The sequence below is a fragment of the Acinetobacter sp. 797_lipA genome (assembly GCF_058243025.1).
The window spans coordinates 1,901,591-1,958,972 of the sequence record NZ_JBZAYQ010000001.1 but is presented as its reverse complement, the minus strand read 5'-3'; the positions used below and the strand labels follow the sequence as shown (position 1 = coordinate 1,958,972).

The 57,382-nt window shown below is 38.8% G+C and carries 58 protein-coding genes, 2 tRNA genes and 2 pseudogenes (2 of these 62 cut by a window edge); 34 read left to right on the top strand and 28 right to left on the bottom strand.

Going from position 1 to position 57,382, the window contains the following annotated elements:
• The 5 genes from AC4CU2_RS09550 to AC4CU2_RS09530 all read left to right on the top strand — a co-directional run.
• Positions 1-243, top strand: the 3' portion of a protein-coding gene (locus AC4CU2_RS09550) for a head-tail connector protein (protein WP_490768719.1). Its footprint begins 45 nt before the window's first position; only the last 243 of its 288 coding nucleotides appear in the window; its start codon lies beyond the left edge, outside the window; its stop codon occupies positions 241-243.
• A 255-nt stretch (positions 244-498) separates the two neighbouring features.
• Positions 499-768: a hypothetical protein gene (locus AC4CU2_RS09545; RefSeq protein ID WP_004693514.1), complete on the top strand. Its 270-nt coding sequence runs from the start codon at positions 499-501 to the stop codon at positions 766-768.
• A gap of 104 nt (positions 769-872) precedes the next feature.
• Positions 873-998 carry a hypothetical protein gene (locus AC4CU2_RS09540; RefSeq protein ID WP_017397253.1) on the top strand — a complete coding sequence of 42 codons (126 nt, stop codon included), beginning with the start codon at positions 873-875 and terminating at the stop codon, positions 996-998.
• Positions 999-1,075: 77 nt separating this feature from the next.
• Positions 1,076-1,363 carry a hypothetical protein gene (locus AC4CU2_RS09535; protein ID WP_490768718.1) on the top strand — a complete coding sequence of 96 codons (288 nt, stop codon included), beginning with the start codon at positions 1,076-1,078 and terminating at the stop codon, positions 1,361-1,363.
• Positions 1,364-1,460: 97 nt separating this feature from the next.
• Positions 1,461-1,537 (top strand) — tRNA-Met (locus AC4CU2_RS09530).
• A gap of 189 nt (positions 1,538-1,726) precedes the next feature.
• On the opposite strand, the gene AC4CU2_RS09525 is transcribed toward AC4CU2_RS09530, so the two are convergent.
• Positions 1,727-2,098 carry a winged helix-turn-helix transcriptional regulator gene (locus AC4CU2_RS09525; RefSeq protein WP_004693511.1) on the bottom strand — a complete coding sequence of 124 codons (372 nt, stop codon included), beginning with the start codon at positions 2,096-2,098 and terminating at the stop codon, positions 1,727-1,729.
• Positions 2,099-2,197: 99 nt separating this feature from the next.
• Here AC4CU2_RS09525 and AC4CU2_RS09520 point away from each other — a divergent pair, with 99 nt between their 5' ends.
• Together AC4CU2_RS09520 and AC4CU2_RS09515 are read left to right on the top strand one after the other, a co-directional pair.
• Positions 2,198-3,199, top strand: coding sequence for a zinc-binding alcohol dehydrogenase family protein (locus AC4CU2_RS09520; protein WP_490768717.1), 1,002 nt, complete (start codon positions 2,198-2,200; stop codon positions 3,197-3,199).
• A gap of 234 nt (positions 3,200-3,433) precedes the next feature.
• Entirely contained in the window at positions 3,434-5,794 is a 2,361-nt protein-coding gene (locus AC4CU2_RS09515; protein WP_490768716.1) for a TonB-dependent receptor, read from the top strand.
• A 145-nt stretch (positions 5,795-5,939) separates the two neighbouring features.
• On the opposite strand, the gene AC4CU2_RS09510 is transcribed toward AC4CU2_RS09515, so the two are convergent.
• Positions 5,940-6,521, bottom strand: coding sequence for a hypothetical protein (locus tag AC4CU2_RS09510; RefSeq protein WP_490768715.1), 582 nt, complete (start codon positions 6,519-6,521; stop codon positions 5,940-5,942).
• Positions 6,522-6,956: 435 nt separating this feature from the next.
• Between AC4CU2_RS09510 and AC4CU2_RS09505 the strand changes: the two genes are divergently transcribed.
• The 3 genes from AC4CU2_RS09505 (at position 6,957) to AC4CU2_RS09495 (ending at position 7,753) form a co-directional block, all read left to right on the top strand.
• Complete coding sequence (locus tag AC4CU2_RS09505) at positions 6,957-7,166, top strand: cold-shock protein (RefSeq protein WP_004693506.1); 210 nt, start codon at positions 6,957-6,959, stop codon at positions 7,164-7,166.
• A gap of 106 nt (positions 7,167-7,272) precedes the next feature.
• Positions 7,273-7,500 carry a hypothetical protein gene (locus AC4CU2_RS09500; protein WP_004980159.1) on the top strand — a complete coding sequence of 76 codons (228 nt, stop codon included), beginning with the start codon at positions 7,273-7,275 and terminating at the stop codon, positions 7,498-7,500.
• A gap of 55 nt (positions 7,501-7,555) precedes the next feature.
• The gene (locus AC4CU2_RS09495) at positions 7,556-7,753 is read left to right on the top strand and encodes a hypothetical protein (protein WP_490768714.1); all 198 of its coding nucleotides are present in this window, start codon (positions 7,556-7,558) and stop codon (positions 7,751-7,753) included.
• A 244-nt stretch (positions 7,754-7,997) separates the two neighbouring features.
• On the opposite strand, the gene AC4CU2_RS09490 is transcribed toward AC4CU2_RS09495, so the two are convergent.
• Genes AC4CU2_RS09490 through AC4CU2_RS09480 form a run of 3 tightly spaced genes read right to left on the bottom strand, consistent with a single transcriptional unit; the run spans position 7,998 to position 10,308 of the window.
• The gene (locus AC4CU2_RS09490) at positions 7,998-8,609 is read right to left on the bottom strand and encodes a GGDEF domain-containing protein (protein ID WP_411371316.1); all 612 of its coding nucleotides are present in this window, start codon (positions 8,607-8,609) and stop codon (positions 7,998-8,000) included.
• A 37-nt stretch (positions 8,610-8,646) separates the two neighbouring features.
• The gene (locus AC4CU2_RS09485; protein WP_490768713.1) at positions 8,647-9,579 is read right to left on the bottom strand and encodes an IS5-like element ISAha1 family transposase; all 933 of its coding nucleotides are present in this window, start codon (positions 9,577-9,579) and stop codon (positions 8,647-8,649) included.
• A 27-nt stretch (positions 9,580-9,606) separates the two neighbouring features.
• Positions 9,607-10,308 carry a PAS domain-containing protein gene (locus tag AC4CU2_RS09480; protein ID WP_490768712.1) on the bottom strand — a complete coding sequence of 234 codons (702 nt, stop codon included), beginning with the start codon at positions 10,306-10,308 and terminating at the stop codon, positions 9,607-9,609.
• 504 nt (positions 10,309-10,812) lie between these two features.
• Here AC4CU2_RS09480 and AC4CU2_RS09475 point away from each other — a divergent pair.
• Together AC4CU2_RS09475 and dusB are read left to right on the top strand one after the other, a co-directional pair.
• Positions 10,813-11,319 carry a cytochrome b gene (locus AC4CU2_RS09475; RefSeq protein WP_490768710.1) on the top strand — a complete coding sequence of 169 codons (507 nt, stop codon included), beginning with the start codon at positions 10,813-10,815 and terminating at the stop codon, positions 11,317-11,319.
• A 150-nt stretch (positions 11,320-11,469) separates the two neighbouring features.
• Positions 11,470-12,495 carry a tRNA dihydrouridine synthase DusB gene (gene dusB, locus AC4CU2_RS09470; RefSeq protein ID WP_490768709.1) on the top strand — a complete coding sequence of 342 codons (1,026 nt, stop codon included), beginning with the start codon at positions 11,470-11,472 and terminating at the stop codon, positions 12,493-12,495.
• Positions 12,496-12,535: 40 nt separating this feature from the next.
• Here the strand turns inward: dusB and AC4CU2_RS09465 are convergent, their stop codons facing one another.
• Complete coding sequence (locus AC4CU2_RS09465) at positions 12,536-13,588, bottom strand: NAD(P)H-dependent flavin oxidoreductase (RefSeq protein ID WP_279737646.1); 1,053 nt, start codon at positions 13,586-13,588, stop codon at positions 12,536-12,538.
• A 206-nt stretch (positions 13,589-13,794) separates the two neighbouring features.
• Here AC4CU2_RS09465 and AC4CU2_RS09460 point away from each other — a divergent pair, with 206 nt between their 5' ends.
• From AC4CU2_RS09460 to AC4CU2_RS09450, 3 genes and pseudogenes are all read left to right on the top strand, one after another.
• Positions 13,795-15,054 (top strand): putative DNA modification/repair radical SAM protein, encoded by a 1,260-nt coding sequence (locus AC4CU2_RS09460; protein WP_279737645.1) that lies wholly within the window; start codon positions 13,795-13,797, stop codon positions 15,052-15,054.
• Position 15,055: 1 nt separating this feature from the next.
• Entirely contained in the window at positions 15,056-15,832 is a 777-nt protein-coding gene (locus AC4CU2_RS09455) for a TIGR03915 family putative DNA repair protein (protein ID WP_279737644.1), read from the top strand.
• Between the two features lie 298 nt (positions 15,833-16,130).
• Positions 16,131-17,354, top strand: a pseudogene (locus tag AC4CU2_RS09450) (IS3 family transposase).
• Between the two features lie 80 nt (positions 17,355-17,434).
• Here the strand turns inward: AC4CU2_RS09450 and AC4CU2_RS09445 are convergent.
• The 3 genes from AC4CU2_RS09445 to ahpF form a co-directional block, all read right to left on the bottom strand.
• Positions 17,435-18,133, bottom strand: a complete 699-nt coding sequence (locus AC4CU2_RS09445; protein WP_125273371.1) for a VIT1/CCC1 transporter family protein — start codon at positions 18,131-18,133, stop codon at positions 17,435-17,437.
• A 119-nt stretch (positions 18,134-18,252) separates the two neighbouring features.
• The gene (locus tag AC4CU2_RS09440; protein WP_058869489.1) at positions 18,253-18,594 is read right to left on the bottom strand and encodes a hypothetical protein; all 342 of its coding nucleotides are present in this window, start codon (positions 18,592-18,594) and stop codon (positions 18,253-18,255) included.
• A 180-nt stretch (positions 18,595-18,774) separates the two neighbouring features.
• Positions 18,775-20,340 carry an alkyl hydroperoxide reductase subunit F gene (gene ahpF / locus AC4CU2_RS09435; RefSeq protein ID WP_242759236.1) on the bottom strand — a complete coding sequence of 522 codons (1,566 nt, stop codon included), beginning with the start codon at positions 20,338-20,340 and terminating at the stop codon, positions 18,775-18,777.
• 238 nt (positions 20,341-20,578) lie between these two features.
• Between ahpF and AC4CU2_RS09430 the strand changes: the two genes are divergently transcribed.
• A complete protein-coding gene (locus AC4CU2_RS09430; protein ID WP_004693482.1) occupies positions 20,579-20,797 on the top strand; it encodes a DUF1653 domain-containing protein in 219 nt (72 codons plus the stop codon).
• Positions 20,798-20,830: 33 nt separating this feature from the next.
• Entirely contained in the window at positions 20,831-21,433 is a 603-nt protein-coding gene (locus AC4CU2_RS09425; RefSeq protein ID WP_422842310.1) for an O-methyltransferase, read from the top strand.
• 25 nt (positions 21,434-21,458) lie between these two features.
• On the opposite strand, the gene AC4CU2_RS09420 is transcribed toward AC4CU2_RS09425, so the two are convergent.
• Positions 21,459-21,662 carry a KTSC domain-containing protein gene (locus AC4CU2_RS09420; protein WP_086209342.1) on the bottom strand — a complete coding sequence of 68 codons (204 nt, stop codon included), beginning with the start codon at positions 21,660-21,662 and terminating at the stop codon, positions 21,459-21,461.
• Positions 21,663-21,800: 138 nt separating this feature from the next.
• Positions 21,801-23,231 carry a pyridoxal phosphate-dependent aminotransferase gene (locus AC4CU2_RS09415; protein WP_005399616.1) on the bottom strand — a complete coding sequence of 477 codons (1,431 nt, stop codon included), beginning with the start codon at positions 23,229-23,231 and terminating at the stop codon, positions 21,801-21,803.
• A gap of 227 nt (positions 23,232-23,458) precedes the next feature.
• Here AC4CU2_RS09415 and msrB point away from each other — a divergent pair, with 227 nt between their 5' ends.
• The 3 genes from msrB to AC4CU2_RS09400 are packed head-to-tail and all read left to right on the top strand — an operon-like array spanning position 23,459 to position 24,666.
• Entirely contained in the window at positions 23,459-23,878 is a 420-nt protein-coding gene (gene msrB, locus AC4CU2_RS09410) for a peptide-methionine (R)-S-oxide reductase MsrB (RefSeq protein WP_005399615.1), read from the top strand.
• A complete protein-coding gene (locus tag AC4CU2_RS09405; protein WP_004980122.1) occupies positions 23,875-24,357 on the top strand; it encodes a glutathione peroxidase in 483 nt (160 codons plus the stop codon). Before msrB ends, AC4CU2_RS09405 begins: the two co-directional genes overlap by 4 nt.
• A gap of 21 nt (positions 24,358-24,378) precedes the next feature.
• Complete coding sequence (locus AC4CU2_RS09400; RefSeq protein ID WP_490769225.1) at positions 24,379-24,666, top strand: AraC family ligand binding domain-containing protein; 288 nt, start codon at positions 24,379-24,381, stop codon at positions 24,664-24,666.
• A gap of 598 nt (positions 24,667-25,264) precedes the next feature.
• Here AC4CU2_RS09400 and dapC read toward each other — a convergent pair.
• The 5 genes from dapC to AC4CU2_RS09375 form a co-directional block, all read right to left on the bottom strand.
• The gene (gene dapC, locus AC4CU2_RS09395) at positions 25,265-26,434 is read right to left on the bottom strand and encodes a succinyldiaminopimelate transaminase (protein ID WP_490768708.1); all 1,170 of its coding nucleotides are present in this window, start codon (positions 26,432-26,434) and stop codon (positions 25,265-25,267) included.
• A 24-nt stretch (positions 26,435-26,458) separates the two neighbouring features.
• Entirely contained in the window at positions 26,459-29,125 is a 2,667-nt protein-coding gene (glnD, locus tag AC4CU2_RS09390; RefSeq protein WP_125274609.1) for a [protein-PII] uridylyltransferase, read from the bottom strand.
• Between the two features lie 28 nt (positions 29,126-29,153).
• A complete protein-coding gene (purT, locus tag AC4CU2_RS09385) occupies positions 29,154-30,368 on the bottom strand; it encodes a formate-dependent phosphoribosylglycinamide formyltransferase (protein WP_171254086.1) in 1,215 nt (404 codons plus the stop codon).
• A 233-nt stretch (positions 30,369-30,601) separates the two neighbouring features.
• On the bottom strand, positions 30,602-30,949 hold the full coding sequence (ygaH, locus tag AC4CU2_RS09380; RefSeq protein WP_062034767.1) for an L-valine transporter subunit YgaH: 348 nt from the start codon (positions 30,947-30,949) through the stop codon (positions 30,602-30,604).
• Positions 30,946-31,698, bottom strand: coding sequence for an AzlC family ABC transporter permease (locus tag AC4CU2_RS09375; protein WP_062034766.1), 753 nt, complete (start codon positions 31,696-31,698; stop codon positions 30,946-30,948). Before AC4CU2_RS09375 ends, ygaH begins: the two co-directional genes overlap by 4 nt.
• 101 nt (positions 31,699-31,799) lie before the next feature.
• Here AC4CU2_RS09375 and AC4CU2_RS09370 point away from each other — a divergent pair, with 101 nt between their 5' ends.
• Positions 31,800-32,282 (top strand): hypothetical protein, encoded by a 483-nt coding sequence (locus AC4CU2_RS09370; RefSeq protein WP_184118489.1) that lies wholly within the window; start codon positions 31,800-31,802, stop codon positions 32,280-32,282.
• A gap of 294 nt (positions 32,283-32,576) precedes the next feature.
• On the opposite strand, the gene AC4CU2_RS09365 is transcribed toward AC4CU2_RS09370, so the two are convergent.
• Positions 32,577-33,272 carry a Crp/Fnr family transcriptional regulator gene (locus AC4CU2_RS09365; RefSeq protein WP_010326580.1) on the bottom strand — a complete coding sequence of 232 codons (696 nt, stop codon included), beginning with the start codon at positions 33,270-33,272 and terminating at the stop codon, positions 32,577-32,579.
• A gap of 117 nt (positions 33,273-33,389) precedes the next feature.
• On the opposite strand from AC4CU2_RS09365, the gene AC4CU2_RS09360 reads away from it, so the two are divergent.
• Complete coding sequence (locus AC4CU2_RS09360) at positions 33,390-33,929, top strand: Mpo1 family 2-hydroxy fatty acid dioxygenase (RefSeq protein ID WP_490768706.1); 540 nt, start codon at positions 33,390-33,392, stop codon at positions 33,927-33,929.
• Between the two features lie 57 nt (positions 33,930-33,986).
• Here AC4CU2_RS09360 and AC4CU2_RS09355 read toward each other — a convergent pair whose 3' ends face one another.
• The 9 genes and pseudogenes from AC4CU2_RS09355 to AC4CU2_RS09315 all read right to left on the bottom strand — a co-directional run bounded on the left by AC4CU2_RS09355 (position 33,987) and on the right by AC4CU2_RS09315 (position 42,739).
• Complete coding sequence (locus tag AC4CU2_RS09355; RefSeq protein WP_490768705.1) at positions 33,987-34,361, bottom strand: hypothetical protein; 375 nt, start codon at positions 34,359-34,361, stop codon at positions 33,987-33,989.
• A 190-nt stretch (positions 34,362-34,551) separates the two neighbouring features.
• Positions 34,552-35,643 carry a redox-regulated ATPase YchF gene (ychF, locus tag AC4CU2_RS09350; protein ID WP_004693442.1) on the bottom strand — a complete coding sequence of 364 codons (1,092 nt, stop codon included), beginning with the start codon at positions 35,641-35,643 and terminating at the stop codon, positions 34,552-34,554.
• Between the two features lie 313 nt (positions 35,644-35,956).
• Positions 35,957-36,616, bottom strand: a complete 660-nt coding sequence (locus AC4CU2_RS09345) for a methionine ABC transporter permease (protein ID WP_490768704.1) — start codon at positions 36,614-36,616, stop codon at positions 35,957-35,959.
• Positions 36,597-37,667 (bottom strand): methionine ABC transporter ATP-binding protein, encoded by a 1,071-nt coding sequence (locus AC4CU2_RS09340; protein WP_490768703.1) that lies wholly within the window; start codon positions 37,665-37,667, stop codon positions 36,597-36,599. The genes AC4CU2_RS09345 and AC4CU2_RS09340 overlap by 20 nt, the downstream gene beginning before the upstream one ends.
• Positions 37,668-37,678: 11 nt before the next feature.
• Positions 37,679-37,930, bottom strand: a pseudogene (locus AC4CU2_RS09335) (MetQ/NlpA family ABC transporter substrate-binding protein); the annotation flags it as partial.
• Positions 37,931-38,019: 89 nt separating this feature from the next.
• A complete protein-coding gene (locus AC4CU2_RS09330; RefSeq protein WP_490768702.1) occupies positions 38,020-38,862 on the bottom strand; it encodes a MetQ/NlpA family ABC transporter substrate-binding protein in 843 nt (280 codons plus the stop codon).
• Positions 38,863-38,884: 22 nt separating this feature from the next.
• Positions 38,885-40,303 (bottom strand): LLM class flavin-dependent oxidoreductase, encoded by a 1,419-nt coding sequence (locus AC4CU2_RS09325; protein WP_490768701.1) that lies wholly within the window; start codon positions 40,301-40,303, stop codon positions 38,885-38,887.
• Positions 40,303-41,526: an SfnB family sulfur acquisition oxidoreductase gene (locus tag AC4CU2_RS09320; RefSeq protein WP_490768700.1), complete on the bottom strand. Its 1,224-nt coding sequence runs from the start codon at positions 41,524-41,526 to the stop codon at positions 40,303-40,305. The genes AC4CU2_RS09325 and AC4CU2_RS09320 overlap by 1 nt, the downstream gene beginning before the upstream one ends.
• A 10-nt stretch (positions 41,527-41,536) precedes the next feature.
• A complete protein-coding gene (locus AC4CU2_RS09315) occupies positions 41,537-42,739 on the bottom strand; it encodes an SfnB family sulfur acquisition oxidoreductase (protein WP_490747846.1) in 1,203 nt (400 codons plus the stop codon).
• 380 nt (positions 42,740-43,119) lie between these two features.
• Between AC4CU2_RS09315 and AC4CU2_RS09310 the strand changes: the two genes are divergently transcribed.
• From AC4CU2_RS09310 to AC4CU2_RS09300, 3 genes are all read left to right on the top strand, one after another.
• Positions 43,120-43,884 carry a glutathione S-transferase family protein gene (locus tag AC4CU2_RS09310; protein WP_490768699.1) on the top strand — a complete coding sequence of 255 codons (765 nt, stop codon included), beginning with the start codon at positions 43,120-43,122 and terminating at the stop codon, positions 43,882-43,884.
• 277 nt (positions 43,885-44,161) lie between these two features.
• On the top strand, positions 44,162-44,632 hold the full coding sequence (locus AC4CU2_RS09305) for an Lrp/AsnC family transcriptional regulator (RefSeq protein ID WP_004693423.1): 471 nt from the start codon (positions 44,162-44,164) through the stop codon (positions 44,630-44,632).
• Between the two features lie 6 nt (positions 44,633-44,638).
• Positions 44,639-45,112, top strand: coding sequence for a GrpB family protein (locus tag AC4CU2_RS09300; protein WP_062034772.1), 474 nt, complete (start codon positions 44,639-44,641; stop codon positions 45,110-45,112).
• Positions 45,113-45,164: 52 nt separating this feature from the next.
• Here AC4CU2_RS09300 and AC4CU2_RS09295 read toward each other — a convergent pair whose 3' ends face one another.
• Entirely contained in the window at positions 45,165-45,914 is a 750-nt protein-coding gene (locus AC4CU2_RS09295; RefSeq protein WP_178927990.1) for a YebC/PmpR family DNA-binding transcriptional regulator, read from the bottom strand.
• 262 nt (positions 45,915-46,176) lie between these two features.
• Positions 46,177-46,749, bottom strand: coding sequence for a 1-acyl-sn-glycerol-3-phosphate acyltransferase (locus tag AC4CU2_RS09290; RefSeq protein ID WP_026056467.1), 573 nt, complete (start codon positions 46,747-46,749; stop codon positions 46,177-46,179).
• 646 nt (positions 46,750-47,395) lie between these two features.
• Between AC4CU2_RS09290 and AC4CU2_RS09285 the strand changes: the two genes are divergently transcribed.
• The 9 genes from AC4CU2_RS09285 to AC4CU2_RS09245 all read left to right on the top strand — a co-directional run.
• Positions 47,396-47,472 (top strand) — tRNA-Ile (locus AC4CU2_RS09285).
• 261 nt (positions 47,473-47,733) lie between these two features.
• Positions 47,734-48,485 (top strand): IS5 family transposase gene (locus tag AC4CU2_RS09280; protein WP_490768309.1). Its coding sequence is split into 2 segments (ribosomal slippage): positions 47,734-48,070 and positions 48,070-48,485, totalling 753 coding nucleotides; the frame shifts between segments, so codons are not numbered across the junction.
• Positions 48,486-48,519: 34 nt separating this feature from the next.
• Positions 48,520-49,650 (top strand): CRISPR-associated ring nuclease Csm6, encoded by a 1,131-nt coding sequence (csm6, locus tag AC4CU2_RS09275; RefSeq protein WP_159128013.1) that lies wholly within the window; start codon positions 48,520-48,522, stop codon positions 49,648-49,650.
• Positions 49,651-49,837: 187 nt separating this feature from the next.
• A complete protein-coding gene (locus AC4CU2_RS09270; RefSeq protein ID WP_139421616.1) occupies positions 49,838-50,611 on the top strand; it encodes a methyltransferase domain-containing protein in 774 nt (257 codons plus the stop codon).
• 1 nt (position 50,612) lies between these two features.
• Entirely contained in the window at positions 50,613-51,374 is a 762-nt protein-coding gene (locus AC4CU2_RS09265; RefSeq protein WP_161419869.1) for an alpha-ketoglutarate-dependent dioxygenase AlkB family protein, read from the top strand.
• Between the two features lie 155 nt (positions 51,375-51,529).
• Positions 51,530-52,210: a vWA domain-containing protein gene (locus AC4CU2_RS09260; RefSeq protein ID WP_004822999.1), complete on the top strand. Its 681-nt coding sequence runs from the start codon at positions 51,530-51,532 to the stop codon at positions 52,208-52,210.
• A 2-nt stretch (positions 52,211-52,212) separates the two neighbouring features.
• Entirely contained in the window at positions 52,213-52,914 is a 702-nt protein-coding gene (locus AC4CU2_RS09255; protein WP_490768698.1) for a PP2C family serine/threonine-protein phosphatase, read from the top strand.
• Positions 52,915-52,916: 2 nt separating this feature from the next.
• Positions 52,917-54,329, top strand: a complete 1,413-nt coding sequence (locus AC4CU2_RS09250) for a protein kinase domain-containing protein (RefSeq protein WP_159128010.1) — start codon at positions 52,917-52,919, stop codon at positions 54,327-54,329.
• On the top strand, positions 54,289-57,382 hold the 5' portion of the coding sequence (locus AC4CU2_RS09245; protein WP_490768697.1) for a DEAD/DEAH box helicase. 290 nt of this gene lie beyond the right edge of the window; only the first 3,094 of its 3,384 coding nucleotides appear in the window; its start codon is at positions 54,289-54,291; its stop codon lies beyond the right edge, outside the window. Before AC4CU2_RS09250 ends, AC4CU2_RS09245 begins: the two co-directional genes overlap by 41 nt.

The following is a 57,382-nucleotide window of genomic DNA, read 5'->3' as shown; positions in this document are numbered from 1 at the left end:
GCCGATGATAGCAATGATGCATCATTAAAAAGCTTTATTGTTGCTGCTGACGCTATAATTAAAAATTATATTACAGATAATTTTGGATCGGAATATCCATCTGCCATTAAACAAGCTGCTTTACTATTAATTGAATACTGGGAACAGCACAGCAAAGATGGGGGAGAGGTGTCTGTGAATGGTAACTACCTCCCGATACCCGTACTCTCTTTGCTTAATCTATATCGTAAGCCCACTGTTTGATAGGTGATGTAGATAATTGTATGTATCTTTAGGTATGGCATATTTGAAACCACCATATTGTAATTGAGAATTATTTGCATTTATTGGATTTGTGCGTTAGAATCAATTTCAAGAATAAAATAAAATTTGACAATGATGTTTCATTAACCCAGCTCTATTGATTCTCCAGAGGCTGGGTTTTTTATCTGCTTTAACAAAAAATAAAATTAGGTTAAATTATACCGATTGTTAAAATAATTATGAGAATAAAAGATCATGAACAAAAAATTTGAATTACATGTACTCAGCCAAATCTATGACTTTCTAATTGAAAGAGAAGGATTCACTGCTCTGAATCTTCATTTTAAAGTTATGGAATTCTTTAGGGAGTTACATGTAGGGGATAAGAGGGATTTTGTTGTTTTGGCACCGAATAAAATTTCAGGTAATTTCGGTGAGGTTACTCATATTCATTTATTAAATATTCCGCATTTCCATGAAAAGGACAAATTCATTCATTGGGCACATAAAGCTCTAAATCGCTAAGTACATCATCTGTAAAGAAAGAGAATGAGGTTGTTTCATAAATTAAACATTGAAATCTTTAGATTTTGATAAGTTATATTTTTAAATCGTGCTAGGCAAAAATGATGAAAATATTTGCAATAGTAAGTTTAGTTTTAATGCTGGGATTAACGGCATGCCAAAAAAGAGATACAGATACGAAAGAGCAGGATAAAACTACAACGCCACATTCCATGGATAAAGATCAGTAAGAAAAAGCTCGCCAAATGGTGGGCTTTTTCAAGAGTTAAAATGATATAGTAGCGCTGTCATTTAAGTACTTTTTTCTATGTCTGAAACCTATAAATACATTTACACCCAAATTAGTACATTTGGATCATTACCTACACATAAAGTTCTTATAAGTAGTGTAGGAAGGAAGACAAAATTAGTTTTCGCTGATAATACTTTTGTTTATAGTACTGTTTCTGATTGGGCTTTAAGTCATTCGGGTCTTGATTCTAGGAAATCAATATGGTCTGAAGAGCCTAAGTCATTTTTAGACAGTGAAAAAAGAAGATTAAGCGTCTATAGAGCCTCACATCCCGATTTTATCACTGAAGCAAGCATTGGTTAAGCACCAGTATTTTGTATGCTGCTTATGTAATAACTGCTTATATTGCAAATAAAGTTTGCTTTGCGGGTGCTTAGGGCGTATAAAGCTAACTCGTTGATGCGGGATGGAGCAGTCTGGTAGCTCGTCGGGCTCATAACCCGAAGGTCGTTGGTTCAAATCCAGCTCCCGCTACCAACGAAAAAGATTCAAAGTTTATAGCCTAGTCTTCACAGATTAGGCTTTTTTTATGGCTGGTTAATTTTATACATAGCGGTTTCTAAGAACGTGCTTTTATACAAGTTACTGGAATGGTGTGTAAGCAGTGAAAGCACAGTATTTCTAGAAAACATCAGAGTTGTAAGTGACGTAAAACACGTTTAGGTTTTATTCTGATTCTAAAGGCATAATGGGTTTCCCAAATAAACCAATATTTTTATCCCCCCATTGTTTTAATGCAACCAAAATAGGGGCTAAAGAAGTGCCTAGTGTTGATAATCGATATTCTACTTTAGGAGGAACAACGGCATAAACCTTTCGTAGAATCAGTTGATCCTCTTCAAGTTCACGTAATTGTCTAGTGAGCATTTTTTGAGTGACATTTGGAATTTTCTTCCTCAGTTCATTGAACCTTAAAACGTCGTCTTCTAATAAATGCCACAAGATAATACTCTTCCATTTACCATCAAGTAAGCCTATGGCAGCTTCAACAGAACATCCAGGTGTGCAATCAAAACGCGAATGTTTTAGCTTACCCATTTCAATAGTATCCTTTTGGTAACTATAAGACGAATTTGTCTGTATAACTTAAAAAAGAATATTAAGTAAACTCAAATAACAAAACAAGAGGACAAGTGAATGAAGGCTATTTCTTATATTGACGGTATGGATCATGGATTTCAAAATCCACTGGTAGATATTGAAAAAGCGATGCCGAGCTTAAAAGATCGGGATTTGTTGGTTAGAATCAAAGCGATCTCGGTTAACCCTGTCGATACTAAGGTTAGACGAAACCCAGTAGCAGTAGGCAACACACGTATCTTAGGATGGGATGCAGTGGGTGAGATTGTTGAAGTCGGTTCTGGCGTGCAACACTTTAAAGTCGGTGATCAGGTCTGGTATGCGGGTGATTTAACTCGGGATGGGAGTAATGCTGAATATCAAGCAGTCGATGAGCGTATTGTTAGTTTAAAACCACAAAGTCTGAGTGATGTTGAAGCTGCTGCGCTGCCATTAACCGCTATTACAGCGTGGGAAATGTTATTTGATCGTTTCAATGTTGATTTAGATCAATCTGATAATATTTTAGTAATTGGAGGCGCTGGAGGTGTAGGATCTATTGCGATTCAATTACTCAAAGCGAAGACAAATTTAAAAGTTATTGCTACAGCATCTAGGGAAGAGACTAAAGCATGGGTTAAGTCTTTAGGGGCTGACTACGTCATCGATCATACCGAAGATTTAAACACGCAAATCAAAGCACTGGGTTTAGACGCACCTCGATATATTTTTTCAACCAATCAAACAGAAACGTATCTTCCTCAAATTTCTAAGCTTATTGCTCCACAAGGTAAGTTTGGCTTAATTGATGATCCGAAATCACTAGATATCGGTGAGTTTAAGTCTAAGTCGGTTTCTGTACATTGGGAGTTCATGTTTACACGTTCAATGTTTAATACAACAGATATTGAACAACAATCTCAGCTATTACATCAGGTTGCAGAACTGGTAGATAACCATAAAATTAAAACCACGCTGAATCAGACTTTAGGCAAAATTAATGCACAAAATTTAAAACTAGCTCATGAGCTGATTGAATCTGGTCGGGCGAAAGGAAAAATCGTTTTGGAAGGCTTTTAATTCGTTTTAAGCTCAGCTTAAATAAGCGGGTTGATTCTTAAGTTAAACACTTGAAATTATACAATTAGGATCAATATTCTGAGCAAGGCCATTCTAGGGTTCAGCGCACTAGGGTGGCTTTCCTCCTTTTGAAATCAGTTTCGTTCTTACACATATAACAAAGAGCCTTTAGAATAATTTTTTCAATCCACTTTATGTTATGTTATAACGTTTATTTTTTTAATGGGGTGAAGAATGAAACACACAACTTTAATGACTCTCATTTTGATGGTTATTCAACAGACACATGCAGAACAAAAAGTTACAGCTTTAGATCCGCTTATTTTTCAAGCGGAAAAGACAGAATTTACTTCAGTCATTATAGAGAAAGAGAGAATCGAAACATCAAATACACTTGGAGATGCACTTAAACATGTTTCAGGAGTGCAAAGTACATCTTTTGGTCCAAATGCTGGTGCACCCGTGATACGCAGTTTATCGGGTAATAGAGTGAGTATCCTTGAGAATGGGCAAACCATTAATGGAATGAATGCGATAAGTGGCGATATTAATATTCCATTTGATCCACTCTTTACGGAAAGCGTCACCGTTCATAAAGGCACAAACTCAGTTAGATATGGGGGGAACGCCATTGGGGGCAGTGTGGATATTGATACTGGACTGATTTCAAAAAAGTTGGAGGATAAAAGTCGAAGCCTAGATATCGCTTATAAGAAAGGTTTTAATGATTTTAATGCCCACGGTATTCGTTTAAATGTAAACAATCAAAAAAACTTAAGCACAAATATTCAGTTCTCAACCCAAAGTATTTCTTCGTATAAAATACCTGGATCAAGCAAAGCTACAGTATGTGATACAGCGGTTTTTCCGAGTACTGGAGGTGTAAACTCCGCATTAGCAAGTGCATGTCAAAGAGACTCTCGGATCTCAAATGTGTTTAATAAAGCACATAATCAATACTTAGATAAGCACGTTTTAGAAGATATCGCGAAGAACCCAGAAAATTTTTATGATTATTATGATGGTTTAGAGTCTGCTAAATACACAGATGAGGCAATCTCAAAACGGTATGTAAATGGTTCGTTGAAAGAGTTTATTAATGATCCAAACCCAGATTATGTGCCTAACACGGCTAAGTATGTACGGAATAAAATTAACAATGATGTAACGCCGAATTATAAAAAGAAACTGGGTAACAGCTATGCCAGAAATGAAAACATGGCGATAGGGACAACTTATTTCTTAAACAAGGGCTATATCGGCGTGAGTGCCGACTATAAAAGTAGTGAATATGGTGTTCCGGGTTTTTCTATGGAAAACAAGTCTTTTCAGAGCTCTTATAGTGATGGCTTACCAGTAGGGGTAAAAATTGAACAGGATCGTTTCACTTTAGATTCACTGTTTAGAGAGCCATCAAGTCTACTGGAGAGTGTTCACTTAAAAGCATCTAGACTGTCAAACACATCAGGGGAATACATTGGTGCAAGTAAAGCCAATGAGTATAAATTTGATACAGATACTGCAGAATTGGTATTTGAACACATGCCCTATAAAAACCTGACTGGAGAAATAGGAACGTCTATAAATGCCAGACAGGTTAAGGGCTCAGGTTCAGAACGTTATTTACCGAATGTGAATACAGCTTCACATGCAATATTCATTCAGGAAAAACTAGATTTCAATAAATTTTCTTTTGATGCTGGTTATCGTGTCGAGAAAGTCAAACATGATATTCAGGATCAGAGCTTTAAGTTGGCGCGTAATGCTTCAAATAGAACACTTGAAGATAAGTCCTTTGATCTGAATAGTTTTTATATCGGATCGGAGTTTAGGCCCATAGACTATTTGAGTTTCGGACTTCAGTACAGTGAGTCTGAACGAGCACCCGAAATCAATGAACTTTATGCCAGTAACCCTCACTACTCAGTGATGACCCAAGAAGAGGGAAATCAAAAACTTAACAAAGAAGTCATGCAGGGTTTAGAGTTTACAACCACTCTGAATTGGGATTCGACCAATATTGCGGTTTCATTGTACCAAATGGATTTTGAAGACTATTTGTATTTGTCCCACTCAGGTGCCTCTATGCGGAACCGTTTACCACTGAAGTACTGGAAGCAAACAGATACAAAAGTGAATGGTTTTGAGTTGGATATGAACCATACGTTTTCCCTCGACAATTTAGGGGACTTAAAAGTAGGTAGCTTTGCAGATTTGGTCAAGAACAAAGCGACAGATCCTGATCGTTTACGTTTAGCCAATGATGGAATCTATTTGCCCAATATGCCAACCAACCGCTATGGCGCAAATATTGAGTGGGTATTAGAGAATTGGTCAGCGCGTCTGTCTAGTATTTATTATGACAAACCTCGTTACCTAGGTAAAAATGTGGGTGAGGAAGTACCATTGCCTGCATACAATTTGCTCGATTTAGATATTCGTAAAAAAATGACGTTGAAAAACGCCAGTTTTGATCTTTTTATCAATGGTTCTAATTTGCTGGATGAAGATGCACGGCCGCAAAACTCTCCATTAAAATATATTGCACCCTTACCGGGCAGAGCTTTCCAATTAGGTATAACGATGCATATTTAATATATTATCCTCAGCATAAGTCTAGATAGAGCGCCGTGTAGCGCTTTATTTTTATTTAAGTTAAATCAAAACAGTGCTTTGCGAGTATTAAAAATCTTAGGTACGGAAGATTTCGTATAGTTGTGATTATTTGAACACCCAAGAGCTATTTCACTGTTCCTGCTTTTTGCATTTCTTGGTAAAGCTTATCAAGATAATGTTGCTGTTGGACGTTATCTTTAAAGTATCGTTGATAGTTCACACTACAACTATCGATATCGGCGATATTATTGAGATTGAATGTCCAATCATCCGTATTTTTAACACGAATGCCTAAGTCATCACTACATTTCTGCCAAAGTTGAGAAAATCGTGTCTGCTTATTGCTTGGGAGTTGGTTGAAACGTGCATAAACGCTGAAGCCTTTCATTTCTGAGTTAAAATATTTGTGAATAAAACCAATGGGTACACCAGCCCAATTCATTGATTGATCTTCTGGGAAGGAAATTCTGATGAGTTTTTTTTCATTCAATAATGAATCTTGTTGGCCTGATTTAAAATGTTGTTCTTCATATTCTAGTTTTGTGCCTATAGGTACATTGATCTTTTTCACGATCATTGGTTGTGTAGTGATGTAATAGGGATAATCAGGCCTACCATTGCCGCCAGTAGGGTTCATATTGCCAACACATGCTCCCAAGTTTGAGAGTAGTGCGATGCAAAAGATTAATCTAACTTTATTATTCATTATTGATTCTAAAAAACTTTATTTAAAGGCTATTTTATTTATCCAGAATGAACCCATAGTACACCTTATGCGAAACGTTTGAAATTTCATCTCTAGCCTCAATTTTTTGGTTCAAGCTATTCTAAGGCTCAGCACACGACTAGGGCTTTTTTTAGATGCTATTACTTCTATTTTTAAGGACGATTCAATTCATTACAGGGAACATCTAATATAATTAAAATTTATGACAGCTATAAATAACTTGAATATTTATTTTTCTCATGTATACTTGGCCTAACTAGAAAAAAGTAATGTTTAGTAAATCTTCTTTAAGTATCGCAGTTTTAGTCATAATCCTCCGTTGTTTCAGATCTTAAGCTCCACTTTTATTATTTTCAAAGTTACATCTAGTCATTTATTTTTGACTAAAATTATTAAAATTCAGCAGGATATATTATGTCTACTACAGTTACCGGTACAGTTAAATGGTTTAATGAAACTAAAGGCTTTGGTTTCATTCAACAAGAATCTGGTCCAGATGTTTTCGCTCACTTTCGCGAAATCGCTAGTTCAGGCTTCAAAACATTGCATGAAGGCCAACAAGTGTCATTCAGCATAGAGCAAGGTCAAAAAGGCCCAAATGCTGTAAATATTGTTGCTTTATAAGAAGCATTAAATATAAAAAAGCACTGAACAGTGCTTTTTTAATGACTAAAAATTATTAATTAAATATTTATTCCTTGTTGGAATATATGAAAAAAACTGGTGAAAATTGAAAAAACTTAATACCTTAATTGCTAAATCTTCAAATGGTACTGAAATTATAGTCTCGCTAATTCCTCTAAATAAAATGCAAAATACCCGTGATGGCTTGAAATCTATTGAAGTGGGTAAGCGTGTGCTGCTTCAGTCTGGAATCGAAGTGGACTTAAATTTAGATGGTAGAACATTTTATACCGCTTTAAATCAATTATTTAAATTTAACTATAAAGTTGCCTAACTAAATATTTGATTATATTGTTTTTAAATGAATTAATATTATAGGTATAGAAAAAATGTTAAAGAAAAACGTTACTGTCAAAGATCAATTCGGTACTGAATACTCTATTCAGGCAACTGTAGATAAAAACTCTTGCAGCACAATGTTGCATTCAAATTTAAGATATATAACTATTGATGGCGAAGATATTCGTCCTGGTTTTGAAATGTTCTTCCAAAGTCTAAATAGCAGTAAAATTTTCAAGTTAATCTGAATATTATTAGTTTTAATTTGGTCGTGACGACTAATACTACATTATCTTAATCACCCCCAATGATTCCTCCTCAAATCTATTTGAATTATGGAGCAGTTATTTTAGATAATTTGAAGAGGGCTATGTCAGGGAGAACACTTTTGTTAATGAATAGTTTAATGACATAGCTAAAATGTATTCTTAGCAAAAAACCTTTTGTATATGCATAAGTTGAAGCTCTTTTGCTCTATAAATGAGTTTTAGCTTAAGGTACTGAGTGTGGAAATATACAGTTACGTCCATTTGCTTTAGCAAGATATAATTGCTCGTCTGCTCTTCGTAGAACACTTGTTTTAAGCTCTTTCCTTTTCCAAGTCACTACTCCAAAGGACATAGTCACTTCTTCAATCTTCGGAAACTTACAAGATTCAATGATTGTTCGTAGTCGATCAGCCATTTTTAAAGCTGAATCTAGTTTGATACTTGGTAATACGATTAATATTTCGTCTCCTCCCCAACGAATGAGAGTGTCCTTGCTACGCAAATTTTTGGAGAGCTCATGCTTGACTTGTTGTAAGACCTTATCTCCTAATGCATGACCATGAGTATCATTAATGGTTTTAAAGTAATCGATATCAGCCAATAACACGCAGCAAGAGTTATCTTCATTGCACATGTCTTTTTGAATGGTATCTAGAAGATGTTCACCATAGCGACGATTAAAAATGCTCGTCAAACTGTCGTAATTGGCCCACTCTTCAAGTTGACTCTTGATCTCGATATGATGATTAATATTTCTACCGATGCTCACATTGTGTGTAATTGTGCCATTACGGTCTTTTAGAGGGGATGAAACGAGCTCGGCTTTGTTGCACAAACATTCAAAAGCTAAACTTCTTCCAAGTTATCTAAATTTAAGTGGAAACTTGGGTGTGAGGTCGGCCTAAATCTGTAAATTTATTTAATACTGCTACACGTGCATGCATCTCATTGACTTGGCTTTGAAAGTTTCTCGAACTGAGTTTATCCCCCAATAATTTGATGCAATGCATCTTAGTTTCGACCAAACTTCGCCGATGATAGCCTGACCAATTTTTCCATATTGTTCTTCCTAAACGTTTAACTGTTCGAAGTAATTCATTTCGCTCTAGCGAGCTGGTCTTTGTATCTTTACAAGGTTTCGCATTTTTTCTTGGCGGAATCACCGCATGTGCTTGTCGGTCTGCAATTACTTGACGGCATTGCTTGGTGTCATAAGCCCCATCAGTATAGACAGAGTCAATCTGCTCATCTTGTGGAATCTGATCGAGTAAATCACCAAGCACTTGTGAATCACTCACATTATTTGTAGTGAGTTGAATAGCGCGTATTTGAAGGGTTTCAGCATCTATACCAATATGAAGTTTACGCCATTGGCGACGATATTCAGGTTGGTGTTTCTTACGCTTCCATTCACCTTCGCCTAGAAACTTTAAGCCAGTAGAATCGACGAGTAGCTGGAGACCATTACTGCTTTTTTGATAGTTAATTGCAATATCAATATGCTTTTGTCTTCTGCAGATGGTGGAATAGTCTGGTGCTGTCCAATCTAATCTACAAAGATGAATGAGACTTTGCACAAAGCCAGTGACCATGCGTAAAGAAAGACGAAATAAGGATTTGATCATTAAACAGCATTGGATGGCTGTATCTGAATAAGTTTGATTTCGACCATGTTTACCTTTGGGTTGAGCGTACCATTGCGTCTTGGGATCAAACCAAATTGAGAGATTTCCTCGATTTATTAATGCACTGTTATAAGAAGACCAATTGGTTGTACGATAGATTTTAGGTGTGGGCTTATTCATTTGAGAATTATATTGTGGAATAAGCCTTTAGAGATAGGTTTGTGCAACAAAGCCAACGAGCTCTAAGAAATGCTTTTCATATACGTGGTCTTTATTTTCAATATTCTGATTTTTTATTCTTTGTAGTTCTATCAGCTTTTGATCATGTGGATATAATTTTGTGATAGGTTCATCTTTTAAATCTGCTAGGGTGTAGCCCGAGAGTTCCTCTGCGGCATGATTCATAAATTTAATTTTAGCTTGATCATCCGTGATCACTATCGTATCGGGTGTTGTATTGATCGCTGCAACCAGCATCGCTTGATATTTAAGACTTTCGTTTTTTTCCGTGATATCTCGTTGAACGGATACAAAATGGGTGATTTCACCTGTTTCAGTTTTAATCGGGGAGATGTTCCATTCTACAGCGTACGGTGTTTTATCTTTGCGATAATTAATCGTATTGTTATGGAAAAATAGTCCATTAGATATGCAATCTTTTAATTCCTTAATCACGGTTAGATCTGTCTCAGGCCCTTGTAAGATACGGGGCGATTGTCCAATTAATTCTTCTTCACTATAACCTGTCATTTCACAAAATGCTGGATTACAGAAAAGGATGTGTGGGCCATTATTCTTAAAACATGCATCTGTAATGACGATCGCATTAAATGATTGCTGAATTGCCAAAGTCATTAAACTATTTAATTCAGTCGCTGTTAATTTTTTGTGTTCAGAATATTGAGGCATATTGGAGTGAATCACTATATTTCATTATTGTTTTCCCTGTTCTTATTAATATCATAAATTAGACTTTAAATTAATGAATAATGCTGATTTATAATTTATACAATATAATCAATAGCCTATAAAATTATTTATATGGTTACCCTTGTCATGTACTGGAGGATGCAATTATCGATGAATTTATGGAATCTTCTAAAGAGTATTACGTCTATTGTTATGGACATAATAAAGTCAAGATAGCAGAACATTGTGATTAGAAAAATGCTGTAGCAGAAGTTTTACAAAGGATGCAAGGAATATCTGAAGAGATGAAGGATGTTGTGCTTAAAAAATACTTCAATCTACAAGAAGTTGGAAATAATGTATAGGCAGGAAATTGATTTTTAAGGTTTAAGTAAAGCCTAGCCTGAATAAAAAAGTTGAGTATTCTATTTTTCTTTACATTTTTCGTTTAAGCTTTTTTTAACAGCTCCGTTTTATAAAAATATTTAAAACTTAGGAAAAGCGATGAAGAATAACTATCCAAAACCTATAATAATCATGCATTGGATTACTTTTGTTTTAGTCGCAATGGTATATCTGACCGCAGGTGATCCCACAATAATGGGCTGGAAAGGTCAAATTCATGTTGCAGGTGGATTTTTAATATTTATTCTATTTTTCTTGAGATTGAGTTTTGTTTTTCTGTATAGAAAAAGTATTCCTAAAACTGAAATAATTAATTCTTACCAAATAGTGTTATTTAAAATGGTCAGATTTTTCCTTTACTTAAGCCTATGTATTGTTCCAATTGCGGGCTGGATGAAATTATCGAGTTTTACTGATAATTTCCAAGTTTTATCGTTAAGTTTACCGCTTTTGAGCACTGTTTGGGGGAGTGACTCTATTGCAGATGCGCATCAATTTTTAGGGAATCTCTTTATTGCACTCGTGGGTTTACATGCCTGTGCGGCATTGATTCACCACTTCATTTTCAAAGATAATGTCTTAAAAAGTATGCTTTTTAAAAAATGATGTGATTTAGAGGCTATCTGATGGTTGCCTTTTAGATTCGTCTAGCTTTTTTATATTATGAGTATTTCATAGTCACAGAGCAGATGATAAAAGATGAGCCGAAAGAGCAGATGCAGTATACTGTGCTGGTCGAAAAAGTGATGAATTCATATGTATATTGGTCCGTATCAACTGTCAAATAATTTGATTGTTGCTCCGATGGCAGGCGTAACTGACCGCCCATTTAGGTCTCTGTGCAAATACTTTGGTGCAGGGCATGCTGTCAGTGAAATGATGACATCAGACCAAACGTTACGGATGAGTAAAAAAAGCTTATATCGTGCTAATTTTGATGGTGAATTGGCGCCTATTTCAGCGCAAATTGCAGGATCAGATCCCAAAGAGTTAGCGGAAGCTGCACGATATCAGGTCTCAAATGGTGCTCAAATTGTGGACATCAATATGGGGTGTCCTGCCAAGAAAGTCTGTAATAAGCTGGCGGGTTCTGCACTTTTAAAAGATGAAGACTTGGTGGCTCGAATATTGGATCAAGTTGTAGCTGCAGTTGATGTACCTGTCACACTGAAAACGCGTTTGGGGTTTTTGAATGGTCATGAAAATATCTTACGTGTAGCGAAACGTGCTGAAGAGGCGGGTATTGCCGCGTTGGCATTGCATGGGCGCACCCGTGAAGACATGTATTTGAATACGGCTCGTTATGATTTGATTAAAGAAGTAAAACAGCTGATTCGTATACCAGTGGTTGCCAATGGGGATATTGATAGTCCAGAAAAAGCCAAATATGTACTCGATTATACCGGTGCAGATGCAATTATGATTGGTCGCGCTGCGCAAGGGCGTCCATGGATATTTCGTGAGATCGCACATTATTTGGAAACAGGTGAACATTTGGCAGCACCTAGCATTCAAGAAGTAAAAGATGTTCTACTTGGACATCTTGCCGAACTGTATGCATTTTATGGGGAATATTCGGGCTGCCGAATTGCACGTAAACATATTGCTTGGTACACCAAAGGTTTACGTTCAAGTAATGAGTTTCGTCAGAACATGTACAAAGTGGAAAGTACTACTGAACAATTTAAAGTGGTCGCAGACTACTTTGACCAATTACTCATTCATGGTGAAACCATGAATGACGTACAAGTTGAACAGGTCAATTTATTGGAAACTAAATAAATAAAGCTCCATTTATGGAGCTTTAAGTGAATAATATGGCTTAATAGCTGACTTGTTGCATTTCAACCAACAGTTGGTTAATTAAGTCAGGTGCTTCCATGGCACGAATTTGAAAAACATTAGTGCCTGCCCAAAATGCACCAAAGCCTTGATCGCCTTGTTTGGTCGCTGCGGCATGTAATTGTTTTCCAAGATCATAACAGTACGGATAAGCAGCAACAGCAGGGCGGTTCGGCAGATCAATCTGGGTATGCCAGTGACCGAGTAAACCGCGAGCAGGGCGACCTGAAATACTGGCACTTATTTGTGTGATGTGCTCATGGAAAAGTGCATGACGGTAGGCCTCATTGGCATTCGATGTTTTGCATTGTACGAAAGCTGTTCCCAACTGTACCGCACTCGCGCCGAAGCTTAACATCTGCTGAGCCTGTGTACCATTCATAATGCCACCCGCAGCAATAATAGGGCACCGACAGTGCTGCGTCAGAAGTTGTACGAGGTCGACCGTACGTATTGCACTATCAAAATGTTCATTAAAAATCCCGCGGTGTCCACCTGCTTCTATGCCTTGAGCAATAATAAAATCAATTCCTGCTGCTTCAATGGCCTGTGCTTCCGCTAGGTTGGTTGCAGAAACCATGGTTAAAATGCCAGCGTCTTTTAGCGCCTGTATTTGATGCGGATGCGGAATACCAAAGTGGAAACTGACGGCTTTAGGGCAAGTTTCAAGTACAACATTTAAAAAGTCATCATTGTCCAAAAAGCTAGGATAAATACAGTGCAGTTGCGTGGGTGGTTCTGCATCGTATTGTTCAAAATAAGGTCTTACAAAATCAATCCATGTTTGTGCGACAGTTGGATCAAGTTCGACACTTTGATGACAGAAAAAATTAACTTGAAAAGGTTGTTCGGTCAGTGCTTGAGTTTTTAAAATTTGGCTACGTGCGGTTTCTGCGGTGTTTGCACCTAATCCAAGTGAGCCTAGCCCGCCTTGATTTGAAACCTCCGCCGCAAGCTCTGGTGTAGAAACACCAGCCATCGGTGCAAGGAAGATAGGATGTTTAATTTCAAGACGTTCTAATAATAAAGACATGTACTTGCTCCTTTTACATATAGACACTTTGCCCAAGCACTGCAAAATTGGCAAATAATATTCAGTATTTTCTCGAAAAATATCTAAAGCAATCACGTTTATTTTTCGGTTTTTAGCGACAAGCCTTGTCGTTGGCTATGTGTATTGGCAATGATTTTAGTCTGAAATTTCTTATACTTTTATTTTAGATTTTACTGAGGACCGTCATGACCGATCGTATCCGTGAAAAGCTACAGATTTTAGCTGATGCAGCTAAATATGACGTGTCCTGTTCGTCCAGTGGTAGCAATCGTAAAAACAAAGGCAAAGGTTTGGGGAATACAGGAAACGGTATCTGTCATAGTTATACAGAAGATGGTCGCTGTGTTTCATTGCTTAAAATTCTATTTTCAAATGTCTGTATTTTTGATTGTTCCTACTGTGTTTCTAGACGCTCTAACGATGTCAAGCGAGCCGCTTTTACTGTACAAGAAGTGGTGGATTTAACCATCAACTTTTACCGCCGCAATTATATTGAAGGTTTATTTCTCAGTTCAGGTATTTTTAAATCAGCTGATTTCACTATGGAGCGAATGCTACAAGTGGTGAAAAAGCTTCGCCTTGAAGAAAACTTTAATGGTTATATTCACCTAAAAACGATACCTGGTGCTTCCCAAGAAATTATTACCGAGGCGGGCTTATATGTAGACCGCATGAGTATTAACTTGGAAATGCCAACGGAAGTTGGTTTAAAACAGTTTGCACCTGAGAAATCACATGCAGAAGTACAAAAGGACTTGGGCATTGTACGCGATCGCTTAATTCAGTTGACGGATGAGCGGCGTGTGATTCGGCATGTACCGAAGTTTGTACCAGCGGGACAAACCACTCAGATGGTGGTGGGCGCACATCAAGAAACAGACAAAGATATTATTTTAATGGCAGATCATCATTATAAAGTGTATCAGCTCAAACGGGTGTATTTTTCAGGCTATATCCCAATCAATGAACAGGAAAAAATGCTTCCTGTCGTGGGTTCTGCACCGCCATTATTAAGAGAAAATCGGCTGTACCAATCGGATTGGCTCATGCGTTTCTATGGTTTTGATGCGCAGGAAATTGTGAATGATAAACATCCGAATTTAGATTTGGACATCGACCCGAAGCTAAGCTGGGCACTGCGTAACCCTGAGCATTTCCCTGTTGATATTCAACATGCAGACTATCGTATGATTTTACGTGTTCCGGGTATAGGTGTTCAATCGGCTAAAAAAATTGTGCAAGCTCGCCGTTTTGGACAGATTCATATCGATCAACTAAAGCGTATGGGCGTTGCTTACAATCGGGCACAGCATTTTATTCGCTGTGCAGATACGCCAAAGTTTAAAAAAGAACAACAAGCGAACCAGATTCGGCAGCACATTTTGCAATCGGGGCAATCTAAATATCAAAAACAGCTTTCACCTCAACTGGGCTTTGGTTTTTAGTATGTCGATATATTGCTTTGATCAAAGCATGACTGGGTTGCTGAGTTGTGTGTATAGGAGCTTTCAGTTTAAAGATTTTGACGTCAAGCTTGCATCTAACAATTCACAAGCCAGCTTGTTTGATGAGTGTATTGAGGTTGCTTCAAATGACGAACACGCAGAGCGAGTTTGGCGAGGGTTAAAGCAAAAAATTACGGCTGAAAGTCTACGATCTTTTTATTATTGCTTTCTGTCTGAGCAGGAGGAGGCACATCAACATCTTTTTAATTTCTGTATCTATGTGTTTAAAAATACACATGCGGTAGATCGTAACTATGCGCATGCGGATGTATTGGCTGTTTCGCAGTGGGCCAAACAAGTGGGCAGGGAAAAGCATCGTATGGAAGCTTTTGTCCGCTTTAAAAAATGTCAGGATGAATTGTTTCTAAGTTTGGTACAGCCGGATTTTAATGTTTTACCACTGATAGAACGGCATTTTAGAAACCGATATCAAGATCAAAGATGGTTGATTTATGATGAAAGAAGAAATTTTGGAATTTATTATGATTTGACAGCCGTGCATCAGGTAGAAATGGATGTAGATCAAATTGATCATGCACACAAAGTCGGACATAGTCAGTCCTTTAGTGTTGAATTAGATGATGATGAGCTGCTGTATGACCAGTTATGGAAAGATTATTTTAAAAGTATCAACATCGAGGCAAGAAAAAATATCAAACTACATGTGCAATATGTTCCTAAACGCTACTGGCGTTATATGAATGAAAAAACAATCTAGCGAGATGCAAGTAAGGCGTTGACTCATCATTTTCTATGATGTTTTAGGCTGTTATGGGAAGGAGAACAGACGTTAATTAATTCATGCTAATTAAAAAATAAGCTGTTGCACCTGTAGAATGGAACCTCAATCATCAGTAATAGTGCATCTGAGTAGTGGCTCAGAGAAAAATGTGCAAGCTTAAAGTTGATGATAAATGATGCTGTAAATAGTAAAAAGCCCATTCAATCCATGGGCTTTTTTACATTTTTAATATGTCCCGTCCTGAAATAAGTTTACACCTTAAGAGACTTATTTTATGGAACATGCACGAGAACAACGAGTTAAACGTACACAACGTGATTATAGCTTGGCCTTTAAAATGATGGTGGTACATGAAGTAGAAAAAGGGCAAATTACTTATAAACAAGCTCAGGCAAAATATGGTATTCAAGGAAGATCAACTGTGCTGGTATGGTTACGCAAGCACGGACAACAAGATTGGACTTCGAATATGCCGACTTCTTCTAAACGTCAATTGACACCCCAACAACGAATCCGCCAATTAGAAAAACAGTTAGCCGCAGAAAAGCTCAAAACTGAATTTATACAGGATGTGATTTATCACATTGATAAAGAGTGTGGGACTGATCTTGGAAAAAAGTATACCGAGCACGTTTCAAAGATTGGCAAAGCCAAAGAAGACTAAGCGTTTCACGTTATTGTCAGTGGTTAGGAATCACTCGACAAGCTTATTATCAAGCAGAAAAACGTGCTCAAATGACTGCACAAATAACCGAACAAATACTCGAGTTGATTATGGAGTATCGCATGTCTCATGCCAAGTATCGGAACACGTAAGCTGTATTGGCTTATTAAAGGCAAATTGTTGCAGCGTGGTTTAAAGTGTGGACGGGATCAGTTATTTAAAATATTGAAAGAAAATAATTTATTGATTCACCCCAAGCGTCGCTATACAAAAACTACGGATAGCAAGCATTGGATGAAGAAGCATCCAAATTTATTAAAGGATTATTCAGCAGTGCAAGCCAACGAAGTCTTTGTTAGTGATATTACTTATGTTGAGAGTGCTGAAGGCGTACATTATTTATCATTGGTGACAGATGCTTATACCCGTCAGATTAAAGGTTATAAGTTATCGAATGATATGCGTGCGGAGAATGTTATGCAGGCTCTACATATGGCGATGCAGCATGTGACGGATCGAGCGACTAGGATGATTCATCATTCAGACAGAGGCTCTCAGTATTGCTCTGAGCTATATCAATCGGCATTGCGCCATTATGGGATATGTCCTTCCATGACAGATGGAGGAGACTGTTATCAAAATGCATTAGCAGAGCGGATTAATGGAATATTAAAGCAGGAGTTTTTAACTACACGATGTCAAACCATGAAGGAGTTAGATCACTTAATTACGGAATCTATCATGATTTATAATTACTATAGACCACATTTAAGTTTAAATATGAACACCCCGAATCAGATGTATGAACAAACTAAAACCGAGCTAATTGCTTAACTCGGTTTGAAGTGGATACTGTCAATCTATTTCAGGACAAGACAATAGGTAGATTGTTAACACTTATCCTGTTGTTAACGTTAAACATGCACATTAAATAGGGAACCAATCCAACTGGCAAACAGCATCGCAAAAATCCCCCATAGCGTCACGCGAAATGCACCTGTCCACATAGAAGTCCCAGAAAAGTAACTTGATAAAGCCCCTAAACCGAACAACGATAGTACCCCTGTAAGAGCAACTGACTGAGTCAGATAACCTTGAGGGCTTAAGAGAATGGCCAGCATGGGAAACAGAGCGCCCAGTGAAAAGGCGAGGGCAGAAGAACCCGCTGCTTCAAGTGGCTTGGCACTGGTATTTTCATGGATGCCTATTTCATCACGGGCATGTGCAGACAGTGCATCATGTGCGCTGAGTTGTACTGCGACTTCATGCGCTAGTGCGGGTTCTAGTCCACGTTGTATATAAATTTGAGTCAGTTCTTTAAGTTCTAAGTGCGGGTTTTTATCTAACTCCCTAGCTTCATGTTTTAAGTCGGCTTCTTCAATATCTGATTGAGACTTCACCGAAATATACTCACCCGCAGCCATAGAGCTTGCACCTGAAATGAGCCCTGCAATACACGTGATGAGTAAGGTATGGCTTGTTGCGCCACTGGCTGCCATCCCCATAATCAAACTGGTCACTGAAATGATGCCGTCATTGGCACCCAAAACCGCTGCACGTAGCCAACCAGTACGATGAATTAAATGAGGTTCAACATGGTGAGAATAGGACATGACGATAGATCATCCTCAAAATTTAAAGTTATGATTTATTTAATAATGCACGTTTCATCTACTATAGCACAGCCCATAAAAAAGCCTCCGAGTGGGAGGCTTTTTTGAGTTTAGAAATATTATTGCGCTTTTTCTTTCACATCAGCAGCGCCTTGTTCTACTGCACCAGCAACATGAGCTGTTGCTTCTTTAGAGGCATTTTTAACATCTTCAGCAGCAGCTTCAGTTTTCGCAGCAGCTTCGTCAGCGGCAGCACCAATTTTTGCAGATGCTTCATCTGCCGCTTTCTGAGTGTCAGATACGGCTTCACTTGCAGCTTTGTTAATGTCATGACCTGCTTGTTCAGCAGCATTTTCAAGGTGTTCACCTGTCGTTGCACCTGTTTCAGGTGCTTTTTCTTTTGAACAACCCACTAAAACAACAGCAGCAGCAAGACCTAAAGCAATAAGTAATTTATTCATTTTCATATCCTTTTCGTTTTATACCCAAAAGTAGGGGTTGGGCAAAATATAATCTACTTTGAATGTAAAGCAGACTGCATTATTGTTAAAAAAATGTAATTTTTTATAAAAAACAGCGTGATAAAAAGGCTTATAAGCTGAGTTGCCTATAAGCCTTTAGCAGGGAAGCATTTGAGAGGATTACACGCCAGAACGAATAATATAATCAAAAGCAGACAGAGCTGCTTTCGCGCCTTCACCTGTGGCAATGATGATTTGCTTGTATGGCACAGTCGTACAGTCACCTGCGGCAAATATACCTTTGACATTGGTTTCGTTGCGATCGTTAATCATAATCTCATTACGGTTTGAAAGCTCAACAGCAGTCTCTTTTAAGAAATCAGTGTTTGGTAATAAACCAATTTGCACAAAGATTCCTGCAAGCTCAACCGTATGTTCTACATCCGTTGCACGGTCTTTATATTTCAATGCCGTCACTTGTGAACCATCACCCACAACTTCGGTCGAGAGTGCATTCAGGATCACCGTAGTGTTAGGCAAACTATGCAATTTGTCTTGCAACACTTGGTCGGCACGTAGTTTGGTATCAAACTCAACCAAAGTTACATGTTCAACAATCCCAGCAAGATCAATCGCAGCTTCGACACCTGAGTTACCTCCGCCAATTACTGCTACACGTTTGCCTTTAAACAGTGGACCATCACAGTGTGGGCAGTAAGCAACACCACGAGTACGGTATTCTGCTTCGCCCGGCACATTCATTTCTCTCCAACGTGCACCTGTTGAAAGAATCACAGTTTTAGATTCAAGCTTCGCACCATTTTCTAAAGTGACTTCAACCAAGCCATTCGCGGTCTCATCTGCACCTTTGATGTTAGAAACACGTTGTAAGTTCATGATGTCCACACCGTACTCACGTACATGTGCTTCCATTTCAGCAGCAAACTTCGGCCCTTGGGTCTTTTGAATCGAGGTATAGTTTTCAATGTCCATGGTATCCATGACTTGACCACCCATACGTTCAGCCACGATCCCTGTTTTAATGCCTTTACGTGCTGCGTAAATGGCAGAGGTATTTCCCGCAGGGCCACCACCAATCACGAGAACATCAAAAGCATCTTTGGCATTGAGTTTTTCAGCTTCTTTGACTGCTGAATTGGTATCCAGTTTGGCAATAATTTCTTCCAAGGTCATACGGCCTTGACCGATATGGGTGTTGTCTTGGAACACCATCGGTACAGCCATGATTTTGCGTTCTTCAACTTCATCTTGGAAGAATGCACCATCAATCATAGTTGCTGTCGTGCCTGGATTGTAAATGGCAATCAGGTTCAAGGCTTGCACCACGTCTGGACAGTTATGACAGCTTAAAGAGACAAATACATCAAAGTTAGACTGGATGCCCAAAGCTTTGATTGAAGCCAAAACTTCATCCGATACTTTGGGTGCGTAACCTGAGGTTTGTAACAATGCCAAAATCAAAGAGGTAAACTCATGCCCCATCGGCAAACCCGCAAAGAAAACACGCGGTTCTTCACCGGCTTTTGCTACACCAAAGCTGGGTACACGTGAGTTTTGACCATCAAAACGTGCAGTCACCAGTGGAGACAGTGCTGCAACTTCTTCAACCAATTCTTTGATTTTGTCTGATTTCTCAGTACCGTTCAAAGTCGCAACCAATTCAATCGGACCTTCTAGGCGTTCAAGAAGTGTTTTTAATTGAGCTGAAGTATTTTGATCTAACATTGTTAAGCTCTCCAAAGCAGTCTATAAATTTATTTGATAGAAGAATCATAGAGTAAATCTAAAAATAGATAAAACAGTTTGTTTTTATTTTAATAATCGGTTTTATAGATTTAAAAGTATTTTCTTCAATCATTTCATAAAGCTATATGGGGGAATTAAATGATTTTTCAAGTGATTTGCAGTTTCAGCCGTATAAATTAGGTATGATCGAGACAATTAAAAAATAGGGAAGCAAGTGATGCAATTACAGCGCGGTATTTATCAGCATTATAAAGGGCAACTGTATCAAGTTTTACATGTAGCGACGCATAGTGAAACCGAAGAAAAACTGGTGGTTTATCAGTGTTTATATGGGGATTACTCGATTTGGGTACGTCCACTTGCCATGTTTACTGAAACGGTAATGCTAGAAGATGATCGTGAAGTTGAGCGCTTTAAACTGATTCAAGAAGTATAAACAACGCTAAGTAAAGTAGAGGGGGATTTGATCATGCATGCAGAATTTTTGAATAAAGTATCGGCCTTATATCAACGCTTTCAAGAACATGACAGTACGCAAGCAGATCGTATTGCGCGCTTTCGCAATATTGAGCCTGAGTCTGCACAGTTTTTGGCGCAACTGGTGCATATTCAACAGCCTCAGCAGATATTAGAAATAGGAACATCAACGGGCTACTCAACCTTATGGTTGGCTTATGCAGCGCAACAAGTGAATGCTCGATTAACCACTTTGGAAATTGATGCTGAGAGAAGTCAACAAGCCGCGAGTCATCTTGCGGATTTCAATTTATCCAATGGCGTTGAGTTTTGGGTGGGTGACGCAGCTGAATATTTGAAGCAGTCGCAAGCCATCTTTGATTTTATATTGCTAGATGCTGAACGTGATGCTTATGTCGACTATTGGCCAGATTTGAAACGACTAATGTGTGTTTCACGCGGAGTTTTGGTGGCTGATAATGTTCTATCGCATGCAGATCAAGTCACGGACTTCATCGCGCTTATTCAGCAGGACGAGCAGTTTAACCTGTCTACATTAGCGATTGGTGCCGGCTTGTTGGTGGTGACGTGGGATCATGGAAAACAATCAGGATAAATCCTGATTGTTTGTGCTTGAAAAATTAATGAATACTTAAGCGTGTAAAGTGCAAATCATATTCTAAATATTTATGAACAAAGGCTGTTTTATTATTACATCGAACTAAATTGTTATAAACAAATTCAGGCACGGGATGATACAACTCGCCTGAACCATCGGCATAGAAAATTTTTAAATAGCGTGAAGAAGCATTGTATTTCCAGGATGTTACCGCAATTGTCCCCATAAGCGACTCCCCATCATCTCAATGGAATCACAGCAAAATGGCTGCTTCTTTTAAACTTATGCCAAACTTGAAAAGTGATGTATTACAGTTTTGTAAATAAAAAAACCGTACATAAAGTACGGTTTTTTAAGTGATCAATTAACGCATTTTCGCAAGGAAACGGCCTACTCGGGTAATGGCTTCACGTAGTTCATTTTCAGCAGGTAAGAACACCACACGGAAGTGATCTGGTGTTGGCCAGTTAAAGCCTGTGCCTTGAACCAGAAGTACTTTTTCAGCACGAAGTAGATCAAGCATCAGTTTTTCATCATCCTGAACTGGATAGATTTCTGGGTCCAATTTCGGGAAGCAATACATTGCACCTTCAGGCTTAACACATGATACACCTGGAATGTCATTCAACATTTGCCAAGCAATATTACGCTGCTCGTATAAACGACCACCCGGACGAATTAAATCATTGATTGACTGGTAGCCGCCTAAAGCAGTTTGAATGGCATACTGTGCTTGGTGGTTGGCACACAAACGCATAGAAGCGAGCATATCTAAACCTTCAATATAGTCGACTGCACGTGACTTATCGCCTGTGATGGCCATCCAGCCTGAACGGTAACCCGCAATACGGTATGCTTTAGATAAGCCATTGAAAGAGATACAGAGTTGGTCACCCGCTAATGCTGCTACAGAAACATGTTCAATACCGTCATAAACAATTTTGTCGTAAATTTCATCTGCAAACAAAATCAAATCGTGCTTTTTAGCCAATGCGACGATTTGCTCAAGTACATGGCGTGGATAAACTGCACCTGTTGGGTTGTTTGGATTAATAATCACGATACCGCGGGTACGTGGTGTGATTTTACTCTCCATATCCGCAATATCGGGATACCAAAAGTTTTCTTCATCACATTTATAATGAATAGCTGTACCGCCTGAAAGATTTACCGCAGCCGTCCAAAGGGGATAGTCAGGCATTGGCACGAGCATCTCGTCACCATCATCTAACAAGCCTTGCATGGCCATCACGATCAATTCAGAGACACCATTTCCGATATACACGTCATTAACGTGCATATCTAAAATGCCTTTTTGTTGGTAGTACTGACAGATGGCTTTACGCGCAGGGAAAATCCCTTTTGAGTCGGTATAGCCCACTGCATTTGGCAGGTTTAAAGCTACATCATTAATAATCTCTTGAGGAGCTTCAAAACCAAAAGGTGCAGGGTTACCAATATTGAGTTTGATAATCTTATGACCGGCTTCTTCCATTTCATTGGCCGCTCGCAACACTGGTCCACGGATGTCGTAGCAAACATGCTCGAGCTTAGACGATTTTTTTATTTCGCGTGGGGTGTGGAGAGTGTTCGGCATTTTGATGTTCTCGGAAAGAGTGGAGGTCACTTTTGCATAACGGTATAAATAGCTTTTAAATGTTTCAGTTGTCACCAGATCGAGATCATGTTCATCTCTGAGTAAAGCAACAATTTTTTCATGCGTAAAACCCACCTGTTGATATTGTTTAATCACAGGCAGTAGATGTTTAAAAATAACGCTCTTTTTTTGCGACATTTTTTAATCCTGAGCAAGAATGTCAATAAGACTAACACTAAATTTGCTCACAAAAAAGCATTTAAGAAAATAAATTGCTTACCATTCTTATTAATTGCTTTCTTTTTGCTTTTATTGGAATTATAGGTCTTTTGTAAATTGTGAACTAAACACTAGAAATTTTAAGATGAATCACGTAAATATAGGATTATCCTATTTTAAATAGCAAGATAGAAAGGGACGTAATCATGGGAAAACTCAATAAAACAGACCGAGAATGGCAAAGAGAGTTATCACCTGACGAATTTCGCATTACGCGACAAAAGGGGACGGAGCCAGCCTTTACGGGGAAATATTGGAATACTAAACAAGCAGGCACTTACGTATGTCGTTGCTGTGGTACGCCATTATTTAATTCTGAAAACAAATATGACAGTGGTTGCGGCTGGCCAAGTTTTTATAAGCCACTCAATACGACTGTGATAGAAGAGCATCAAGATACAACACATGGCATGGTGCGTACCGAAATTGTATGTCATCACTGTGATGCTCATTTAGGCCATGTTTTTACAGATGGACCTGAGCCTACAGGTTTACGTTACTGTGTAAACTCGGCTTCATTAGAACTAGAAACACAAGAAAAAAGTGATGAGGATACTTATCCATGACCAACATTTATCAGTTTGAAGCGGAATTGTTAGATGGAAAAAATAAATCCTTTGCTGACTATGAGGGCGAAGTGCTACTCATCGTCAATACGGCCAGTAAATGTGGTTTTACACCACAATTTGCTGGACTAGAAAAAATTTATGAGCAATATCATGCACAAGGGTTTGAGGTGTTAGGCTTCCCTTGTAATCAGTTTGGGGGGCAAGATCCGGGTAGCAATGAGCAAATAGGAACGTATTGTCAGAAAAACTATGGGGTGACTTTTCCCATGTTTTCCAAAGTTGATGTTAAAGGCCCTGAAGCCCACGCCATATTCCGTTATTTAACCAATAACAGCAAAGGGATTCTCGGCAGCGGCATTAAGTGGAATTTTACAAAATTCTTGATTGGTAAAGATGGCAAAGTAATTAATCGATATGCGCCAACCACCAAGCCTGAAGCGATTCAGGCAGATATTGAAAAAGCATTACAACAATAATCTGTTGATGTGTCGTCAGTGATGAAAGAGCAAGGCGCTTCAGTTGAATTTTGGAGTGATCCGCGCATGCCTTATGTGGAAACACGTCGGGCATGTGCAAGTCGTACTTGTTATAAAGCCCATAGTCATCCGACATTTTCAATTGGAGCGGTGGATCAAGGCAACAGTATTTTCACTAGTCATTTTGGTGGAACGCAACAAATAGACGCGGGTACCTTGGTATTGGTTCCTGCACATGTAGAACATGCATGTAATCCTGTTCCAGATCAGGCTTGGAGCTACCAAATGATGCATTTAGATGCACGTTGATTGAACTAGTTGTTACAAAAACTGGATATAATGATATTTGTCATAACATTCCGCAGTTCAAACCTGTGCTGTATAAACAGCCAAGGATGTATCAAGACTTTGGTTGCTTCAACAGTCAATTATTTGATACTGCACTGTCTTATTGGGAAAAAGAACAAACTTTGGTGGTGTTTCAAAAAGTATGCTAGTTAATTCTGTCAATAGAGAAATTGAAAATAAGTAAATTAAATTCACTATATTTTTAATGCTTTATGAGATTTCAATTGTGGTTAAAATATAATCAACATACTTTTTGAAACACCACCCAAAATTTGATGTTTATACCTTGCTTTCAATGAGTCTCTGGATGGTGACTGTGGTTCTGATGTGGAATCTACTGTTGCTTAAGTTATTGAGTTGGAAGCGCTGGAATCATTTTTTAACTCAGCGCCTCAATTGGCTTTATAAGATGTCTGGGACTTGTTTTCTTGGGTTTGCAATCATGCTCATGGTATCTGGATCATTAAAAATAAGGGACATAGATTAGGCCTATTATTTTTAGAGTTGATGATAAGAAAACCTCCATTATAGGAGGTTTTTCTTTTTTAGATGAGTTTATTTATAAAATTGCTTTAAGGCGAGTAATAACTTGTTCACACTGTGCGAGATCGGCGACTAGAGCGAGACGCACATGGTTTTCGCCTGGGTTGCCTTGCTCAGTATCGCGTGACAAATAACGTCCAGGAAGCACTTTGACATGTGCTTTTTCCATGAGCATTTTTGCAAAAGTTTTGTCATTATCTACTTTTAACCAGTAGTAAAAACCTGCATCTGGTTTTTGTAGGGGCAGTATATGGCCCAATTCCTTTTGAAATAAATCAAATTTTGCACGATATTGCACACGGTTTTCTTCAACATGCGCTTCGTCATCCCATGCTGCAATCGAAGCCAATTGGTGCTGTACAGGCATCGCCGCACCATGATAGGTACGGTATTGTAAATAAGGCTTGAGTAAAGCTGCATCACCAGCGACAAAGCCAGAACGCATACCCGGTAAGTTTGAGCGTTTAGACAGTGAGTGGAATACGACACAGTTTTTGTAGTCGTCTCGGCCTATTTCAGCACAAACTTCGAGTAGGCCCACAGGTGCAGTATCAAACCAAAGCTCTGAATAGCATTCATCCGATGCAATCACAAAACCATATTGGTCTGAAAGTGCGATTAATTTTTTGAATTGTTCTTTTGATAACACCGCACCAGTTGGATTGCCCGGTGTACAGACAAATAACAGAGCTGTTTTCTCCCAGACTTCAGCAGGCACAGCATTAAAGTCACCGAGATAACCATTTTCTTCGGTGCAATTTACAAAATACGGTTTTGCTCCAGCAAGTAAAGCGGCACCTTCATAAATTTGGTAGAACGGGTTAGGCATAACCACATAAGGCGCATCTTCACGATTTACCAATGCTTGAACAAAAGAAAAGATTGCTTCACGGGTGCCAGAAACAGGCAATATATTGTTTTCTGCACTAATTTGATTGAGTTGAAAACGACGGGTCAGCCAATTTGCAATACTCGTGCGTAATTCGGGTATACCTTTACTGTTTGGATAAGTCGATAAATGTTGAAAATTCTCGATAATGGCTTGTTTCACAAACTCGGGTGCAGGATGCTTAGGCTCACCAATCGAGAGTGGAATGAGGGGTAAGTCTGCGGGAGTAATATCCTGAAATAGTTTATTCAACTTTTCAAAAGGATAAGGGTGTAAAAGGGATAAACTCGAGTTCATGAAACAAAATACCAGTGTGTATTGTTAATGTTGACCACAGACCTGACTAGAGGCTTCATCTAAGGCTGATTTTAGTTGTGCAGCAAAAGTTTCAGCTTCAGTTTCGGTCATGGGTTGCCCATCTTTTTTGGTGACAAAGAAAATATCTTCGGCACGCTCACCTAGGGTGGCAATTTTAGCAGAGTGAATATCTAATCCTTGCATCATAAACAGCCCGCCTACTTTGGCAAGTAAGCCGGGATGGTCAAGTGTTGCAATTTCAACCATGTTTTGTTGCAGTGCTTCATTCAGCGTAATATCAACGGTGTTTTCAATGTCGAAATGGCGTAGCTGACGAGGGATGCGACGTTGCATGAGCCCAGGGTATTTATCTGAATTGGCTAATGCATCTTTTAATGCTGATAGCACTTTTGCTTCACGTTCAGGGTCGGTTAGCAGCGTACCAAAACGGTCAAGAACGACATAAGTGTCTAAGCTAAATGCTTTGGTTGCGGTAATAATACGCGCATCTTGTACGTCCAAATTCATACGATCGAGAATAGCAACCGTTGTTGCAAACAGATTGGGCTGATCTTGGGTATAAATAAAGATTTGTACTGCATCTTGAGCAAATTTACGCTGTGCACGCATCAAAACAAGTGGTTCAGGGTTGTCACCGTGCTGTAAAATAGCACGTGTATGCCAAGCAATTTCATCAGCAGATTCTTTGAGGAAATATTCATCTCCTAGTTCTTGCCAGACTTTTTCGACATCATCTAGTGCAAACTCTTCGACCAGTTGTTCGCTGGCAGAAAACTTAGTGTCCTCGATGAGCATTTGATAGTCCACAGGACGGCCTAAACCTGAGCGAATCACGTCACGTGCATGGGTATAGAGCTGACGCATGAGAGATGCGCGCCACGTATTCCAAAGTGAAGGATTGGTTGCATTGATATCCGAAACTGTCAACGTATATAGATAGTCGAGATGTTCCATGTCGCCCATTTTCTCAGCAAAAGCTTTAACCACATCGGGGTCAGAAATGTCTTTCTTTTGAGAAGTGACGGACATGAGTAAATGGTTTTGGATGAGCCATGCTACGAGATTGCATTCGCGTTCGGTAAAACCATGACTACGACAGAATTCGATCGCATCGCTTGCACCTAGCTCACTGTGGTCACCACCACGGCCTTTGGCGATATCATGGAAAATAGCAGCCAAATAGACAATGTCCCGACGGGCTAGGCGTTGGAACACTGAACTGACGACAGGGAAGTCTTTAGCAAACTCAGGTTCTTTGAAACGGTTTAAATTGCGCAGTAATAATAAAGTATGTGCATCCACGGTATAGATATGGAACAAGTCATACTGCATCAACCCCATAATCTGCCCAAATGCAGGAATGTAGTTGCCTAAAACGCCATAACGTTTCATTGCCACCATGGTTTCATATAAGCGATGCGGGGAGCGAATGATGGCCATAAACAGGGCTTGATGTGCTGGATTATCTCTATATTTTTGGTCAATGCGTTTAGCTGCCAAAATTAACAGACGTAGCGTACGTGCGCGAATACCTGTAATTTCAGGTCGATTGGCCAATATATAGAAAATTTCTAAAATAGCACTTGGGTTTTCAGAGAAAATCTTATGGTGTTGAACGGCTAGTTTGCCGTCGACCAGTTTAAAATTTTCATTGATTTCCTCAATGTTACGCTCATAGTTCGGTAGGCGTGGGGTAATCACAGATTCATTGAAATAAGCCAACAGCATTTCATTCAGCGTGGTGACTTGTTGAGCGCTTCGATAATAACGCTTCATGAATTGTTCAATTGGATAATTCGGTGATTTACCTTCTTCACGCACATAGCCAAACTTTGCAGCAATGTCACGTTGATAGTCGAACAGTAAACGGTTTTCATCACGTTTAGTGAGGCGGTGTAGGTGATGACGAATTTCCCAGAGGAAGCTTTCGGCTTCTTCTAATACCCCTAACTCAAACTCTGAAATAAAGCCTAAGTGCACCAAGTCATAAATACGGTTGACGCGGAAATGCCGTTTAGCAATCCAACCAATTTGGTTAATGTCCCGAATGCCACCCGGCGCGTTTTTAATATCGGGCTCTAGATTACTTTCCGTAAAGTTATGCTGTGCATAACGCTTAGCCTGTTCTTCCATTTTTGCATCATAGAAGGTTTTGTCTGTCCATGTTTGTGAAACAATGCGTCGCGGCCATTTGGCTAAGTGTTCATTACCTGTAATTAAACGAGATTCGATGAGGGCTGTGGCAACTGTTAAGTCGGAGGTTGCTTGTTCAACACAGTTGGCAATGGTACGTACACTAATACCGGGTTTGAAATTGCCGACATCCCAAAGTGAGGAAATAAAGACTGAAATGAGTTTCTCTTGTTCTTCGCTAAACTCATCCTCAGACAAGATCATGATGTCTACATCTGAGTAAGGCAGCATCTCTCGGCGACCGTAACCACCGACAGCAAATAAACTTAAGTCTGTCTGATCGAGTTTTGCATATTTCCATAGGAAAATAAGTGCTTCATCGATCATATTTGAACGCGTTAAAATGACATCACGGATGGATTGGCCATGATCAAAACTTTCTTGTAATTGATTTTCGACATCACTACGCCATTGATTAATCGCTTTGATGTCGTGATTACTGCTGACATAGTTAAGCAGTGGAGAAGTATTGATCATGAACCGTATCCGTATATTTTAACAATGCTTAATTTTGATGAACGCTCACCAGTCCAGCAGTTTGTGCTGCTAGTTCACGCGCTTGGTCGGTTGTTTCAGCACGTGCTGTCGCAACGCCCATACGGCGACGTGTAAAGCCTTCTGGTTTTCCAAAAATGCGTAAATCAGTATTTGGATTTGCCAAAGCAAGATTTAAGCCAGAAAAAGATAAGTTATTATCATCTACGCCTGCATAGATGACGGCACTCGCTGCAATGCTATGACGTGCTGTATTGACAGGTAGACCCAAAATCGCACGTGCATGTAGTTCAAATTCACTTTGGAACTGAGAGGCAAGCGTCACAAGACCTGTGTCATGTGGGCGTGGTGATACTTCACTAAACCACACTTTATCGCCTTTGACAAAGAGTTCTACACCGAAAATACCACAGCCACCCAATGCGATGGTGACTTTATTGGCAATACGCTTTGCTTCGTCAAGTGCCGCTGGTGTCATGGCTTGAGGCTGCCAGCTTTCAACATAGTCGCCCGCATCTTGGCGGTGACCAATTGGGTCGCAGTACGAAGTTTCAATTTCACCTGTTTCTGGGTTTTTTGAACGTACTGTTAATAGCGTAATTTCAAAATCAAAATCAATTTGTGATTCTACAATTACTGTTCCTTGATTTACACGACCACCTGTTTGTGCATATTCCCAAGCAGCATCTACTTCTGAAAATTCTTTTACGCGGGATTGGCCTTTACCAGAAGAGGACATGACTGGTTTAACAAAGTTTGGATAACCAATGTCATCACATGCAGCACGGAAAGATTCTAAAGTATCTGCAAAACGGTAAGCCGATGTCGGTAAGCCCAGTTCTTCCGCAGCTAAACGACGGATGCCTTCACGGTTCATAGTTAAATTGACCGCTTTGGCAGAGGGAATGACTGTCGCAATATTATCTTGTTCGATTTCGACCAATACTTGCGTTGCAATCGCTTCAATTTCGGGAACAATTAAATTCGGCTGAACGTCCTGAATGAGTTGTTTAAGCGCAGTCGCATCTGCCATATTTAAGGTATAGGCATAGTGTGCCACTTGCATTGCAGGAGCATGATTGTAACGGTCAGCAGCATGAACTTCTACACCTAAACGTTGTAAAGAAATCACAACTTCTTTCCCAAGCTCTCCAGAACCCAATAGCAGGACTTTAAATGCTGAAGGCTGAAGTGGAGTACCGATAGTAACGCTCATGTAAATCATCCATGCTTGATTTTATGGGCTTTTAGCATAGCAGAACTCTGAAAGGTGTTCAGGGTTCATTCACATAAATTAATGATATTGTCCAACAATTTTTTTTATAAAGCTGTGCATTCCAAAGTCAAAATTTTCATGCAAAAGGATGCTAAATAAACTTTTCCAATCAAGCTGGAAATGACTTGCATAGCTGAGCGTTTCAAATAGCACATCAGGTTTTGACGGATGAAAGATATGGGTTAAAAAGGCATAGGAATATAGGTATAAACCAAACCATAGCTCAGTGCTGCGGTGAGTGTGGCAGGGACAATTTGCTTAAACTTGAAATAAAGTCCAGCTAATACGATAAAGCCGACCAACATGGCAAAACTTTTATTGGGTGTATCTAACAGTGGTGGCAAGGTGGCAACCACGAGCATCGAACTGATCGCCGCGATACCAATCGAACCCAATGCAATTTTTAACCATAAGGCACCGCGCTTTTGTGAACCTTGCTGGAATTTTTGAATGACGAAGAATGGGCCAAAGCGTGAGGCAAAATTTGCAATACCCACTAAAATGCCGACCAAAATAATTTCGATATTCATGGTTGACCTCCCATATGTTCAGGGTCTGGTTTTTTCAGTACATAGTGCTTAAACAAACCTGCAAAAATACCCGAACTGATACCAATAAAAATCGCAGCAGATAAGTCAATAAAATAGCAGGCAATGGCAGATACAAGAATGGTTACAGCCACTACAAAAGTGTGTTTCTTTTCAAAAGCTGCCAATAAGAAACTTAAGAACAGTGCAGGTAATAGAAAGTCTAGAGCGGCTTGTAAAAACTGGGGTAAATGACTGACTTGGTCTGCAAACATTCCACCTAGAAAAGAACCTGTAGCCCATGCGAGCCAACTAAACAGGCTTAAACCCAGCATCCAAGACTCAGACCACTCTTGACGACGTTGTGACAGTTTAATCATACCTGAGGCAAAAACTTCGTCGGTTAGCCCCCATGACCAAATAGCAGTTTTCTTTAGGTTCAGTTTATCTTGAATTAAGTTTTGTAGCGCAGGGCCATAGAGTAAGTGACGAATATCTAGGGCAATTACAGTGAGGGCAGTCATCCAAATAGACGTACCACTACCCAATAGTGCAACCACTAAAAACTGACTGGCCCCTGCATACATTGAGCAGGATAAAAATAAAGCCTCCCATGCACTAAAGCCAAATTGGGTTGCAGATACACCAAAGGCAAAAGAAACAGGCAGATAGGTAAAGATAATCGCTTGGCTATCCTTAGCTCCTTGCCAAAAGCCAGCAGCTTGCGCAGGAGTGGGATTAAGTTCGGACACAACACACCTTGAAGAAGACTTTATCAATAGGTCAAAATTGATTGTGTATTGTAACTGAATTCACTAGCATAGTGCCCAATTGTTTGTTGAGGCGTTTAACCATGTTGAAGCTCGAATTACGTACTTTAGGGCTGACTGCAATCATTGTAAGCAGTTTACTTTTGCAAGCTTGTGGGCGGTCAGAGCAAGCTCCTGAACAAAAAGTAGAAATTAAGGCTGCGCCAAAAATTACCAATGACGCTACGGAATATGCCCAGCGTGCTTGGGTGTTTATCAATGAAGTAGATGGCTTGGTCTATAACAAGCAACTGGATCAGATTGAAGCTAAAGTCCGTCATCCTGCACGTAAACTCAGTACGGACTGGCGTATTAATGTCAAAATGACAGACTCAGTGACCGAAGGAAAATACGCACTGTGTCGTAAAGCCTTGACCAGCTTAGAAGTGTGGGCACGTGAGACCTTAGACGGTTCGTCAAGTGTTGCACAGAAACAGAGCGATTATGAGCGTGATAAAGCACAATGTCGGGGCGCAATTGATAATCCAAGTTTAGGCAATACAGACCCTAAAAAAGTAGGTGTCTAAGACCGATATAGCATAAGCAAAAGCGAGTTTTTAAAACTCGCTTTTTTATGGTTATAACTTTAATGAATGACATAATAAAAATATCCCTATACAATAAAATATAAGAATTGAGTCGAATTTTGAGAGTTAATCTAAAAAATTTAGCTGTTGCAATGTTTGCATTAGCTGCCTGTCAAACACGGTGACAGCAGTCCAAAGTCGTTGAGAAAAATAGTCAAGACGTTACGCCGTGTAGCAATATTTTTATACATCTTTTTTATATGAATTGCGCTCTTAAGGCACACACTTGATTGTCTATTCTGAGCTATGTGCCATTTTATGCAGCATTGCAGGATCTAAAATCTTAATCTTTTTAAAAGCAATTGCCAGTATTCCTTGTTTTTCTAAGTTTTGAAGTTCTTGGTTAATCGTTTGGCGTGAACACATCAGCATTTGAGCTAGTTGCTCCTGTGATAAATGGATTTCATCATTGGTAATCGATAGATGGTTGCCATAACCGCTTAAAATAAACAGTAAGCGTTGAGCCAGTCGTTGACTGATATTTTGACTTTGGATTGCGATTAGTTCTAAAAAAGCGAGGCGTAACTTCTGTGAAGCAAGCTGTGCAATATGAAACCAAAATTCTGGGGTAGCTTGGATAAACGCCTCAACATCGCGTTTAGGCAGATGGAGCAGGGTGCTTTTTTGAATAGCAATCGCATCGTGCGAACGCGGTTGCTGATCTATTAATGAAATTTCTCCAAACCACATAATCGGTTCTGCGATTGCTGCAACGGCTTCTTTACCTTCAATGTCGACATGACCTAAGCGAATTGCGCCGTTCAAGACTGCATAGATGCCATCAAATAAATCTCCAGAGTGAAAAACAGCTTGGTCTTTTGCAACCTCAATATATTTGGCATGTTGCACAATATACTGTTGATAGGCTTGTGGTAGTTTGGCGAACCAATTGTTATTGAGTAATTGTTGTTGATGTTGAACTTCCAGCATTCCGCGTCCTTTCGTGATTGATCGAGCAACTTGTCAGGTCGACGACAACTTGATGAGCTGTTTTCCTTTAAAGTTATTCTATATCGTGATCAATATCATGCAATAAGGAAATACAGTATGAGTAAATTAGAAAAATTATTAAGTCAGTATGCAGCTTATCATCTTGATCATAAAAATATCGTGACCCACTTTGTGGGTATTCCGTTGATTGTGTTTTCAATTATGTGCTTAACCGCAAGAGCTGGCATGGCTGTGGGCAGTTTTGAAATTACCTTGGCGATGGTTTTGATTTTAGCGAGTATTGTTTACTACCTGAGCTTAGATCGAATTTTTGGTGTGATCATGTTCGTAATCTATGCCATGGCTTATCCATTGGCATATAAAATTGCACAGTTTGATTTGGGCCTTTGGTTAAGTCTCAGTATTGGTATTTTTGTCGTCGGCTGGGCGTTCCAGTTTGTCGGGCATTTCTATGAGAAGAAAAAACCAGCCTTTATGGATGATGTGATTGGTCTAGCCATCGGTCCATTATTTGTTTTGGCGGAAATGGTGTTTATGCTTGGTTTTAGAAAAGACATCGAACAACGCATGTTAGATGAAGCGCGCAAACAGCGTGCTGCAATGGATAATAAACATGTCTCTGTGACATCACATTAACTGAATTATTTTATCGATAAAAAAGCCAGTGAATTTCACTGGCTTTTTTATGCTGTTTTAAGATGTCTTCACGACTTTATGTGTATCTAGTTGAGCTTTGGGTGTATTCGGGCTTGGAGCATGAGAATCTTTATGGGATTTATGGGTCATATCATTGGCTTTCATTGAATCATGTTTCACCATTTTATCTTGCTTCATGGCTGGATCATGTTTGGCCATTTTATCCTGTTTCATTGCTTGATCGTGCTTGGCTATTTTATCTTGTTTCATTACCTGATCATGTTTCGCCACGTTCATGGTTGCGACGCACTTACCACCTTTATGATTTGCACCTGTACCACCCGACAGTGTTGTTCCTTGTGGACATGCAAATGCTGTAGCGCTAAGCATTGTGAATAAACCTGCTGCAATAAATGTGCTGATCTTTTTCATTTTCGTTTGTTCAATGAAGGCATTAGTGCCTGTGATTAAATTAGCGATAATACGAAAGAATAGAAGTGATAATATTGTGTGAGATCCAAACGGATCAGGTGTTCATATGTTATTTAATGCTGTTTTTAAGATTGGTTTAAGCTTATAAAAAAACCCGATGGGTATCGGGTTTTTTTATATTCGGAACGACTTATACGTTAAAGCGGAAGTGTAGAACATCACCGTCTTGAACGATATACGTTTTACCTTCTAAACGCCATTTACCTGCTTCTTTCGCGCCTGCTTCACCGTTGTATTGAACGAAGTCGTTATAAGCAACACATTCAGCACGGATAAAGCCTTTTTCGAAGTCAGTGTGGATCACACCCGCCGCTTGTGGTGCAGTTGCACCCACTTTAACGGTCCAAGCACGAACTTCTTGTACACCCGCCGTGAAGTAAGTCTGTAAACCTAAAAGACCATAGCCCGCGCGAATTACCACGTTTAGACCCGGCTCTTCCATGCCTAAAGCTTCAAGGAACTCAGCACGGTCTTCATCTTCAAGCAGTGAAATTTCAGCTTCGATTTGGTTGCAAAGCGGAACCACGATTGCATTTTCTTCAGCTGCCAGTTTTTTCACAGCATCTAAATGTGGGTTGTTTTCAAAACCATCTTCAGCAACGTTCGCAATATACATGGTTGGTTTTAAAGTCATTAAACCAAAACCACGAACCAGTTTACGTTCGTCGTCGTCTAGGTCAGCTGCGCGAGCAGGTTTACCTTCATCAAGTAAAGGTAAAATTTTGTCTAAAACCGCTTTGGTTGCGAGCGCTTCTTTGTCGCCACCTTTTGCAGATTTTGCTAAACGAGTCACTGCTTTTGTCACAGTTTCTAAGTCAGCAAGTGCAAGTTCCGTGTTGATGGTTGCGATGTCATCAAGCGGGTCAATTTTACCGTTAACGTGAATGACGTTTTCATCTTCAAAACAGCGTACAACGTGAGCAATCGCATCCGTTTCACGGATATTTGCAAGGAATTGGTTCCCCAAGCCTTCTCCTTTAGATGCACCAGCAACTAAACCTGCGATGTCTACAAATTCCATCGTCGTTGGAATCACACGCTGAGGTTTTACAATCGCGGTAAGTTTGTCTAAACGTGGATCTGGCACAGGAACGATGCCTGTGTTTGGTTCAATGGTACAGAATGGGAAGTTTTCAGCAGCAATAGCAGCTTTAGTCAATGCATTGAAAAGTGTAGATTTACCAACGTTCGGCAAGCCGACAATACCGCAATTAAAACCCATGAAATAACTCACAACGTGTTATATAAAAATTGCCAGTGATTTTACATGAAAGCCATGACAAAGTCAGGTCTCAGGGGAGAAGAATCAAAGTTGTAAATCATGTTGTGGGCAGAATCTCCTCATTTAAGCCTTTTCTTTTAATAAAGGAACTAGATTTAAGAGATCCGTTGCATGTAGATCATTGTCTATGTAAGGACTGGAGTCTTTCATGAAAATGGCGTGAACTTCATATTGAAACACCCTCCTCAGAAAAAGGAGGGGCTAAAAAACTTAAATGTACAGTATAGAGCTCTATTTTATATGGGAAATGGGATTAAACCTTCCTTTTATCGAGTTGATTTGCCAGATTGTCTCCAATTGCTTGTACACACATCACCAAAATCACGAGCACGACAATCACGGCCAACATGATCTGCATATCAAAACGCTGATAACCGTAGCGATAGGCAATATCGCCTAAACCACCTGCACCAATGGCGCCTGCAATGGCAGAGGAGTTAATCATGGTCACAATGGTTACGGTAAAACCTGCGACAATTCCAGGAAGAGCTTCAGGTAACAACACATGCCAAATGATTTGAGTACGGTTACAGCCGATAGCTTGTGCAGCCTCAATCAACCCTTGATCTACTTCGCGTAAACTGACTTCTGCAATTCGTGCAAAAAAGGGGGTTACAGCCAAGGTTAAAGGGACAACTGCTGCCCAAACACCATAACTAGTGCCGACAATCCAACGTGTGAGTGGAATCAGGGCCACCATCAAAATAAGAAAGGGAACAGAACGGGTGATATTTACCAACCAGCCTAAGCTATGGTTAATAGTTTTAGAGGGATAAATGCCATGCTCAGACGTGCTGACTAGTACCACTGCCATTGGCAGACCAATGAGTAAGGCGAAAAATGCGGATGCACCGACCATGATTAAGGTGTCGATAGTGCCTGTCAGTAATAAATCAATGAGTTGGTCGTGCATAGCCCAGTACCTCTACATGTGTCACATGTGCTTTTAGTTTTTGTAGTAGCGATTGAATTTCTAAGCCCTGTTTGGGAACAGCAATAACCAATGTTCCTATTAAATGGTTTTGGATGGTGTCGACCTGACTTTGATATAAATGCACAGTTTGTGGAAAGTGCTCCAAAATCTTTTTTAAGTCAGGTGGATGATGCGCATCTGATGTCGAGCGAATTTTGAAAATGGCATGTGTATCAAGCTGCGTAGGTTCAGCATTTAAGCGAAAAGGCAAATCGAGTTGTTCTAGATTCAGTAGTTCTTGGGTAATGCTTTGCTGGGGTTGAGAAAAGACCGACCAAACTTCACCTGATTCCACAATTTCACCAGCATCAATGACCACGACCTGATCGCAGATTTCCCGAATCACCTGCATTTCATGGGTAATCAATACAATGGTGATACCCAGCTTTTGATTAATCTCTTTGAGTAGGGACAACACTACAGAGGTGCTTTCTGGATCGAGAGCAGATGTCGCTTCATCACAGAGTAAAATTTCAGGATGGTGGACCAATGCACGAGCAATACCCACGCGCTGCTTTTGACCTCCAGACAGTTGTGATGGGTAATGCTGTGCCTTATCGCTTAGCCCGACCAACTGTAAAACCTCGTTGACACGTTGTTCGATGTCTTGTTTAGGATAATTGGCCACTTTGAGGGGGAGTGCGACATTTTCGTAGACTGTTTTGGCAGACATTAGATTAAAATGCTGGAAAATCATACCAATGCGTTGGCGGAGCTGAATCAGCTCAGCGTGGTTCAATGCAGCCAAGTCTTGCTGATGAATATGGATATGGCCTTCACTGATACTTTCTAAACCATTTAAGGTGCGGATCAGGGAGGATTTACCTGCACCACTTTTGCCAATAATGCCAAACACTTTACCTGTCGGGATGTCGAGGTCAATATTTTTGAGTGCATGTACAGTATGCCCTTGTACTGCATAGTGTTTGTTTAAGTTACGAATTTTGATATGTGGAATTGAAAAATCTACATGAGAACCAAAGCTGACCATTCTTTTTCTCCTTATTTCCAGCCTTCAAACCACAGACCTTGGCCAAAATCACGATCTAAAATCTCTTGAACGTGTTTTGAGTTTTGGAATGCTTGCACAAAAGTTGCGAGTTTTTGGTTTTGGTCTGGATAGTCTTTACGTGTCACAAATAAAATGGCGTATTTCTTGTCTATCGGATCAAGAAAAAGGGCATGATGCGGATCTGTGACTTTGGCCATTTTTAAATAATGCGGGAAGCCAAAAATTAAATCGGCATCATTAAACCCGCTAGAGCAAAAATTGTCACGATGACGCTTAAGCCAATCAGCCATTTTTTTCGATTTTGAGTGAAAGATTGCGTCATGGCTTATACTCACTTCCAACCAGGGAACCAAAGTTTTTCACCAATTTCACTATTCAAGGTCTGTTTAACTTTGTCTGATGTTTGATAAATCTTGATAAATTTTTCAAGCTGTGCCGCTTTCTCTGGATGTTGCTGTTGGTAGTCGTCACGCACCACAAATAAAATCGAATACAGGGTGTTGGTGTTGTCATCTAAGATCAGCGCATCATTTGGGTCGATGGTTTTTGCAAGACGTAAATAATGTGGATAGCTAAAGACCAAGTCAGCATCATCAACGGCACGTGCAGTTTGTGGACCTTCAACTTCGATAAACTGGAGCTTTTTAGGGTTGCTGACAATATCTTGCAGGTTCGATAGATGATTGTTTGGGTTTTTTAAGCTAATCAAATTGGCCTGTTGTAACAGTAAAAGCGCACGACCTTGATTTACTGGATCATTTGGAATAACTGTACGTGCATTTTCAGGAATCGCAGCAATCGAGTCATACTTTTTTGAATATAAACCGACGTGTGTGGTGACGCCTTTATCCAGTGCTTTGAGTTTAAATTGAGTTTCTTTGATGGCGTTATCTAAGAAGGGTTGGTGCTGAAAATAGTTGGCATCAATATCACCATGGTTCAGGGTAATATTGGGGGTATTCCAATCCGAAAACTCGACCAGTTTGACGTTAATGCCTTGCTGTTTTGCTTCTTCCACAGCCACCTTTAAGGGATTGGCAAAGGGTGGGCTGATACCGATCACCAGTTCAGTGTTGCTCGATTTTTTATGATAAGACCAAGCCACCAGTGCAATTACGATGGTAGCGACAATTACCCCAATAACGGTAAATTTTGTTTTTGCAGTTTGAGCCATGATATTTCTCGTATTTTAAAATTTATGCGGTTTGTTTTTGCTGTGTTTTAGGTTGAGAGCACGAGCTTTGACATCGATACTGCTGTACAGGGTGGTCTGCGGCCAGTCGGTCACCTTGAGCGAATAATTTGTGGCGTAAACTACCTGTTTTATAGGCAGTTTTATAACGGTCACGCTTTTGTAACTCTGGGATGACCCAACGAATAAAGTCTTGATGTGACTCTGGGGCAACGGTTCGTGTGAGATTAAAGCCATCTACGCCAGTTTCATCTAAGAGTTGAATGAGTTTTTCTGCTACAGTTTTTCCACTCCCGACAATCAGTGGATAGCGTCCACCGAGTACATGCTGGGCTTTTAAATCCGCTCGCGTAACTTTTTGCTCTTTAAATTTGTTATTGACCGAGGCAATGCTATTGGTTTGTTTATAAGGAATCGCTTCATCATCTGTGAACTGCGCTAAATCAATTCCGACTGAACTGGAAAAATGCGCCAAACCTGCTTCTGGACTGGCATAGCGAATATATTCGGCCAGTTTTTCTTGTGCGAGTTCGTCCGTTTCTGCCGTCACTACACTAATGCCAACAAAGAGTTTAATGGCTTGCTCATCACGTCCATGGCTTAAGGCAAGTGCACGAATCTTATCGACTTGCTGTTTCAGTTTTTCAGGTGTGTCAGCACCAATAAACATGGCTTCAGCATGTTGAGTTGCAAAGGCTAAGCCTTTGCTTGAAGCGCCCGCTTGATAAAGTACAGGCGTCCGCTGAATAGATGGGGAAACCTGAAAAACGCCCTGACTTTGGAAAAATTTGCCTTGATGCTGTATGGCATGAACTTTTGAAGGGTCGGTAAAGACACGGTTTAACTTATCTTTTTGTACGGCATCGTCTTCCCAAGAACCCTCCCAAAATTTATAGCAAAGTTCGAGAAACTCTTCAGCTTGTTCATAACGCAAGTCGTGATCTTTTAAACCTTTTTGACCAATTAATCGTTCTGCGCTGTCTAAGTAACCCGTGACAATGTTCCAACCAATACGACCGTGGGTTAAATGGTCAAGGCTCGCAAAGCGCCGTGCAAACTGATAAGGCGACTCATAGCTCAAGTTCACAGTGACACCAAAACCTAAGTGCTGTGTAACGGCGGCCATAGCAGAAACGAGTGTACTTGGGTCATGGCTTGGAAGTTGAATTGACTCTTTTAGGGTTAAATCCAGACCGTTTTGATAAACGTCGTAGACCCCTGTAATGTCGGCGATAAACAAACCATCAAATAAACCTTGCTCTAAGGTCTGCGCCAAATCTGTCCAATAGCTGAGCTCATTAAAGCGATGTGACTCATCACGTGGGTGTGTCCACAAACCGTGATTGATATGACCTACGCTATTCATATCAAAGGCATTCAGGATGATTTGCTTCGGCTTGTTATTTTGAGATGATAGTGTCATTACAATGTCCCTCTGCGTGGCGGAAGTACACCATTAAGAAGATAATTGGCAATGAAGTAATATTTCCAACGTGACGCGTCGTGTAGCGTGTGAACACGTGCATTACGCCAAAAGCGGTCTAAGCCATCTTCACGCTGACTACCACGACTGCCTGCTAGTTCAATTAATTTCGAAGCGGCTTTTAAAGCGGTTTCTGTGCTGTGTGCACGAACTTTCGCTACATCGAGTGATGCTTTAGCAATGTTCTCTATGGTTGGATTAGGACGTGCTGCATCGATTGAGCGAGCTGCTTGTTTGAGTAAGACTTCACTGGCGCGTACATCGGCAACCACGCGTCCTAGTTCAGACTGTGTTAAAGGATCATCGGTTGCCTGTTCAACAGCAGAGTCAATCCATGGACGAGCCTGACGCACACGAACCAGTGTTTCCTCAAAAGTAGCACGCGCGATGCCTGTTTCAATGGCAGCATGCATAATTTGAGCAAAAGGCCCAACTAGAGTTGGTCTAGAAAAAGCGGTATCGAAAGGAACAATATCTTCAGCATCTACAGCGACATGATTGAATTTGACTGTACCGCTGCCTGTGGTACGTTGACCAAAACCCGACCAATCATCAATCAATTCTAGCCCTGTACTACTACGCGGGATAAAGACCAGAAACTCTTTGTCATCGGCATCTTTGACTAAGGTGGGGATGCGGTCTGCAAACAGACTGCCTGTGCAATAAAACTTTTCACCATTGACCACATAGCCTTGTTCAGTTTGGCTGAGTGCAGTTTGTTTTTGCGTTGCATTTTTAGTTTTGAACTCAGCCAAGGCATTACCAAAGCGTGCACCTTTTAGCACTTCTGCATAGAGTTTACGCTTTTGTTGTTCAGTGCCGTTGTTACGTAAAACCTCTAAGGCATAGAAATGGTTCTGGGGAATTTGTCCAATCGAACCATCTACACCACTCATCAGTGCGATAATTTGCGCGACCGTATAGCTTGAAACATCTGCGCCCCCGAATTCCTTCGGAACAGTAATAGCCCAAAGCCCAGATTGGCTATAGGCTTCGATTTCCTCAAAAGGCAAAATTCGTTCAGCATCACGTTGGATGGCCTGATGTTTAAACTGCTCAGCCAAATTTTTGGCAATCTCTAAGGCTTCGGCATCGCTTTGAATAATATGTGCATACGCTGCATTTTTGGATTGAAGTGGAAGAATAGGTTGAAATGAAGTCATAATGTTCTCCTTAAATCCAGGCGTGGCGAGCAGGGAAAGTGTTGTTCAAATAGTAGTTACCCAGTGCATGCAGCTTCCAGCGGATCGGGTCGTGTAAGGTATGCACACGTGCATTGCGCCAATGTTGATCTAAATTATGTTGGCTTAGGCTCGAACGACTGCCGCCAAGCTCTAGGAGTTTTTCAGAAATTTGTAGTGCAGCATCATTAGCATAGACCTTTGCTTCGGCGACTAGAATGGAAGCTTTAGCTGCTTGTTCGGCACTGACAATGCTCAGTCGGTCGAGCTCATCTAAATATTCAGCAGCTTCATCGAGCAGTAAAATAGCGGCATCCAACAGGACAGCGGATTTGCCGACTTCTTGTAAGGTGTAATGTTCAAAACTGGCTTTCTCAACTTGCGCATCGACAATTGGTCGGGCTTTTTTCACTGCTGACAAAGTGTCTTCAAATGCGGCTTCTGCAATACCGACATCAATTGCAACTTGCATTAACTGCGAGAAAGCACCACGGTAATTGACGTCTTCAACCAGTTTCCGCTCATCAAAGATAAGTAGTGGATCGACTTCAACCCGTTGTAATTTTACTGTGCCGCTTGAAGTTGTACGCTGACCAAAACCGTTCCAGTTATCAATGACTTCCACACCTTGTGCTGTGGCATCAACAAGCGTCAGTACCACATATCCTTCAGGGTGAATGGCTTTAATAGCTAACCAATGGGCAAAGCTACTGCCTGTAGAGTAGAACTTTTCACCATTGACATAGTAACGACCATTTTCAATGCTTAATGTTGTACTCAGAGTTTTAGTGTCTTTGGTATTGCGTTCAGGGCCGCCATTGGCAAGGCGTTTGCCGTTTAATATTTCATTAAAAATAAACTGTTTCTGTTGTTCGTTGCCTAAGATATCAATCATGTTAAGCAGCGCAATTTGGTTTTGGGGAATTTGGCCGACACTTGAGTCGGCTTTATTAATAATGCGAAAAACCTGAGCTAAGGTTTTGTTGGAAACAAATGCGCCTCCAAAAGCTTGAGGAATACGAATACCACCTAATCCTTTTTGGCTAAATAACTCGACTTCAGCAAAAGGGAGTTGACGGTTCTGATCACGTTGATCCCGACCTTCTAAGGCAAAGTCAGCGACATGATAGGCTGCATTAATTGCGTCCTGATCATTTTGTATCACGTGAATATTTTTAGAGAGTGTATGAGACATAAAAGCACCTTTACTTAATGCCTATACGCTACTTGGGATTGCTTGAATGATTAAATGAAGGATTTTGAATTACTTAGCAGCTAAAAAGTTAAAAACAAAATATGCTAAGTTTAATCATTTAGAAGATATGTTAAGAATTTGAAAAATAAGGAATAACTAATTTAACGGTGGGGTAAATAGTATGATCAAAGGCTTGCTTATCAAGATTTGAGATATTTTAGAGAAAAAAACGTATAAATTTGATAAAGGCTGTTGAGCATTTGCTAGGCAGTTTTGAGTAAAAAGTACATTGTAAATCCTAAATACAGTGACTAAAGTATCCAACTGAAATAGATGGCTTTTCTGAAAAGCCAAAATAGAAAAATAAATGTGGAGCATTTATGAGAACTTTATACCAGTTTCCTTTATCTCATTTTTGTGAGAAAGCTCGCTGGTTGCTCGATCATAAAGAGCTAGATTTTGTCGCACAAAATGTGGTGCCTGGGGTTCACCGGGCTTTTGCACAGTTAAAGACCAGTCAAAATAAATTGCCTATTTTGCGTGATCAGGACAAATGGGTCGCTGATACCACTGAGATTGCGCTATATCTTGATGAGCGTTATCCAGAACATCGACTGTTACGTAATGAAGTACAGCTTCGTAAAGAGGCTTTAGATGTTAATGCACTAGCCAACGACTTGGGATTGCATGTGCGTCGTTGGGGGTTGGCCCATGCATTGTCCGATAACGATCAATCGTTACAGATTATGTTGGGCGAAAAGGGCTATTTACGTAAATTTGAAAAATACACTAAACCTTTAATGAAAACATTGATGTCGAAAGGCTATGAGTTGAATGCAGAGAAAATAGAGCATTCCAAAGCCGAAATGCAGCGTTTAATTGAAGTATTGAATGAGAAGTTAATTGCTAATCATGGACGTTACTTTGTCGGGGATCGTTTAGGTTTGGCGGATATTGCTGTATGTTCGATGTTAGCACCTGTGCTGGAAATTAAAGGGACACCTTGGGAAAAAGATCATGAGGAAAGTCTATCTGAAGAATTTAGTGCTTATAAAACCTATTTAACCAATTTACCTTTGGGGCAGTATGTTTTAAGAGTCTATCAAACCGAGCGCAATGCTCGAGTCGACTGGCGCGGCGTTTAAGATAAGCTCAAGTCAAACAAGGCAAAGGTGGTGTGATACAGACAACCTTTGCCTTTCTTGTATTTTCAATATCATGATTTATAGAAGCTGAATAGAAAGTTTCTCAGTCTATTCATAACTTTGTAAAAGATCATGGCACTCTTGGTCTAAAAAAGCTGATATCTTTTTATCAATCTCAAAATATATGAAAAAAAATGCAAATAAGCTTTATCTTTCATTTAAAATGCTTAATATAAAATAAACACCTATAAACATAAGTTGTCATGAGAGTTAAATAATGGAATTAGATCGTTTTGATAAGCAAATTTTAGAAATTTTAAGTAATGAAGATATCAATCTAAACGAATTATCAGAGCGTATTAATCTTTCGGTCAGTTCAGTACATCGTCGTATTAAACACCTCATTGATAACGACATTATGACCAAAGTTAAGCGTGATATTAACTATCAAAAGCTCGGTTTTAGTCTACATGTTTTACTCCAAGTATCTTTGAGCAAGCACGATACCGACACTTTTTCCAAGTTTTTAGAAGAGCTAGAAAATATTCCTGAAGTGACCAATGCCTTTTTAGTGACAGGGCAGTCGGCAGACTTTATCGTTGAAGTTGTGGCAAGAGATATGGAAAACTATAGTGATATTTTACTCAAACGCATTGGTAAAATCGAACATGTGGTGGCACTGCACTCAAGCTTTGTGATTAAAGAATATAACGTTTTTAACTGTAGCGGTTTGTTGAGCAAGGTTTAGCGTATGCTGAGGTTCTATGCAGCTACTGAGTATCAAGCATCTTGCCATCAAAAATTTGTATACTATCAGCGACAACTTTTAGCTATCATACCCAAAGCACAGATTGAACATATTGGTTCATCTGCCATTCCTTATGCAGTTTCTAAAGGTGATTTGGATATTTATGTGGCTGTTGATGCTGTAGATTTTGACTCAGCCATCATTAGTATTTCCAGTTTAGGTTTTGTTGAAAAGCTTGATACTTTAAGAACGCATGAACTGTGTATGCTAGAGTCGCTACAGCAGGATGATGTTGCTATTCAATTGGTTGTGAAAAACTCTCAGTGGCAAAGTTTTTTGATCTTTCGTGATCGCTTGTTGAAAAATCAGAATTTAGTCATGGCGTATAACCAATTAAAACAAGACAGCCAATATTTAACGATGGATGAATATCGATCTAAAAAAGCAAAATTTATTGAAAGTGTATTCAATCAGCCATAAAAAATGCGCTCTCAAAGTTATGTTTGAGAACGCATTTTTATAAAGCAGTAGATTAGGCGTCTAATTCTGCCAATACCGCGTCAGAGAATTCAACGTTGGTATATACGTTTTGTACATCATCTAAATCTTCAAGCATATCAATCATTTTCATAATCTTTTTCGCTTGGTCGATATCGGTGATTTCGGCTTTAGTTGAAGGGCTCATGACCACTTCAGCATTGTCCGATTTTAAACCTGCAGCAGTTAAAGCATCTTGTACATCACCAAAAGATTCAGGTGTAGTAATGACTAAGATTTCATTTTCATCCACTTCGATATCTTCAGCACCTGCTTCAAGTGCCACGTCCATGATTTGATCTTCTAAAGATACATCTTCAAAAGTGATCTCACCACGTTTTGTGAACAAGAAAGCAACTGAACCGTTTGTGCCTAAGTTACCATCTGTTTTTGAGAAACAGTGACGGACATCTGGTACAGTACGGTTTAAGTTGTCAGTCATGGTTTCTACAATAACTGCAACTCCACCAACACCATAACCTTCGTAGGTAATTTCTTTTAAATCATCGTTATCTTCACCACCAGCACCACGTTGGATTGCACGGTTGATGACGTCACGTGTCATATTTACAGAAAGTGCTTTTTCTACAACCGCACGAAGACGTGGGTTGCTTGCAGCATCACCACCGCCAAGCTTTGCAGCAGTTGTTAATTCACGAATAAATTTGGTAAAAAGTTTACCACGGCTAGCATCTTGTTTTGCTTTACGATGCTTAATATTGGCCCACTTGGAATGACCCGCCATGCGAAATATGCTCCTTGTAGATTGGCTTTGTGCCTATCAAATTGTGCAAATTCTACCATAAGCACTTTTTTATGCGAAAGTAGGTGTTTTTCTGAAAATCGCCTGAACAAACAAAAAAAGAATTAAAATTGTTTGAAATAAAGCCAGTTATTTAAAATTTACCTTGTAAAGGAAGTTCACTTTAAAAATTAACTGTTGGGAAACACCCGCAGAGACCTAAAAGAATAGCGTCTTCACATTCTTTTAGGTTAATTAAATGACCTTATTGTGCAGCAGTCTTAGGTTCAGGAATCTCAATATCTAAACCAACATGCTCTTTATAAAGTGCTTTAATAAGCGCTAAGTCATGATCTAGATCTGTTGGGTAGATTTTTCCAAAAATACCACCTTGCTTGGTTTTTGAGTTCGCGTACATCAGCACAATAGGCACATTGGCTGCTTTAGCAATATGCCAAAACCCAGTACGAATAGGTTTGCGTACTTCACCTGTTTTGGCACGTGTCGCTTCAGGTGCAATGACTAAATTGAATTTTTCATTTTGGCTAAAGTGTTCAACCATTTGAGACACAATGTCTTTATTTGACTTACGATCGACCGCGATGCCACCAATGGCTTCGAGTATGGGCTTCATTGGCCCTTTGAATAATTCTTTTTTAATCAGGGTATGGATTTTCATATCGTAGATTTGAAAAATCGCCAGTGACAAGACAGCATCCAACATAGAAGTATGTTCAAATCCAATAATGACTTGCTTGTCTTCCAAAACGTTTGGTTCTACATGATATTTCCAGCCTGCGAGTTTAAACGCAGACTCACCAATGAATTTTTTTAACATGAGCATAAAAATACAAGTGTTTTTTAAAGAGGCTAATGTCTGCTTGTTTACGGTTTGAGTCAAGTCCTTCTTGATTGCACTTACCACTTTTATGAATGAGCTTGAATCCTCATCAGTTGAACAAGGAGAGGGCAAGAATTGAACACTAAGATGTTTTAAATCTAATCAAATAGAAAATAAATATGCTGAAAATGAAAATACCACTATTCATAATCTAAATGACAGATTAGACTTTGGTCTAATATTAAAGTGTGCATTTTCACACTTTAACTTTGGTTTAACAAAGCTCAGGATTGTTAAAATGGCTTATCTTTCGACTTTTTTATGTGCAATAATTCTCTTTGCTTTGGTTGTTTTATGGTCAATTGTTGAGTTTTTCATTGAGTCACGAAAAAAAGAAGAAGCCAGTATTTAGTTTTTATCCAATTTAATTAAATTTTATTATTCTAGTATTTATAAGTGCTTTTGAGTCTTAGTATGTAACTCAAAGATCGTGAAAGACCTGATATGTCAGTTTGATGATGTAAATTTTCCTGATTGTTTGGATAGTGTACAACCATGTATGAAAAAGCTTGTCTTTTGAAAAAATCTTCGCTAGTATTCATTTCGCCTGAACTTGTTGATATATAACAAATTCAGTATATTAGGGCCTATAGCTCAGTTGGTTAGAGCAGCGGACTCATAATCCGTTGGTCGACAGTTCAAGTCTGTCTGGGCCCACCATATAAAACAACCACTTACGTGTACTAATCGCAAGTGGTTTTTTTGTTTTTAGATTCTAGTAAGCAAATGGTAAGCAGATGAAATCAACTTAAACAAACAGTTTTTTGTATAGTTCTACTAGGTTTGGATCTTTGCTTGGAACGAAGTCTTTAAGTTTGGGGTGAACACGGAAATCTGCTTCAGCTTTTGTAGATATCTCTTTAACTTCACTAGGGCTTGTTGAGAATTAACAAAGGCTACTGATTAATTTATAATAGTACTATGGATAGATACATACTTACTGATGCCCAATGGGCAAAAATGGAACCTTTTTGCCTAGGTAAAGTGACCGATCGAGGTCGTAGTGGAAAAGATAATCGATTATTTTTAGAAGCAGTCCTATGGATTGCCCGTACAGGCAGTCCATGGCGTGATCTACCTCCTCATTTTGGTAAATGGAATACCGTCTTTAAAAGATACCGTGATTGGGTGAAAGCTGGTGTATTTGAAACTATTTTTGCATCTGTAAATGAAGATGTTGATTTGGAATACGCCATGATTGATGGAACGATTGTTAAAGTTCATCGACATGGGCAAGGTGCAAAAGGGGGACTTTCAAACAGTCTATAGGTAAATCTCGAGGTGGAATGACCTGTAAAATTCTTGTCTTAGTGGATAGTCTAGGCAACCTTATTAAATTTCGATTAATGCCTGGTCAATATCACGATTTAGTAGAAACCAAACCTTTAATTGAAGATGTTGATTTTCAAGCATTACTGGCTGATAAAGCATTTGATGCAGATTGGCTCATCCAAGAACTCAATGAACGTAAAGTGAAAGTGGTGATCCCACCTAAATCTAATCGAAAAGTAATGAGAGCATTTGATACGATTATGTATAAATGGCGTCATCTCATTGAAAACTATTTCTGTAAGTTAAAAGAATTTAAACGTATAGCGATGCGTAGTTGTAAAACAGATACGAGTTTTGAAGCCATGATTCAATTGTGCGCGAGTTTAATTAACTCTCGGTAATTCTCAACAGACCCTAGCATATAGGTAAAATTGGATGCAAAAAAATATATTATTTTTAGTGACAGGAATGACTCCTCAGATCATAACGGAAACCTTATATGCCTTGGCTGTCGATCCTGAAAGCTCTGATAAGTGGGTGCCCAATGAAATACATGTCTTGACTACTTCTAAAGGAAAAATACAGATTCGATCACGACTCTTTAATGATGGTGTTTTTGAACAATTTTTGAAAGATTTTTATTTATCCAATATCAAATTCGATGATTCCACTGTCCATGTCATCACTTGTAATGGTGAAGAGCTAGAAGATCTCAAATCTCTAGATGATAATGAACTTGCAGCAAATGAAACTTGTCGACTAATTAAGTTGTTCACAGATGATGAGAGTTCTACAGTACATGTTTCTATTGCAGGTGGGCGTAAAACCATGGGGTTTTATGCGGGATATGCCTTATCTCTATATGGTCGTGCACAAGATAGTATGTCCCATATTCTAGTTTCAGAAGATTTTGAGTTTGCAACAAATTTTTATTATCCAACGCCTTATGAACATTTTGTTGGCAAATATAATTCCCAAGAACACTTGAATGCACAACATGCGAAAGTCTTTTTAGCAAATATTCCTTTCGTGCGCTTAAGAAATACTTTGCCAACTACTCACCCATTAAGAATGAATAATTATCAATTTTCTGATGTGATAGAGCAACTAAACCAGGTGAATCAGTCACTATCTTTAGAAATTAATGTTACTCAACGATATATTCAGGTCAACAATTCTATCAAAGCAGATTTACCACCACGTGAAATGGCACTTCTAATGTGGTTTGCTGATTATAAAATTCAAGGTAAAGCAGGTTTAAAAGCTCCTACTGGGTCTCATAAAGGAGAAATGAGCTTTGCTGAACAAGAGTATATTCGTGAACTTACTGAAGAATATTTAATTCATTATGATGAGTTGAAGGAAAGTGATACGAATATTGAAATAACCAAGGATTTTTTTGATAGTACCAAGTCAAAACTTAAAAAACATTTAGAAAAACAGCTAGGTAATGAATTGGCAGCTCGTCTTATGCCAAAGCAGAATGGGAGAAGTACACCTTTCTCTTTACCGATAGATAAAGACCAAATTGTTGTAGTTAATAATTTTAAAGATAGAGTGATTTAATATGCATTGGAAGGGCATACCGTAAGCTTACGTTTGTCGATAAGCTCTTAAGGTCTAAATATGCATTACTTTATTCTATTTACATATTTGAATTGTGTGTTCCTGACATAAGCTTCCAAAATTTAAAGTTAACGAATCAATTTATTTAACATGTGCCCATAAATTAGATATTTAAAAGGGTACTAAGATGAATGATGTAGTTATTAATGCTATACAACAAAAGATTATGACAACAGAAAGCCTTACTTTCACATCACTACGTCAGATTGCTGGTCGAGATATGAATGCTCAAGCAAGCCTAAATCGTGGTCGTGCAATTATTGATTGTCCAACATTACTAAATCAATATCTGTATTCGTATGGTTTGATGGTTCAGCGCCAATGGAGTCATGTCGTACCAAATATTGTTGAAATGTTAAGTGATAATAATGGTCAAGATATGCACTTATATGACTATGGCTGTGGGCAGGGATTAGCGACTTTACTTTTGATTGAAAATACATCAGGTTTACAGGAAGATATCTCTCAAATCACACTGATTGAACCCTCGGAAATTGCATTAACACGTGCAAAGAGCATAATTGAATGTAAGCTACCTCATCTAAATATCCAAACCTTTACAAAAGAATTAGATGATATTGAGGAAAATCATTTAAGCATTAATACCGATAAAATGAATATTCATATTTTCTCAAATATTTTGGATATTGAAGGTTTTGATCAATTTGAGTTATTCAATAAAATTTTAGCTAAGGGTGGGACACATTATTTTATTGCAGTAAGTAATGATCGTAATTGCTATGGTGGAACTTCTCGATTAGAGAGCATCTTTGATGCTTTAATGGGATTAGAACCTGAAGAAAATGAAATATTCAATGTCACTCATGCACAATTTGAACGTTTTAGTGATGAGAAAAATATGAATCACGTTTACTTTTGTTTGAAAATTGAGATTCACTAAAATGAATGATTTATTTGATACAGTAATTGGAAACCAGATAAAGACGCTTTCATTTGCGTTACCTGAAGTTGATGGGTGTTCAAGTCAATGGGATGAGTCACGTCAAGGATTTATTATTCAGATCCCGAATGGTGCGTTATTCTACGCACCTCAGTTTTTCCCTCAAAAAATTAGTGATCGTTCAGTAGAGTATTTTTTGGAAAATGACACTTATGATCTGAAGCAAGTAGATTGGAGTGCAATCCAAACTGAAAATTTTAAAAAAATCCAATTCAAACATATTTTGTGGAAACAGGATTATATTCATTTATATGGGAAAAAAATTCCATTACCTAGATTAACCAGTTGGTATGGTGATGACGGTAAGGCTTATAAATATTCAGGTATTCTGTCACAGCCGAATCCATGGAATAAAGGTTTACTGTATATAAAAGAGCAAATTGAAAAGGTCGCAGGTACACAATTCAATAGTGTGTTAATGAATTGGTATAGAACTGGTGAAGACTATTTAAATTGGCATACAGATGATGAGCCAGAGCTTGGTAAAAATCCGACAATTGCATCTGTGAATTTTGGAGCAACCCGTGATTTTCAGATTCGCCATAAAGATAATCATCACCTGAAATTTACAGTGCCATTGCAACACGGTAGCTTGTTGATTATGTCTGGTGAAATGCAACATTTTTGGGAACATGCTGTACCCAAACGGAAAAAAGTGTTGAGTTCTAGGTTTAATCTTACTTTTAGGCTGATCTGTGATTAATAAATTAAATTTTTAAGTTCAAAATCTGTTTTATATCTAGATTAGACTAAAAAATATATGTAAATATATGTTTTTTTGTGATAAATATCATAATATTAAACAATAAATAGCTTTGTGTGAAGCTAATTTTAAATAATTGAGAGGGGGAAATTAAAATGGTAATGCAACAATTTGCTGTAGCAACAGCACGACCTTTACCAGTCATTATTTTGGCTGATGTAAGTGGAAGCATGACACAGGATAATAATATTGGCGCACTCAATGCTGCCTTAAAAGATTTCCTCAGTACGTTATCTCAAGAAAGTCGTTTAAATGCTGAAATTCAGGTTTCTATCATTACTTTTGGAGGTTCAAAAGCTGAGGTGCATGTGCCTTTAACGCCTGCATGGCAAATTAATCAAACAGATGATTTGGTTGCTTCAGGTGGAACACCAATGGGTGGTGCCTTTGAGTTGGCCTTAGAGATGATTGAAAATAAAGAAATTATTCCTAGTCGTGCTTATAAGCCAACGATTGTTCTGATTTCTGATGGTATTCCAACAGACAATTGGGAATCTTCTTTTAATAAGTTGAAAAATTCTGACAGAGCACAAAAGGCATCGCGTATGGCAATGGCCATAGGCGCAGGTGCTGATAAAAACATGTTAAAGGCATTTATGAATGATTTAGAAGCGACTGAAGTATTTGAAGCACATAATGCAAAAGAGATACACCGTTTCTTTAGAGTTGTCAGTATGAGTGTTAGTAGCCGCTCTCAGAGTAACACGCCTAATCAACTTCCTACAGTTGATTTTTCGAAATTACCAGATGATGAATTGGATCTGAGTGATTTTTAATTGTGTATTTATCACTATGTTCCGTTTCAATGATTGGTCCACGCAATCTGCGTGAAAAAAAATTGAATCAAGATGCTGTCATGCACCGGTTTTGGAAGAATAACTGGTGCATTGCAGTGTGCGATGGTATGGGATCTAAGCCTTTATCTCATATTGGTTCATCCTTAGCCTGTCAGTCGGTATATGAAGTTTTGAAGTATTGTGATTTTTCTTTAGCTGAGAAAGAAGTGGCGAAGAAAATCTACATGTACTGGCTAAAGCTGCTTAAAGAAAAAAATATTTTACCGACTGATGCTGCGACAACTTGTTTATTCGCGTGGGGAAATCGTCAGGGAAAAGTGCGACTGTTTCAATTGGGAGATGGTGCTATTTATTATCAATCAGACAATTTTGGTCATGTAGGTGTGAAGTCCGATGATTTATTTAGTAATCAGACCAATGCCTTGGGGTATTCCAAAAAATGGGATGATTGGGCTTATAAAGAAATTAATTTAACACATCAAAACCACGGCATCGTGTTACTTACAGATGGGATAAGTGATGATCTATTTAATGAACAGCTATTTACATCGACGTTGATTCAAAAAGCTACATTGCAAAGTGTAAGGCGAATAAAAAAGTATATACAACACGAGTTGCACCATTGGCCTACCCCCCAACACAGTGATGATAAAAGTATTGGCATAGTTTTTTGGAAAAAATAAAGATGACGAATGAAAAGCAAAAAAGAATCGTAAAAGACCTCCACGGAGGTACTTATGAACTTCTAGGAAAGATTGGAGAAGGTGGCCAAGGTACAGTTTTAAAAACAGACCAAGTTAACTTAGTTGTAAAAATTACAAATGTACTGCCAGAAGTTCAATTAAAAGAAGTACGTAAGCAATTTCAAAATGTTATGCGTTTACCACTTCGAGATTTAAAAATTGCTTTGCCATTAAGTTTATTAACGTTAAAGAATCGTGCTGGTTACGTGATGGAGCTTATGGATGGCTTAGAACCACTTTCCGCACAAATAGAACGCATGTACACCTTAGAAGGGCAGCTTGATCTTATTAAGTATAGAGATACAGGTAGTTTCGCACGCCGGTTACTGATTTTAAAAGAACTTGCTGAAACCTTAGCTAGGTTGCATGGCAAAGGTTTGGCATTTGGTGATTTATCTCCACATAATATTTTTGTATCTACATCAATTGAACATCATCAAGTTTGGTTAATCGATGCCGATAATATTCATTATGCTGAACAATCTAATCAACATCATTTCTATACCAAAGGTTATGCTGCTCCTGAGCTGATTCGCAATGAAACAGGCACCAATATACAAACAGATGCCTGGTCTTTTGCAGTCATTGCACTTCAATTATTAACACATACGCACCCGTTCAATCATGGAATTGCTGTTGAGGATGAAGATCCTGATATTGCCGAAGAAAAAGCCGCTCAAGGAGAGTTCCCTTGGGTATTTGATGTTGAAGATGACTCAAATGAAATTGCGGTGAAAGGCTTTCCTGTTTTTGAAATGTTAAATAAACGCTTATTTAATCTATTTCAACGTTGTTTTGGATCGAGCCGTTTAATAGAAAACATATATGACCGTCCGACCATGGCAGAATGGCATTATGAGTTAAACAGAACACTGTCCTTGGTTTTGCTTTGTCAAGAAAAAGGCTGTCGAAGTAGTTTTATTGTCAATCAGCGATTAAATTGCCCATTTTGTAATACTGTCCAAGATAAAACCGAATATCTACGCTTAAGATATTGGGGCTATGACCAAGATCCATTGATGGCTGAACAGCCTTGGTTTGTAAGTTCTGAGCAAGTATTTTTAAGTTTAGGGCAAGAGAAAGCTATTTATCATGCATCGCATAGTTCTTTTCATAATGAACAGAGTCAGCCTTGGTTTAGGATTGCCTTAACTGATGATGGATTAAAGATTACACCTGAAGAAGGTGAGCATGCCATCCTCCAAAATGTAGATGGTTCAAAATCATATACTTTACATAAACCTCAGATTTTAAAAAACCACCAAAAAGGTGATAAGGACCTTTTGATTACACATGCTTCTTTGCAGATGAATAGTGAAAAAATGCATTCTTTCTTTTGGCGTTTTACTTGGTAGTGCTATGAAATTACATGAGTTTAAACTTGCTCAGCTACAAGTGATTCAAGCTGAGTGTCTGGAAAAAATAGACATTTCTGAAAATCATCAAATTTACTTATTTTTAGAAGATGAACAATGCTATTTAGAGTTTGAAAACAATATCTACCCTATAGAATTGATCTCAACCAATTCTATTACAGCCTCATCAGCAAAAGAATTAATTAAACAAAATGGTTTGTGGTTTTTGACCCAGAAACAAAATACAACGCTATTTTTATCAGGTTTCATACCAGATGCAGATACTTTTTTGGATCTAGATATTGCCGTTGATGAAGCGATTACACATGTACTAGCAGATGATGGAAAAATTGCTCAGACTGATATTCCACTTGCAATAGATTGGTTAACAGAAGAGTTTTTGGTTGGTCTTGATGATTCCAAATTTATGGCATTCTCGGTTTTTTATAGCAATCAGAGTGAACGTCAAATTCTATTGATTGGCCAGAATCATCAATTAGAAATTAATGAAATCAAGGGTTACTGGCAAGTAGATAAAATTAGTAAAAAACGACCTAGAGGCAATTACCGTTTAGTTTTATTACAAGGTAAATTACGATTCAAAGATCGTTCAATTGCAAAAAAAATGGACAATTTTGCCCATGAAATTGCATTAAAAGAACATACAGCTCAACATGGTGACTATATTGAAGTATGGAAGCAATATAGTAATGCACAATGGGAAGATGCTGTACATCGTGCAAATCGAATTAATTACTTGAAATATTGTGCTTATGAATCAGCCCATAAAACGGGTTATTGGTATATTTATGTTGAAGATAGAGAAAAATTATTAGATTTTGAAAAAAAATGGGATAGTTTAGATCGAAAAAAAGATGAGCAAGTACAATTAAGTTTGAATATTGCTGATTGGTTAGATAATCAATTGGATGTCAAAGAGACAGGCTTAAACATTGAAAAAAAATCTTGGCGCGCAGAAATCATTCAGATTGAACCACAAAACAAACGCATTTTATTAAAATTTGCAGAAAAAAGAGATCGACGCCCACCGTTAGATCAGGATACCAAGCAAGGCTTTTTATGCTTATCTATATTTGCGGTAAATATTCAACGTAAGCGACAGCAAGAAGCGCTGAATTTAATTATCAGTCGTCGTAATCCTATGCCTAGCTTACACGCTCTCTTACAAGGCATAGAAGTTGAAGCGCCTACTAGATCATTACGAAAAGAGAAATGGAAAAGCTCTAAAACCAAAGCACTTTTCAAAGGTGGACGTCCGACGATTAAACAACAAGAAGCCATAGAGCAGGGGTTAAATAGCTCCGACTTGACAATTATCATTGGTCCACCTGGTACTGGTAAAACCCAAGTCATCACTGCATTACAGCAACGTATTAGTGAGTTATCTCATGAATCGATTCAACGTAGTATTTTACTCACAAGTTATCAGCATGATGCCGTTGATAATGTAGTAGACCGTAGTAATGTGATGGGGATTGCAGGTTTACGAGTGGGTGGGAAAATCAGAAATGATGATGATGAGCCTACTGGTGTTAATACAATTGAAAAATGGGCTACACCAATTCAGAAAGAGCTTAATCAGTTAATTCAGAACAATGACTTTATAAGTTTATACCGTAATTTAGAAGAGCATTTACTTAAATTGCGTTTTGGTTCTATAGAGCAAAAACAAAAAAGTATCTTTGAAATACAAAATATTCTAGATCAACTTACTGATAAATATAAAATTTATCTATCCCATGATTTAAAGCAATGGTGGGAAAAGTTTAAACAACCAAAACAATCATTGTCTATTGCAACAAAAATGATGGAGCTTTATCCGCTCATTTATTCATTGCGTACAAAAAACGCTAGTTTTGTAGATGATGGTGTTCAACGCTGTCGTTTAGTACTGGCATCACTACAGCTATTACAACAGCAAGATGCGACACAAACGATTTTGTTAGCTGAAGAACAAAAGGTTTTAGAACAATTTATACATTTAAATATGGATGAGGAAATTGATTTTAGCCCATTAATAGAATTAAAAAATAAACTCATTGACCGATATTTACCTGATTTTAGACCAACACATTTGCAGCGTTTATTAGATGAGAGCAACTGTCTAAAACTAGATCACATACTCAAAGACATCAATGATAAGGCCAAAAAATTAAAAACATTGGCACATTTGATGATTTTGGATAAATATCGTTATCGCTTAATGACTTCTACAGGTGATATTAAAGAAACTATTGCTCACTATACGGCTGTACTTGCAGCAACTTGTCAGCAAGCAGCTGGTAATGCAATGCAAGATTTAAAAGCTATTGATAAGAACATTGTTTTTGAAAATGTGATTGTCGATGAGGCGGCAAGAGCGACTCCTCTAGATCTTATGATTCCAATGGCAATGGCTAAACGTCGTTTAATATTGGTAGGTGATCATCGTCAATTGCCACACATGTTAGATGACAAAATCGAAAAAGTACTGACACAGAAAGAAGATTGGAAAACAGTACAGAGTGAAATGCTAGAGCAGAGCTTGTTTCAACGCTTAGTTGAAAATATGCAACGTTTGGAAGAGGAAAAACAACAGCCTCAGCGGGTGATTATGCTAGACACCCAATTCCGTATGCATCCTATTTTAGGTGATTTTATTAGTCAAAATTTTTACGAAAATCATAAATTACCAGCGATTAAGTCAGGCCGACCAGAAACGGATTTCATTCATGCAATTAGTGGCTATGAAGATTCAGTTTGTGGTTTTAAGTGCATTCAGGATCAGAAACAACAACGCCTAGGCACCAGTTGGCATCGTTCAAGTGAAGCAGAATGGATCGCTCAAGAAGCAAAAAGAATTTTGGATGAAAAACCTGAATTAAGTGTCGGTGTAATTAGTTTTTATAGTGGGCAAATTCAATCTATTTTTAAAGCAATGGAAGATCTTCAAGTCGGATTAACGGTTGGAAATAAAATTGCTGAAAACTATCGAATAATTTCAAGCGGTAAGAATATCGGAGATGAACGTTTACGTATAGGAACGGTTGATG

Excerpts from the sequence above, each read along its gene's own strand:
- AC4CU2_RS09545 (WP_004693514.1), top strand. The coding sequence starts at position 499 with ATGAACAAAAAATTTGAATTACATGTACTCAGCCAAATCTATGACTTT.
- AC4CU2_RS09540 (WP_017397253.1), top strand. The coding sequence starts at position 873 with ATGAAAATATTTGCAATAGTAAGTTTAGTTTTAATGCTGGGATTAACG.
- AC4CU2_RS09535 (WP_490768718.1), top strand. The coding sequence starts at position 1,076 with ATGTCTGAAACCTATAAATACATTTACACCCAAATTAGTACATTTGGA.
- AC4CU2_RS09525 (WP_004693511.1), bottom strand. The coding sequence starts at position 2,098 with ATGGGTAAGCTAAAACATTCGCGTTTTGATTGCACACCTGGATGTTCT.
- AC4CU2_RS09520 (WP_490768717.1), top strand. The coding sequence starts at position 2,198 with ATGAAGGCTATTTCTTATATTGACGGTATGGATCATGGATTTCAAAAT.
- AC4CU2_RS09515 (WP_490768716.1), top strand. The coding sequence starts at position 3,434 with ATGAAACACACAACTTTAATGACTCTCATTTTGATGGTTATTCAACAG.
- AC4CU2_RS09510 (WP_490768715.1), bottom strand. The coding sequence starts at position 6,521 with ATGAATAATAAAGTTAGATTAATCTTTTGCATCGCACTACTCTCAAAC.
- AC4CU2_RS09505 (WP_004693506.1), top strand. The coding sequence starts at position 6,957 with ATGTCTACTACAGTTACCGGTACAGTTAAATGGTTTAATGAAACTAAA.
- AC4CU2_RS09495 (WP_490768714.1), top strand. The coding sequence starts at position 7,556 with ATGTTAAAGAAAAACGTTACTGTCAAAGATCAATTCGGTACTGAATAC.
- AC4CU2_RS09485 (WP_490768713.1), bottom strand. The coding sequence starts at position 9,579 with ATGAATAAGCCCACACCTAAAATCTATCGTACAACCAATTGGTCTTCT.
- AC4CU2_RS09480 (WP_490768712.1), bottom strand. The coding sequence starts at position 10,308 with ATGCCTCAATATTCTGAACACAAAAAATTAACAGCGACTGAATTAAAT.
- AC4CU2_RS09475 (WP_490768710.1), top strand. The coding sequence starts at position 10,813 with ATGAAGAATAACTATCCAAAACCTATAATAATCATGCATTGGATTACT.
- dusB (WP_490768709.1), top strand. The coding sequence starts at position 11,470 with ATGTATATTGGTCCGTATCAACTGTCAAATAATTTGATTGTTGCTCCG.
- AC4CU2_RS09465 (WP_279737646.1), bottom strand. The coding sequence starts at position 13,588 with ATGTCTTTATTATTAGAACGTCTTGAAATTAAACATCCTATCTTCCTT.
- AC4CU2_RS09460 (WP_279737645.1), top strand. The coding sequence starts at position 13,795 with ATGACCGATCGTATCCGTGAAAAGCTACAGATTTTAGCTGATGCAGCT.
- AC4CU2_RS09455 (WP_279737644.1), top strand. The coding sequence starts at position 15,056 with ATGTCGATATATTGCTTTGATCAAAGCATGACTGGGTTGCTGAGTTGT.
- AC4CU2_RS09445 (WP_125273371.1), bottom strand. The coding sequence starts at position 18,133 with ATGTCCTATTCTCACCATGTTGAACCTCATTTAATTCATCGTACTGGT.
- AC4CU2_RS09440 (WP_058869489.1), bottom strand. The coding sequence starts at position 18,594 with ATGAATAAATTACTTATTGCTTTAGGTCTTGCTGCTGCTGTTGTTTTA.
- ahpF (WP_242759236.1), bottom strand. The coding sequence starts at position 20,340 with ATGTTAGATCAAAATACTTCAGCTCAATTAAAAACACTTCTTGAACGC.
- AC4CU2_RS09430 (WP_004693482.1), top strand. The coding sequence starts at position 20,579 with ATGCAATTACAGCGCGGTATTTATCAGCATTATAAAGGGCAACTGTAT.
- AC4CU2_RS09425 (WP_422842310.1), top strand. The coding sequence starts at position 20,831 with ATGCATGCAGAATTTTTGAATAAAGTATCGGCCTTATATCAACGCTTT.
- AC4CU2_RS09420 (WP_086209342.1), bottom strand. The coding sequence starts at position 21,662 with ATGGGGACAATTGCGGTAACATCCTGGAAATACAATGCTTCTTCACGC.
- AC4CU2_RS09415 (WP_005399616.1), bottom strand. The coding sequence starts at position 23,231 with ATGTCGCAAAAAAAGAGCGTTATTTTTAAACATCTACTGCCTGTGATT.
- msrB (WP_005399615.1), top strand. The coding sequence starts at position 23,459 with ATGGGAAAACTCAATAAAACAGACCGAGAATGGCAAAGAGAGTTATCA.
- AC4CU2_RS09405 (WP_004980122.1), top strand. The coding sequence starts at position 23,875 with ATGACCAACATTTATCAGTTTGAAGCGGAATTGTTAGATGGAAAAAAT.
- AC4CU2_RS09400 (WP_490769225.1), top strand. The coding sequence starts at position 24,379 with ATGAAAGAGCAAGGCGCTTCAGTTGAATTTTGGAGTGATCCGCGCATG.
- dapC (WP_490768708.1), bottom strand. The coding sequence starts at position 26,434 with ATGAACTCGAGTTTATCCCTTTTACACCCTTATCCTTTTGAAAAGTTG.
- glnD (WP_125274609.1), bottom strand. The coding sequence starts at position 29,125 with ATGATCAATACTTCTCCACTGCTTAACTATGTCAGCAGTAATCACGAC.
- purT (WP_171254086.1), bottom strand. The coding sequence starts at position 30,368 with ATGATTTACATGAGCGTTACTATCGGTACTCCACTTCAGCCTTCAGCA.
- ygaH (WP_062034767.1), bottom strand. The coding sequence starts at position 30,949 with ATGAATATCGAAATTATTTTGGTCGGCATTTTAGTGGGTATTGCAAAT.
- AC4CU2_RS09370 (WP_184118489.1), top strand. The coding sequence starts at position 31,800 with ATGTTGAAGCTCGAATTACGTACTTTAGGGCTGACTGCAATCATTGTA.
- AC4CU2_RS09365 (WP_010326580.1), bottom strand. The coding sequence starts at position 33,272 with ATGCTGGAAGTTCAACATCAACAACAATTACTCAATAACAATTGGTTC.
- AC4CU2_RS09360 (WP_490768706.1), top strand. The coding sequence starts at position 33,390 with ATGAGTAAATTAGAAAAATTATTAAGTCAGTATGCAGCTTATCATCTT.
- AC4CU2_RS09355 (WP_490768705.1), bottom strand. The coding sequence starts at position 34,361 with ATGAAAAAGATCAGCACATTTATTGCAGCAGGTTTATTCACAATGCTT.
- ychF (WP_004693442.1), bottom strand. The coding sequence starts at position 35,643 with ATGGGTTTTAATTGCGGTATTGTCGGCTTGCCGAACGTTGGTAAATCT.
- AC4CU2_RS09345 (WP_490768704.1), bottom strand. The coding sequence starts at position 36,616 with ATGCACGACCAACTCATTGATTTATTACTGACAGGCACTATCGACACC.
- AC4CU2_RS09340 (WP_490768703.1), bottom strand. The coding sequence starts at position 37,667 with ATGGTCAGCTTTGGTTCTCATGTAGATTTTTCAATTCCACATATCAAA.
- AC4CU2_RS09330 (WP_490768702.1), bottom strand. The coding sequence starts at position 38,862 with ATGGCTCAAACTGCAAAAACAAAATTTACCGTTATTGGGGTAATTGTC.
- AC4CU2_RS09325 (WP_490768701.1), bottom strand. The coding sequence starts at position 40,303 with ATGACACTATCATCTCAAAATAACAAGCCGAAGCAAATCATCCTGAAT.
- AC4CU2_RS09320 (WP_490768700.1), bottom strand. The coding sequence starts at position 41,526 with ATGACTTCATTTCAACCTATTCTTCCACTTCAATCCAAAAATGCAGCG.
- AC4CU2_RS09315 (WP_490747846.1), bottom strand. The coding sequence starts at position 42,739 with ATGTCTCATACACTCTCTAAAAATATTCACGTGATACAAAATGATCAG.
- AC4CU2_RS09310 (WP_490768699.1), top strand. The coding sequence starts at position 43,120 with ATGAGAACTTTATACCAGTTTCCTTTATCTCATTTTTGTGAGAAAGCT.
- AC4CU2_RS09305 (WP_004693423.1), top strand. The coding sequence starts at position 44,162 with ATGGAATTAGATCGTTTTGATAAGCAAATTTTAGAAATTTTAAGTAAT.
- AC4CU2_RS09295 (WP_178927990.1), bottom strand. The coding sequence starts at position 45,914 with ATGGCGGGTCATTCCAAGTGGGCCAATATTAAGCATCGTAAAGCAAAA.
- AC4CU2_RS09290 (WP_026056467.1), bottom strand. The coding sequence starts at position 46,749 with ATGTTAAAAAAATTCATTGGTGAGTCTGCGTTTAAACTCGCAGGCTGG.
- csm6 (WP_159128013.1), top strand. The coding sequence starts at position 48,520 with ATGCAAAAAAATATATTATTTTTAGTGACAGGAATGACTCCTCAGATC.
- AC4CU2_RS09270 (WP_139421616.1), top strand. The coding sequence starts at position 49,838 with ATGAATGATGTAGTTATTAATGCTATACAACAAAAGATTATGACAACA.
- AC4CU2_RS09265 (WP_161419869.1), top strand. The coding sequence starts at position 50,613 with ATGAATGATTTATTTGATACAGTAATTGGAAACCAGATAAAGACGCTT.
- AC4CU2_RS09260 (WP_004822999.1), top strand. The coding sequence starts at position 51,530 with ATGGTAATGCAACAATTTGCTGTAGCAACAGCACGACCTTTACCAGTC.
- AC4CU2_RS09250 (WP_159128010.1), top strand. The coding sequence starts at position 52,917 with ATGACGAATGAAAAGCAAAAAAGAATCGTAAAAGACCTCCACGGAGGT.